Genomic DNA, 57385 nt, shown 5'->3' on the forward strand with positions numbered 1-57385 from the left:
TCCGGCCGGTCCATATCCAGCAGATCCAGTTCGATGTCCGGATAGTTGGTGCGAAAGCGCGCCAGCAGCCCCGGCAGGAAGTAGCCCAGCACCGTGTAGGAGGCGGCCAGGCGCACGCTGCCTTGCAACCCGTGCACCTGGAAACGCGGCTCGCGCAGCGCATCCTCGACCGAATCCAGGATCTGGCGAGCGTGCTGGAAGAAGAGGTGGCCTTCCGCCGTCAGCGTCACACCATGGGGCCGGCGATCGAACAGGCGTACGGCCAGGCGCTGCTCAAGCGCCAGCACAGCATTGGTGATGGCCGACTGCGAGACATGCTCGGCGGTCGCGGCCATCGAGAATTGCCCCGTCTCCGCGGCCGCGACGAAATAGCGGAACTGCCTCAGCGTGACTTCCTTGGCCAGTCTTTCCGAGCTTTCGCGCGCCTTGAGCATGGTGATCTCCGAGGTATCCGTTCTGCAGATATCAGGTGTTGGAATTCATGATTTTACGATGACGGCATGGATTTCTAAACTGCTCCGAATACAAGAGAACCAGCACGGAGACTGATAATCGTGAATGCCCCGCTGAACCCCGCCTTGCTCGAAGCCCTGGCCAGCGCCAGCCTGGACGACAAGTACACCCTGGAAAAGGGCCGCGTCTACATGAGCGGCGTGCAGGCCCTGGTTCGCCTGCCAATGCTGCAGAAGGCGCGCGACCGCGCCGCCGGCCTCAACACCGCCGGGTTTATCTCGGGCTACCGCGGCTCGCCGCTGGGCGGCGTGGACCAGGCGCTGTGGAAGGCCAAGCAGCACCTGGCGGCCAGCGACGTGGTGTTCCAGCCCGGCGTCAATGAAGACCTTGCCGCGACCGCCGTCTGGGGCAGCCAGCAGGTCAACCTGTTCCCCGGCGCCACGCGCGACGGCGTGTTCTCGATGTGGTACGGCAAGGGGCCGGGCGTGGACCGGTCCATCGACGTGCTGAAGCACGCCAATTCGGCCGGCTCGTCGCGCCATGGCGGCGTGCTGCTGCTGGCCGGCGACGACCATGCCGCCAAGTCCTCCACCGTGGCGCATCAGTCGGAGCACGTGCTGCAGGCCGCCGGCATCCCGGTGCTGTATCCCGCCAATGTGCAGGAGTACCTCGACTACGGCCTGCATGGCTGGGCCATGAGCCGGTATTCCGGCCTGTGGGTGGCGATGAAGTGCGTCACCGACGTGGTGGAGTCGACCGCCTCGGTCGAGATCGATCCCGACCGCGTGCAGATCGCGCTGCCGGAGGACTTTGTCGTGCCGCAGGGCGGCCTCAATATCCGCTGGCCCGATTCCCCGCTGGAGCAGGAAGCGCGGCTGCTTGACCACAAGTGGTATGCGGCGCTGGCCTATGTGAGGGCCAACCGGCTCAATCGCGTCGTGCTCGATTCGCCGAACGCGCGCTTCGGCATCATGACCGCCGGCAAGGCGTATCTGGACGTGCGCCAGGCGCTCACGGACCTGGGCCTGGACGATGACACCTGCGCCCGCATCGGCATCCGCGTCTACAAGGTGGGTTGCGTGTGGCCGCTGGAGGCGCATGGTGCGCGTGAGTTCGCCACCGGCCTGGAAGAGATCCTGGTGGTGGAAGAGAAGCGCCAGATCCTTGAATACGCGCTCAAGGAGGAACTGTACAACTGGCGCGAGGATGTGCGGCCCAAGGTCTTCGGCAAGTTCGACCAGCGCGGCAACGATGGCGGCGAGTGGTCGGTGCCGCGTGGCAGCTGGCTGCTGCCGGCGCACTACGAGCTGTCGCCGGCGCTGATCGCCAAGGCCATCGCCCGGCGGCTGGAACGGCTGGACTTGCCGGAAGCGGTGCGCGCACGCATTGCCGCGCGCGTGGCGCTGATCGAGGCCAAGGAGCGCGAGGCCGCGCAGCCGCGCATCGCGGTGGAGCGCAAGCCCTGGTTCTGCTCAGGGTGCCCGCACAATACGTCCACGCGCGTGCCGGAAGGCTCGCGTGCGCTGGCCGGCATCGGATGCCACTACATGACCCTGTGGATGGACCGCAATACCGACACTTTCAGCCAGATGGGCGGCGAGGGCGTGGCCTGGACCGGCCAGATGCATTTCACTGGTGACAAGCACGTGTTTGCCAACCTGGGCGACGGCACGTATTTCCACTCGGGGCTGCTGGCCATCCGCGCATCGATCGCGGCCAGGGCCAATATCACCTACAAGATCCTGTTCAATGACGCCGTGGCAATGACCGGCGGGCAGCCCATCGACGGCGTGCTGACGGTGCCGCAGATTGCGCACCAGGTGCTGGCCGAGGGCGCGAAGAAGATAGTCGTCGTCACCGACGAGCCGCAGAAGTATGGCGACGGCACCATGCTGCCGTCCGGCGTGACCGTGTTCCACCGCGACCAGCTCGACGCCGTCCAGGTTGAGCTGCGCGATACCGCGGGCGTCACCATCCTGATCTACGACCAGACCTGCGCAACCGAAAAGCGCCGCCGCCGTAAGCGCGGCACCTATCCTGACCCGGCGAAGCGCGCCTTTATCAACGACGCGGTCTGCGAGGGCTGCGGCGATTGCTCGGCCAAGTCCAACTGCCTGTCGGTGGAGCCGCTGGAGACTGAACTCGGGACCAAGCGCAAGATCAACCAGTCGTCGTGCAACAAGGATTTCTCCTGCGTCAACGGCTTCTGCCCGAGCTTTGTCACCGCCGACGGGGCACAGGTGCGCAAGCCCGCGGCAGCGGGTGGCAAAGGCACCGGCGCCGACTTCGAGTCGCTGCCGCTGCCGCGGCTGCCGGCCCTGGAACGGCCGTACGGCGTGCTGGTCACCGGCGTCGGCGGCACTGGCGTGGTCACCATCGGCGGCCTGCTGGGCATGGCATCGCACCTTGAACGCAAGGGCGTGACCGTGCTCGACATGGCTGGCCTGGCACAGAAGGGCGGGGCGGTGATCAGCCATGTGCAGATCGCCCCGGGCCCGGACGACCTGCATGCGACGCGTATCGCGACGGGTGAGGCGCGCCTGGTGATCGGGGGCGACGCCATTGTCTCGGCCTCGGCCGAAGTGCTGTCGAAGATCCGGCACGGATTGACCGCCGCCGTGGTCAACAGCGCCAACACGCCCACCGCGGAATTCATCAAGAACCCGAAGTGGAAATTCCCCGGTGCCAGTGCTGAGCAGGACCTGCGCGCCAGCGTCGGCGATGCCTGCGCGTTCTTTGACGCCAGCGCATGGGCAGTGACCCTGCTGGCCGACGCCATCTACTCCAACCCGCTGCTGCTCGGCTTTGCCTGGCAAAAGGGCTGGATCCCGCTGCAGCATGAAAGCCTGCTGCGCGCGATCGAACTCAATGGCGTGTCGATCGAGAAAAACCGCCTCGCATTCCAATGGGGACGGTACCTGGCTCACCACGGCGAGGCGACGGTGAAGGCGCTCCTGCCGGCCGCGCCGGCGGCCCAGGTCGTGTCAATGCCGCAGACGCTCGACACCCTGATCCGCAAGCGCGAGACGATGTTGACCGATTACCAGAACACCGCCTACGCCGCCCGCTACCGCGAGGCTGTCGAGCGCATCCGCGCAGCGGAGCAGCAACTGGGCATCGACCGCAAGCTGCCGCTGACCGAGGCCGTGGCCCGCAACCTGGCCAAGCTGATGGCCTACAAGGACGAGTACGAGGTGGCGCGTCTTTACACGGATCCGGCGTTCCTGGACAAGCTGCGCGCGCAGTTCGAAGGCGAGCCCGGCCGCGACTACCAGCTCAATTTCTGGCTGGCGCCGCCCTTGCTGGCCAAGGCCGACGACAAGGGCCGCCTGGTCAAGCGCCGCTTCGGTCCGCGCACGATGACGGCATTCCGCTTGCTGGCGCGCCTGAAGGGTTTGCGTGGCACGGCGCTCGATGTGTTTGGCAAGACTGCTGAGCGCCGCGCCGAGCGGGCGCTGGTCAACGACTATCTGGCCATGGTCGACGAGTTCGCCGCTTCCCTGAGCGCGGGCAACGTCGACGCCGCGCTGGCGCTTGCCGCGTTGCCAGAGGATATCCGGGGCTACGGCCATGTGAAGGAGGCCAGCATGGATGCGGCGGCGGTACGGCGGGAGGCGTTGCTGGCGCAGTATCGCGGCGCGGCCCGGCGGGCCGCGGCTTGAGGGGCGATGGTTAGCTGAAAGCGCAGGCCGTTGAGATGACACGCCCGGTCGGCCAAGAGCCGGCGGGCGTGTTAAAGAACCGGTCGGGTCACAGAAGCCCAGGCCATACAACAGGAAGGGCTGGCATCAGATCCACACGTCGTTCGGCGCGGTACGCTGGCCTCCCTGGTCGCCGGTGTTGACAACGCCGCGCGGCTCGACCAGGAGCATGTGCACTTCTTCATGCGCATAGGGCTTGTGTTCCACGCCCCTGGGCACGACATACATCTCCCCGGCATTGACGAGCACATGTCCATCGCGGAAATCGATGCGCAACTGCCCGTTGAGCACGATGAAGGTTTCGTCGGTATCGGCATGTTGGTGCCAGACGAAATCGCCAGCAATCCTGACGATCTTGAACTGGTAGTCGTTCATCTCCGCAACCACGCGCGGTTGCCAATGTTCAGTGATCAGGCCTAGCTTCTGCGCGAAGTTGATCGAATGATAGGGCGCAGCGGTGTGGTGCGATGCATTCATGACGGGGCTCGTTTCAGATCAGTCAGGCGGGAAGGGACAGTCTGCGCCGATCCGGCTACAAGGTCTTGTACGTTCGTGCAAGCTCAGCCCGATGGGCTCCGCAACGCACGCATCCAGCGTCCCGGCGAATGGCCGAACGCGCGCGTGAAGTGCCGCGTCATGTGGCTCTGGTCTGTAAAGCCCGCCCAGACGGCGGCATTGGCCAATGTTTCGCCGGCTGCTGCCAGCCGGCGCACCATGTCGAGCCGGCGCATGACAAGGTAGCGATGCGGGCTGGTGCCATAAAGCGTGCGGAAGTCGCGCGACAGGCTCCAGCGGTCACGCCCGCTGGCTTGCTCCAGTTCACCAAGGGTGACGGTGATCTCCAGGTTGTCGAGCAGGCAGGTGCGGGCGATTTCCGCGGCGCGGTAGTCCACAGCCTGGCGGCCGCGCCGTACGCCCGCGGCAGCGGCCAGGGCCTGTGCCAGGTCGAAGATGGCGTCGTCTTCCTCCAGCGGGGCCAGCGCGCAACCCATCGCCTGCAACAAGGTTTCGGTCGCGGCGTACAGCCGTGGATCTTCCGAGCGGCCGCCCGCAATGAATGGCAGTGGCTTGCCGCCTAGTGCGCGCTGGATCAGCGAAGGCTCGATATAGAGCATCCGGTATCGGAAACCGGCATCGGTGCCGGCGTGGCCGTCATGGGGCTCGTCGGGGTGTAGCACGATGGTCCCGCCGGGTGTGCTATGCGTCATGCCGCGCCGATAGGAGAAACTTTGCACGCCGGACAGCGTGCGGCCGATCGCGTAGGTGTCATGACGGTGCATGTCGTAGCCATGGCCGCCAAAGAATGCTTCGAAACGCTCGACGCGGCGAGCGGAAGCATCCCGGTGGACCCAGTCACCCTTGCCGGGAAGGTCGATGCATGATTCCGTGGATGAGGCGGTGCGATGCTTCATGGTGGTGGGCTGGGCGTGGCCGCGGTGTGCTCAGGCTGGCACAGCAGAATGCGCTGCCAGCGGGGGCGGCGGACGGGTGGGAGTGTATTGATCTTCCGGGGGGCGAACGGCCCCCTGTCTATGCCTCGCGCCGGGCCAGCGCCAGGAAGGCGCCCAAGCCCAGCATTGTGACACCCGACATCCGGGCCATCAAGCGGGCGCGAGCTTCGCGGGCGGCGCCAGACTTGAGCAGACGATGCGCGGCAAACACGACAACAACGTCAACCAGCGTATTGAGCGCTACGCAAATGCAGCCCAGCAGCACCAACTGCGGCACCGGAGATTCGCTCGCCGAGACAAACTGCGGCAGGAACGCCAGAAAGAATAGCGCCGTCTTGACGTTCAGGACTTCGACCATGATGCCCTCGGCCAGAGCGCGGCGCGCACCTTTGGATGGCATAATTTCGAGCGTGACCGGCGCTTGCTTGCGCATCAACATGCGAATCCCCAGGTACACCAGATAAGCCGCACCCAGATACTTGAGCAGGTTGAATGCCAGTGCCGACTGGGCAATGACCAGCGACAGGCCCAAGGCCGCCGCGAGCACATGGAGCAAGCCTCCAAGGGCGGTGCCGAAGCATGAAGCCAGGCCCTCGGATCGGCCGCCAGCCACCGTTCGTGCAACGACATAGGCGATGGCCGGGCCGGGGGTGATGGCGAGAACGATGGCAGCGATCAGGAAGGGGACGAATGACATGGTGTGGTGTTCGTCAATGGTGAGGCAAAGCTGAGCGCGGGCCGGGGCCAGTCATTCACGGGTTGCAAGAGGGCAATTCAACCAGCCTTGCGCATGGACTGCGCAAGTTCGCCATGCCCCCGAGCCTCCAGGGTGTCGGCGGCACTGAAGCGGTCCCGCAACGCCCTGTTCTGGCTGAGCTTGACCTTGCCCACCAGCGAAGTGATGGCGATCTCGATGCCCACGATGTTGCGCAGCATGCTGTCGATGTACTCTGGTGCGGAGTCCCCCATCTTCCAGGGCCTGGGTTCGACCGCCTCGTGCCGCCGTGTCAGACGCGCAACGAGGCGGCGGACGAAACGCTCGTCGTCCTGCACGGTGATCGTGCCGTGCGCGTGCACTACCTCGTAGTTCCAGGTCGGCACCTGGCGGTGCGCCTCATGCTTGCTCGGGTACCAGTTGGGCGAGACATAGGCCTCGGCGCCCCGGAAGACGACCATGACCGGCGAGCCGGTGGGGCAACGCTGCCAGAGTGGGTTCGCGCGGGCCACGTGGGCAGTGAGCACGCCGTGGGTTCCCTCGCCGGGATCGAACTCGAACGGGATGTGGTCGGCATCCAGTCCGGCGCTGCCTTGCGTAATCAGCATCCCCAGCGGGTGCTTGTGGATGATGCGGCTCAGTTCCTCTGGACGGTTTTCAGCAAAGTGGGCAGGAATGTACATGGCGCGGAATCGGAAGCGATGGAATATTCGATACTCTCGCCGACAACTGGCACAATCAGAAGGTCCAGTTTTCGGGATTCTTTATGGACCAGTCACGCCAGCCAGCCGGTAACCGGCCCGGAGCCACGGGCGCGGGACGCCGCATCTACGATCTTCTGCGTGCCCAGATCGCGGACGGCACACTGCCGCCGGGCGCCCGGGCGCCGTCCACGCGAGCGCTGGCGTCCGAGTTGGGGGTATCGCGTACCACCGTCACCGCCGCCTATGAACAACTGGCGGCCGAGGGCTTCCTCGTCACGGCGGTGGGGCGGGCGGCCCGAATTGCCAGCCCGTTGGCGGCACCGGCACCCGCCGGGATGACCGCAGGCCGGCGCGCCAGGTCCGCCCCAACCCTGTCCGAATTCGGGCGCCGCGTGGCGGGGCTCGGCTTGCCAGCACCGCTGCAGGCTGAACCGGTTCGCTTCGACTTCCTGTATGGGGCGGTGGCTTCCCGGGACTTTCCAACGTTGGCTTGGCGGCGTGCCTACCAGGCTGAGCTGCTGCGTCAGCAAAACAGCCTGTCCTACGCCCCGCCCGAAGGTGAGGCATCGCTGCGACGCGCCCTCCAGGGCTATTTGCGACGTGCCCGGGGACTGGCCTGCGAGGCCGAACAGGTTTTGGTGGTACATGGCTCGCAGCAGGCCATCGACCTGTGCGCACGGCTGCTGCTGGATGCCGGCGATGCCTTTGCCTTCGAAGACCCTGGCTACCTGATGGCAAGGCGCTGCTTCGAAGCCACCGGCGCCAGGTGCCAGGCCACGCCAGTGGACGGGCATGGCCTGGATACTGCCAGCCTTCCCCAGGACGATCGTGTCCGCCTGGTGTACGTGACCCCATCGCACCAGTTCCCGCTAGGGGGCGTGCTGCCGATCGGCCGGCGCCTGGACCTGCTGCATTGGGCGCAGCGCCACGATGCCTGGATCATCGAAGACGACTACGACGGGGAGTTCCGCTACGGCCAGCGCCCGATCGACACGCTGCGCTCGATCGACACCGACGGCCGCGTGATCTACGTCGGCACGTTCTCTAAGGCGCTGTCCCCGCAACTGCGGCTCGGCTACCTGGTGCTGCCGCCCGAACTGGTGCCGGTGTTCCGGCAGGCCAAGCGGCTGGCTGACCGCCATGCGCCCGTGCTGGAGCAGCGCGTGCTGGCAGCGCTGATCGAAAGCGGTGCCTACGAACGCCATGTGCGGCGCACGCGCCGGGAAAACGAGCGCCGGCGAGCGGCCTTGCTGGATGGCGTCGCACGCCACCTGCCAGGGGACGCCGAAGTCTGCGGTACGGCGGCGGGGCTGCATGTGGTGCTGTGGTTGCCGTCGCTGCGGCCTCAGGACGAGACAGCGCTGGTGGCCGCTGCGCGCAGCAAGGATGTGGGGGTCTACCCGGTATCACCGTTGTTTGCAGGGGCTCGGTCTCAGGGACCGTATCGGGCGGCCGGGTTGGTGCTGGGTTATGCGAGTTTGACGGTGGAGCAGATTCAGCGGGGGATGCAGATTTTAGGGGCGGTGATTGCGGTGATGAAGCGGGGTGTTTCCCCGCCGGGTTCTCAGGGCCAGGCTGACAACGGGTTTCAGGCAGGTTGACAACTTGATGCCATGGCTGCCGATAGGACGTGTGCTGCGTCGCCAGCCAGTCTATGCTTTCGCTTCCGCATCGATCTGTTGGCGCAACGTTGAGAATCGCTCTTCTACATTGGCTCCAAATAGTGGATCGGAACTGGCCGGATCAGTGGCGGCTATCTCTGCCCAGTCCTCTTCAGTCAGGAGCTGAGCGGCCCGCGGCATGACCTGCTTTTCCTCGGTGAAGAGATGATTGCGATAGTAGACCAAGTACATGGCCGCAGCGGCTTCCAGAGCCGTTCTGGACGTGACGATCTCATTTTCTGCTTCGTGAAGACGGTTGAGCAGTTCTTCGCCGACCGTGGCAATCACACGGTGTTCTTGCAGGAGCCGGCTCAAAACAATCCGCATGCCCGGCTCTCGATCGACGATTAGCGCGTACGCGACATCCTCGCGAGGGTGGTGCACAAGATCGCCATACTTGCGCAGGTAACCGATGATGGTGCCCATCAACCCGTAGTTTGGCGGTTCTTCCCGGTGAAAGGCGCTTACCTGCTGTTCCAGCAGGTCGAGTAATCTGGCGAAATGGATATGGTCGGTATGCCAGACAGCAAGTGGGTTGGCCATGGAGTCCTCCTGTGAGGCGGGTCAGGTAGACCCTTGAGTCCGGACTTGTATCGCACTCCCGGCGCCTCATAATCACAATAGGCCGCCTTTGCCGGGTGAGATTGACGTAGATCAAAATGCCGGTTCACGCTTCGGATCTCGCAGGTGACGAAGGACGGATCTGGCCTTTCCGCTCTTGCGTGGTCATCTGGTCCCAACGCCCAGCCCGGGTAGCGCTCTCATGCCCCGGGGCGGGGGCTTCGCGGGAAGATCATGCTGTGGCAATGGTTCCTTACCTTGTCGTCTGCAGGGGTCGCATGTCGATGGCGGGCTGCTTGCACGATGCGCGCGCGGCCAGTGCGAAGAACAGTGCCGAAGCGATAGCCAGCACATCCGTGGCCAGCAGTACGCGGGTCAGCGGCGCAGTGGTGCCATTTGCGATCAGATGGTCTGCCGCGGCGCCCACGGCCACGGTGCCAATGGCGATCGCGAAGACATTGATGCACAGCATCGTGAAGCCAGAGACTGTCGAGCGCATCTTCTGCGGCGTCATGCCCGCGAGCGCCGCATTGGCTGGGCCGTAAAGCGCCAGCGGCAGGAAGAAGCCCACGCACATGCCGATGTAGCACCAAAAGTGCCGGCCAGCAGGAAGCTGCAGCCGATGCCCAGGGGAATGCCCATGAAGAACAAGCCCATCGCCGTGCCGCGCCGCTTCTCGGAGAACAACTCGGCCAGCAAGCCCACCGCCGCTGGCACCAGCGCAGCTTCGCCGCTGGCAACGAACAAGCGTGCGATCGCCATTTGCTCGAAGGTCTGTGCATGGCCAGAGGCCCAGGTGCAGATGCTCCAGATCAGCACGCCGGCCGCGATGATCCGCGTCCGGCTGAAGCGATCCGCGAGCGTGCCCATGAACATCGCCATGACGCCGAAGCTCAGCACCCAGACCGCGCCGACCAGAAATCCGTATTGCGCATTGTTGATCGCCAGATCCTTGATGATTTGCGGCGAGAATCCCAGCAGCACGTTACGGTCGATGTGCGCGAGAAGATGGATCGTCAACAGCGTCGCCAGAACGGCAGAGGGGCTTTTCTTCCAGAACATCAGATGTCTCCAGAGCACAGGGCCATTGGGTGCGGGCCGGACGGAATTCGGTTCGCTGCCGCAGTCCGTCCGGGACTCGCCGGCTTACGCGGCCTTGCGCAAAGGAACACCGCGCTGCGCTGGCACACGGTTGGGCACCATGCCCAAGGCTTTCAGCGTCTCGTCGGTGGATTTCCAGTGGGTGCCGATCTGGTAGATGCGGCGGGCATCTTCGCCAGTGGCGATGTCGCGGTTGAGTTCGCGCGCAATGCGCACCATCTTCTCGATCTGTTGCACCGAGGTCGCGCGTTCCCGGTCGGGGCCGAACAGTGTGTCCTCGATGCCGACGCGCACATGCAGGCCCAATGCAATGGCCATGGTGTTCATTGGCACCACGTTGCGGTTCAGGGTTTCCAGCGTGAGCACCGCACCATCTGGCGTGCGTCGGGCAAACTCGAGCATGTCGGCCGGGTGCAGGCCTGAAGCGCCGCCGCCTATGGCCACGTAATTCAGGTTCAGCGGACCTTGGTACAGCCCCCTGCGGATCAGGCGCTCGAGCGTTTCCAGTTGCGCCAGATTGCCAAGCATGAATTGAGGCTGAATACCATTAGCCACCAGCCGCCTGATGTGTTCCTCATGCCACGACGGATTGGACGGGGAGACCATGTCCCGGTACGCCGCCTGCACTGCGGGATTGGTGAGCGAGGTGCCGGCGATGTCGGCCTCAGTCATCAACTCCATGATGTTCATCTGGCCGGTATTGATGGCAACGGTGACCTGGTCCGGCCGGGGATCGAGCTCCGCAATCATATGGCGCGTGTCGTCACTGGGCCACCTGGCGGCCTTTCCTTCATCTTCCGGAGCGAACGAGATGGAACCGCCCACTTGCAATACCATGTTGGGCACGGCTTCGCGCAGGCGGGCCAGCATTTCATTGAACATGGACAGGCGCTTGCTACCCTTCCCGTCGGCTTCGCGCACATGCACGTGCAGCACGGTGGCGCCGGCGTTGTAGCAGTCGAGCGCCTTCTGGATCTGCTCGTCCATCGTGACCGGGATATCGTCCGAGTCGCCGGGGATCCATTGCGGGCCGTACGGCGCGACCTGGATCACGAGTTTTTCCTGGTTCTCGGGCAGCAGGGAGTCGTCTAGGAAATGCATGGTCTGTCGTCCTCGATAAGGTACGTGGATTAAGGGATTTGGTGGGGGAGCGGATTGGTACTCAGGCGGCGGCCCGGGTGCTGGTCGTCCCGGCCTGCTCGATGGCCGCCAGTTCCTCCAGAAGAATTGGTGCCCCCAGACTGCTGGTATGGATGCCGAGCACGCTCACCGCCTGCAGCACGGCAGCAATCTCTGCCCTGGTGGCGCCAAGTTCGAGCGCCTTGCGGATGTGGCGGCGCGTGCCCGGCGCATACATATGCGTGCAGGACGCGTCCACTGCGATGGCGATGAACTCGAGCACCTTTGGCTCCAGCACGCCAGACATCACCGTGTGCGCACCCATCGCCATGAATTTCTCTGCCCAGGCAGGATCCAGTTCCGCGATGGGATCCCAGGCCGGATTCCAGTTGCCGGTCGCGCGCAGGTGATCGCAGACCGGGGTAGCCATGCCGCTCGTCTTATCGCTCATTACTCGTCTCCTTGACTGGCGCGCCGCGTGTGCGCGCCTGGTGTATCCGGAGGCAAGTATCGGATACCGGCCGATTGCCAATTTGACATCCCGGGAGTTTGAATTTACATATTGGGCAGTACGGGAAAACCTTATGGCCTACTTAGTTCGCAGTGCCGCGCTGACCGACTACGTCCGGGTGGCGCGATCCGTCGGGATTGATCCCTATCGGCACTTGAGTGATGCCGGAATTGACCGGTCTGCGTTATTGGCCTCGGACACCATGATTCCAGCCGAGGCGGTGGGGCGCCTGCTGGAGGCATCGGCCGAGGCCGCAGGCATCGAGGATCTTGGCCTGCGTATGGCGGAGACCCGCCAGCTCTCCAACCTTGGGCCGCTCGGTTTTGTGATGCAGGAGCAGCCCACGCTACGCAAGGCGCTCGACTCGGTGTCACACTACCTGCGGCTGCAGAACGAAGCGCTTCACATGCGCATCGAGGAAGCAGAGGGCATCGTCATCATCCGCGAGGACCTGCTTGGCGGCCACGCCGGCGCCACGCGGCAGGCGATGCAATTGGTGCTGGGCGTCGTGCACAGGACGCTGAGCACGCTTCTCGGCGTGGCGTGGAGGCCTCGTACCATCTGCTTCACGCATGCTGCTCCCGCCAGCCTCGCCATGTACGCGCGGGTGTTTGGAGCCCCGGTTCTGTTCGGTCAGGATTTTGATGGTCTTGTGTGCCACGCGGCCGATCTTGAGGTCGCAATCCCGGCCTACGATCCGGTCATGGCACAGCAGGTGCGCCGGTACCTGGATGCGATGCTGGCTCAGTCCAACGCGACAATGCCCGACAAGGTAAGGAGGCTTGTCATCACGCTGCTTCCTTCGGGCACCTGTTCAGTGGATCGCGTGGCGCAGCATCTGGGCGTCGGTCGCAGGACCGCCTCGCGCAGCACGGCGAAAGCTACCTGGCTATCGTCGACGCTGTGCGGGAGGACCTGGTGAAGCGGTATATCGATAGCGACGATCGGCCGCTGTCTGAAGTCGCGACGCTGGTGGGATTTTCATCATTGAGCGCATTTTCCCGCTGGTTTGGGCGCCGCTACGGATGTAGCGTTTCGCAATGGCGGAGCCAAAGGGGTAATTCGGCGGCATCCGAGGATTCAGGCACGAATGCGTCATATGACATTGGAAACGCTGCGGCAGCCGGACACCATGGCGGCATGCCTGCCGTCCTGGCCCCTTCCGATCTTCCTGCAGATCCCGACGCCGTACGCGCCATCGCGCTGGAGCAGAACCGGCTGGCGCGCGCACTGTGGGAGCAGCTCGAGAGCTTGAAGCATCGGGTCGTGCAGCCTGACCGTGCGCACGCTGGCGCCGGTTCCGAGCGCCTGCCGGGGCAAGCCGAACGCCTTGCTGCACCGCTGGGCCTGCCCCCGCCACCGGCGGCACCCAAGGTCAAAAGGGCGAGACACGACCGCAAGATTCAGCGATCGTGAAGGGGGAAAAGTGGTGCCAGGGATTCAGGAGTGTTGGCGCGCGGTGGTGCTGCCAGCAGGAGAACATGATCTAAATGACACGCAGACATCCACCGACGCGGTTGCCCACCCAAACGCAATAATCCTATTCTTGTATCGCTTGCAAGGCTTCGGCCGCGAGCTCCACTGCAGCCGCGGCTCGTCTGCGACCGCCCCGTGCGGACTCTCACATCAAAAGCAAGAACGGAAGGAGCATGCAGCGATGACAATCAACCCCAACAAATTGCCTGCATGGACCATCGTTGCGCCGTGCATTGCCTCGGCTACGCTGGTTGCCGGTGTACTGCTCTCCGGCCAAGGCTGGCTGATCGCCCTGATGGGTATCACCCTGGCCGGCGCCGTCTTTGCGAGCGTTCACCACGCCGAAGTTGTCGCCCACAAGGTCGGCGAGCCGTTCGGTACATTGGTGTTGGCCCTTGCGATCACGGTCATCGAAGTGGCGCTGATCGTCTCGGTCATGCTCTCTTCCGGCCCGGAGAATGCGGGACTTGCGCGCGACACCGTGTTTGCGGCGGTAATGATCATCTGCAACGGCATCGTCGGGCTGTGCCTGTTTGTAGGCGGCCTTCATCATCGCGAGCAGGCCTTCCAGGCGCCGGGAGCCAATGCGGCCATGGCGGTGCTGGCCACGCTGCTGGTGCTGACAATGGTGTTGCCGAGCTTCACGAGTTCCACGCCAGGGCCGATGCTGACACCCGCACAACTGGGCTTTTCAGGCGTGATGTCGCTGGTGCTGTACGGATGCTTCGTCTTCGTGCAGACCGTGCGCCATCGCGACTATTTCCTGGCGGAAGGCAGCTCGGATGAAAACGAGCACCTTCCGCCGCCGCCTGCGCGCGTGGCGATGGCAAGTGGCCTGCTGCTGATGGTCTGCCTGGTGGCGGTTGTTGGACTCGCAAAGTTGCTGTCGCCGTCGGTGGAGAACGCCATTCTGTCAGCGGGTGCTCCGCCGGCGGTGGTGGGTATCGTGATTGCCGCGCTCGTGCTGCTGCCCGAATGCCTGGCGGCATTGCGTGCGGCGCGCGCCGATCGCATCCAGACAAGCCTGAACCTGGCGCTGGGCTCAGCGCTGGCCAGTATCGGCCTGACCATTCCGACGGTAGCCGCTGTCTTCATCTGGACCGGCCAGCCGCTTGCGCTGGGGCTCGGTGGCAAGGATATTGTGTTGCTGTTCCTGACGTTGATCGTGCTGACCCTGACCCTCGGTATGGGCCGTTCTACCATCCTGCAAGGCGTGGTTCACCTCGTGATATTTGCGGCCTATTTGTTCTTGTCAGTGGTGCCATAGGGCCAGTAATCGTGGCGCACGGCAATCCACCATCATGAACTCTCGTTAGAGCGTGAGGTGGCCGTCGACTTTCCGTCTGCTGGGATTTAGTGAGCTGCGGCAACTTACTGATTCTATTAGGCCGTATCTGCATGCCTTCGTGCCCTATCTTGCCTGGGAAAGTCTCGCTAACCTTTTGATTCATCTCTATAAACGCTGCTTCTGGCCGGCATGCTTTCCCTACATAGCGGTCCCTGCGCAGCCCCGTTGCTGCTATCAATGTTCTCTTCCCGACCGCCTGCCATGAAACGCACCACTACCATTCCAACCCCGCCGCCCGATGCCGCGCATACCCTGGTGCCGGCCGACGACGCGCAGGCGGGTCATGCCTGCGCCGACGACCGCAACTTCGTCACCGCGCTGGCACGCGGCATGGAGCTGTTGCGCGCCTTTGGGCCGCAGGACGATTACCTGGGCAACGCCGAGCTGTCGCGGCGCACCGGCATCCCGCGCCCGACCGTGTCGCGGCTCACCTACACGCTGGCCACGCTCGGCTATCTCACCTACATCGAAGCCACCGAGAAGTACCGGCTGGGGCAGGGCGCGATGGCGCTTGGCCACCGCTATATAGGCGGCGCCGGCATCCGCGAGATCGCGCAGCCGCTGATGCAGTCGCTGGCGTTTACCACCGATTGCACGGTGGCACTGGCCATGCCGGACCGGCACGCCATGGTCTACCTGGAAAGCTGCCAGCCGCGCGGGGCGCTGGTGATCCGGCTGGCGCCGGGCGCGCGCCTGCCGATGGCCACGTCTGCGATCGGCCGCGCCTGGCTGGCAGGGCTCGATGCCGATCACCGCGAGGCCGCGCTGGCCGAACTGGCGCGCCACTACGGCACGCGCTGGCCCGGCGTGCGCGCCGGCATCGACCGTGCGCTGCGTGACCACGCAGGGCGCGGCTTCTGCGTGGCGCATGCCGAATGGGACCGCACCGTCAGCGGCGCCGCCGCGCCGCTGCGCCTGGCGGGCAGCAGCGAGGTGCTGGCGCTGAATATCGGCGGCGCCGCGACACGGCTGTCGCCCGAGATCCTGGAAAGCAACCTGGGCCCGCGCATCCGCGAACTGGCCGAGACCCTGCAGGCGCGGCTGTGGCAGCCGGGCGGCGCGCGCGCGACCGCCCGCTTTGCTTCCGCGCAGCCGGACCCTGATACGCGCACCCACGCCTCCAACGCGTAGTGCGCGCACCGAATTCAACGAGGAGACAACCCATGGAAGTACGCAACAAGACCGTCGTGGTGACTGGCGCGGCCACCGGCATCGGGCGCGCGCTGGCGCTGGCCTTTGCGCAGGCCGGCGCGCGCGGCGTGGCCGTGGCCGACCTGAACGCGGCGGGCGCCGCCGCAGTTGCCGCCGAAGTCCAGGCCGCGGTGCCTGCGTGCCAGGTGTTCGCCCAGCCGGTCGACGTGGCCGATGCGGCCGCCGTGCAGGGCCTGGCCGACGAGGCCACGCGCCGCTTTGGCCAGGTCGACATCTTCTGCTCCAACGCCGGCATCATCCTGCGCAAGGGGCTGGAGGCGAGCGCCGACGACTGGCAGCGCATCTGGGAAATCAACGTGATGGCGCATATCCACGCGGCCAAGGCGGTGCTGCCGCAGATGCTGGAGCGCGGCGACGGCTACTTCATCAATACGGTGTCGGCCGCGGGCCTGCTGTCGCAGATCGGCTCGGCGCCGTATGCGGTGACCAAGCACGCCGCCATCGGCTTTGCCGAGTGGCTGTCGATCACCTACGGCGACCGCGGCATCAAGGTCAGCTGCATCTGCCCGCAAGGCGTGCAGACCAACATGCTGTTCGGCGAGAAGGGCGAGCGCAAGGGCTTCCTGCAGGAAGGTTCGGTCACCGCCGAGCACGTCGCCGCGGTGACGCTGGAAGGGGTGGCCGACGAGCGCTTCCTGATCTTGCCGCACCCGGAAGTGCTTGAGTACTATCGCCGCAAGGGCCAGGACTACGACCGCTGGCTGCGCGGCATGCGCCGCCTGCATGACAAGGTGATGCAAGAGTTCGGCGGCATCGCGGTCTGAGGGCACGAGTAGTCCTGGCAGGTCCCGGCGGTGGCATTGGCCGCCGTCTTCACAATGCGGGCAGCCATGCAGCCGCCGGCAACAGGAGGAGAATCCATGCGTTTCAGTACCGTTGCCGCGGCAGTGCTCGCCGCGTCCGCCCTGGTGAGCGCGGCCCCCGCGCTGGCACAAGGCTATCCCGCCAAGCCGATCCGGATCGTGGTCGGCTTCCCCAGCGGCGGCGCGCCCGACACGCTCGCGCGCATCGTCTCGGAAAAGATCTCGCCCGCATGGGGTCAGCCGGTGGTGGTGGACAACAAGCCGGGGGCGGGCGGCAATATCGGCGCCGAAGCGGTGGCGCACGCGCCGGCCGACGGCTATACGCTGGCGCTTGGCACCGTCGGCACGCACTCGATCAACGGCGCGCTGTACAGCAAGATGCCGTACGACATGATCAAGGACTTCGCCCCCGTGGTCCTGATCGCCTCGACGCCGAACGTGCTGGTGGTCAATCCCGGCGTGCCGGCAAAGAGCGTGGCCGAGTTGATCGCGCTGGCAAAGTCCAGGCCGGGCGGCCTGACCTTCGGCACCCCCGGCGTCGGCACCTCGCCGCACGTGGCCGGGGAAATGTTCAATTCGATGGCCGGCGTCAAGATTACGCACGTGCCCTACAAAGGCCGCGCCATGGCCATCCCCGACCTGCTCGGCGGCCATATCACCATGATGTTCGACAACCTGCCGTCAGCGCTGCCCGTGGTGCGCGAGGGCAAGCTGCGCGCGCTGGGCATTACCAGCGCGAAGCGCTCGGCCTCGGCGCCGGATATCCCGACGCTGGCCGAGCAGGGTTTGCCGGGCTTTGAAGCCGATTCATGGTTCGCCGTGTTCGCGCCGGCCAATACGCCGAAGGACGTGGTGGCCAAGCTCAACACCGAACTCAACCGCATCTTCACGCTGCCCGATGTGCAGGCGAAGCTGAAGACGCTGGGGCTGGATCCGATCCTGGGCACGCCGGAGAAACTGGCGGCGTACCAGCGCCAGGAGATTGCGAAATGGGCGCGGGTGGTGAAGGAGTCGGGGGCGAAGGCAGAGTAGACCCTTAAACCCCGAGGGTTTGCTCCCCTCTCCCGCTTGCCGGAGAGGGCGCACGCAAGCGCTGGTCAGGCGTCCGGTTCCACCGCACCCCGCACCGGCTCCGCGCCGCCGGCATCGCGCAAGCGGCTCAGGCTGATCAAGGCCCCCAGCGCCGCCACCACTGCCGCCAGATACAGCGCAATGCGCGCCGCTCCGGTCGGCGCCAGGCTGAACAGCAGCGCCACCACCGCTGTGCCGGTGGTCTGCCCCAGCAGCCGCGTGGTCGCCTGCGCGCCGCTGGCGCCGCCGCTGCGCTCGGGCGGCGTGGCGCCGATCATGGCGCGGTTGTTGGGGGACTGGAAGAAGCCGAAGCCCGTGCCGCACATCGCCATGCGCCAGACGATGTCCAGGCTGCCGGCGTCCGGGCCGAGCGTGGCCAGCCCGACCAGTCCGCACGCCAGCATGACCAGCCCGATGCCAGCCAGGATGCTGGCCGGATAGCGGTCCGACAGCCGGCCCGACACCGTGGCCATCACGGCTACCATCAGCGGCCAGGGCGTGATCAGCAGGCCGGTTTCCTGGAGGGAGCGGCCGAGCTGGTATTCGAGATAGAACGGCAGCGCGATAAAGGCCAGCATCTGCGTCATGAAGGAGCAGAACGAGGTGCCCACCGCCAGCGTGAAGGCGCGGGTGGCAAACAGGTCCACCGGCACCAGCGGCGCGGCGCGGCCGTGCTGGCGCCGCACCAGCAGCCAACCCAGCGCCACGGCAGCGGCCATGCCGGCAGCGCCTGCGATGCGCCAGCCGGCATGGCCCAGGACATCGACGCTGAGGATGAACATGCCGAACACCAGCGCCGACAGCAGCGCGCTGGGGTAGTCGAACTCGCGCGGCTGCGGCGGCGTCGCCGGCAGCGAAGTGCGGCTCAGCACCAGCGCGACGATCGCCACCGGCACGTTGACCGCGAACAGCCATTGCCAGCTGGCGACCGCCAGGATCAGCGCGCCCAGCGACGGGCCCACGGCGATGGTCACGCCGACCACCAGCGCGTTCAGCCCGATGCCGCGGCCCAGGCGCGTGGGCGGGTAGATAAAGCGCACCAGCGCGGTGTTGACGCTCATGATGCCGGCGCCGCCGATGCCCTGCAGCACGCGCGCTGCCACCAGCATCGGCAGGTTGACCGCCAGCGCGCACAGCAGCGAGCCCACCAGGAAGGTGGCCAGCCCCGCCCGGTACACGCGCTTGTAGCCAAGGATGTCCCCCAGCGACGAGAGCGGCAGCAGGCACACGGTCACCGTCAGCTGGTAAGCGTTGACCACCCAGATCGTGCTGGACGGATCGGCCTGCAGCTCGCGCGAGATCGAGGGCAGGGCGATGTTGGCGATCGAGCCATCGAGCACGGCCATGATCAGGCCGAAGAAAACAGTGAGGATCGCCCAGGTCCGCTGTGGCTGGGGAAGGCCGTGTTCTGGCTGCATGGGGAGAGACATTGAAGACAATGCCGCGCCAGCATCGGTCAGGCATGGCCAGGACGGCCACGGCGCAGCATTGCCATTATCGTCCCGCGTGGCGATGCTCGCAAATCCGCTAATTGTGGTAGAGCGCAGCGCGCCGGGCGCACTATCCCGCTGCGGCGGCCTGCACGTAGCCGCCCAGCCGTTCCAGCAGGGCTTCGGCAGCGGCTGCGGCGGCCGGGGTCCACGCCTGCGCCGCGTCACACAGTGTTTCCAGTGCCTGGCATGCCTCGACGATGCGCTGGCGGCGCACGATCATGAAGGCGCCGGCCGCGGCGTGGGCCCAGTGCCGCAATGCCGGCAGGTCCTGCTGCGCAATGATGTGCGCCAACGCTGGCAAGTCCTGCTGCAATTGCCGGCGCAGCATGGCTTCATAGCGACAGCGATCGGCGGCTTCGGCGTGCGAGGCCGTAGCCGGATCGTCATGGGTGGCAGGAGGCGGGGCCGCGGCATGGCTGCGGCGGGGCAGGCCATCCAGGCACGCTTGCAGGTCCTGCAGCGACGCCGGCTTGGCGACAAAACCGGAAAAGCCGCGCAGGCGCCAGTCTGCCGACGGCTCGCCGCACGTGAATGCGCTGAAGGCCAGTACCGGCATGCCGGGGTGCTGCGCGCGCACCGCCCGCAGCAGCGCGAGGCCGTCCATGACTGGCATATGGATATCGGTCAGCACCGCGTCGATGTGCGTGTTCTCCAGCGCCGCCAATGCCTGTCTGCCGTTTCCTGCAATGATCGGGCGGCAGCCAAGTGCCTGCAGCTGTTCGGCGGCGAGTGTCTGGTTCAGCGGATTGTCCTCGGCCACAAGAATTGTCAGCGGCTCCGCGGCCGGCGCCGGGAACGCCTGCGCCGCCGGCGTGTTGCCATCAGCCGGCGCCAGCGGCGGCGTGGCGCCCGCGGCCGCCTGGGCCACGCAGTCGATCAGCGCGCGGTGGCTGTAGGCCGTGACTTCGTGGATGCCGGGGGCGCACTGGCGCAGCCGATGCGGGCCCTCCGGCGTCACCCACACAACCGGCACCATTGCCGCATCGCGCAGGCCGGCCAGCGCCGCCAGGGGATACTCTTCCGTGGCGACGATGACGCGTGGCACCTTGACCTGGAAGGACGCCAGCGCGGCCCCCTGCGATGCCAGCACATCGGCACGCCAGCCTGCCGTGGCGAGCCACGCGGCCAGGGCCTCGCCGGTGCGCATGTCCTGGCACAGCACGACCACGTCGCCGCACTGCGCCGCGGCGGCCGGGACCAGCGGCCGCGGCGTGCCAGCGGCCGGCGGCAGCGGCACCGAGACCGTGAACGCGCTGCCCACGTCCGGCACGCTGTCCACGCTGATGCTGCCGCCCATCAGCTCGCACAGCCGGGCGCAGATCGACAAGCCCAGGCCAGTGCCGCCGTAGCGGCTGGCGGTCGCCGCATCGCCCTGCACGAACGGCTGGAACACGCGTGCCGCCAGCGACGGCGGCATGCCGATGCCGGAATCGCTGACGCGGCAGACCAGCCGCTGCGTGCCGTGGTGGTCCTGGCGCAGCTCGCCGCTTACGGTGACGCGCCCGCTGGCGGTAAACTTGAAGGCGTTGCCCAGCAGGTTGTTGAACACCTGCACCAGGCGCATGCGGTCGCCTGTGACCTCCGCATCCAGCGATGGCGACAGCTGCAGGTGAAAGCGGATGGGACGGCCGGCCACCATCGGCGCATGGGTCAGCGCCACGCTTTCCAGCGCTTCCACGGGGCGAAAGGGCGCGTTGACCAGCCCGAGCTCGCCGGCATCGATCTTGGAAAAGTCCAGCACATCGTTGACGATCCGGCGCAGCGCCTCGGCGGCGGTGTCCAGTGCCCTGAGCCGGGGCGCGTGTGCTGCCAGGCTGCTGCCGCGCGCGAGCAGCTCCAGGTTGCCCAGCAATGCGTTCAGCGGCGTACGGATCTCGTGGCTCATCGCGGCGAAGAAGATCGAGCGTGCGCGCATCATCGCCTCGGTGGCCTGCTGGGCGGAGCGCAGTTGCTCTTGCAGTGCCTGTTGCGCCGTGCAGTCCTGCACGGCGCAGAACAGCACCGCTTCCTCGCGGTAGCGCGCCGGCGTGTAGGTGATTTGCAGGAAGCGCTGTCTGGCGTCGCCGGGGCCGGGTGGCTCATCTGCCGGCGCGCACGGCGGTGCCGCGACGGTAAAGCTGGAAATGGATGCGTGCCCGCTGTCGCCAACGCACGGCTGTCGGTTGAACGCTTGCGCTACCGCATCGGGCAGGTGTCCATGGGGCTGCCATTGCAGCAGCATGCAGGCCAGCGGGTTTGACGTCAGTACGGCGTAGTCGTGCTGGCGCACGATGCACAGGCCGACCGGCGTGGCATTGACCAGCACGTGGTTCATCAGCTCGCTTTCCAGCGCGCGCGAGGCTTCTGCGTCCGTGCGTCGCAGCAGGTGCCGGCTCCAGTAGCGCGCGGCCAGCCCAATGGCGCCGGTCAGCAGCAGCATGGCGCCGGCGATCACGGCCAGTTCCGCTGCCAGTGCCGCACCCAGCCTGCGGTACGGCAGGTGGTAGACCAGCCGCCCGAAGCCGGCCGGCAGCACCTGCACCAGCCGCACGCCCGATGGCGTGACATCCAGCGTGTTGTGCGACAGCAGGCGCGCGCCGGCTGCCACATCATGGACGCTGGCCGGTGCTGCCGGCCAGTCGCGCGGCGATACATCGATGATCTCGCCGGCTGCATTGAGCAGCGCCAGCAGCGCCGGATCATCCGGGCGCTGCAATTCGGCCAGGAACGCCTGGAGGGGCACGCAGGCGGCCACCAGCATGGTGGGCGTGTCGCCGGCATAGGCGGCGCCGGCCAGCATCATGACGGGGGCGTTGTCCACCGGGTGGCGCAGCGGACCCACCCAGACCTGCTGGCCGCGCGCCGGCACGGCGCGGCCGGTGCGCGCCTGCAGCGCCTGCGTCAGCCGCGTGCGCAGCAGCGGGATCAGCGTCGGCTCGGGCGCGAGCGGTGCGCGCGCGCCGGCCTCGGGCTGGCTGATGAGCACGGCGCTGTCTTCGTTCAGCGCGACCGCATAGGCCCCGTGGTCGAGATCGAACGCCTGTTGCGTGGCCACTGCAGCCAGCGCAATCTGCCGCAGCCGCACGAACTGCGCCGGCAGCCCGGCCCCCCAGCGCTGCCGCGTTGCCTCGGCGGCAAGCAGGTGATAGTCCTTGCGCACGGCGTCGATGTGGAGGCTGGCGGTGCCGGTGCGCCGGAAGGCCCCGAAGGCGGCATCGCGCGACGGCTCCGGTGCGGGCGCATCCAGGTGGTAGCGGATGCTCAGCACGGTGCGCCGCAGGAACGAGGACTCGTTATGCAGCAACTGCGAGACCGAGCTGACGTACCGCGAGACGTCGCTGCGGCGGTAATCCAGGTGCTGTCCCGTCGCCAGGCCGGCAAGCAGCAAGCCGGAGAACAGCACGATCGCGGTCAGCACCGCGATGGTCACTGAGTACAGGTGTTGCTGGCGGCGCGCGTTGTCGGCAAGCGCATCGAAGGCGCTGGCCAGGGTTTCACGGGTACGGTCGACGGTTTGCTGCATCGGCGGGTCGGGCCGTGTCAGATCAGGCGGTTTTCATAGGCGTAGCGGATCAGCCCGGTATTGGTCTGCACCCCCAGCTTGCGCATGGCCACGGTCTTCTGGCTGGAGATGGTGCTGACCGAGCGGCCGAGCTTGCCGGCGATGTCGGTCAGCTGCAGGCCCTGCGCATAGAGCCGGATCACTTCCAGTTCGCGCTGCGTCAGTTCGGTGGCCGGTGCGCCGGCGAGCCTGGCGTGTTGCAGGATGGCGTGCACCGCAGGCGAATAGAAGCAGCTGCCGCTGGATGCGACGTGGATGCAGGCGCGCATGACCTCCTCAAGGTGGTCTTCCTTGCTGACAAAGGCGCGCACCCCAAGCTTCATGGCGCGGCGGATGATGGCGGGATTGGACTGGGCGCTGATCACCACCACGCGCGTCAGCGGATGGCGGCGCGCCAGGCGGCCCAGCAGGTTGAAACCGTCCAGCGAGGTATCGCCGTGGCCCATGCAGAAATCGGTGATGGCGATATCGGCGGGATGCTGGTCCAGCGCGCCGAGCAACTCGGTGCCGCTGCGGCATTCGCAGCTGATCTGGACATTGCCGCTGCGCTGCAGGCAGTCGCGCAGGGCGGCCACGACCAGCGGGTGGTCGTCCGCCAGGGCGATACGCAAGACTCCGTCGTACATAGCTATCTCCGGATGGGCGGCAACCGGTTCACGCCGGTTGCACTGGGCAATTGCGCCACGACAAATCCGAAATTCTGGCTATGTTCCGCGCCCCCTTGAATCGTAATTCTGCTAGTTCAGGGAACTTGCGTGAGGCGGGCATGGACATGGCCAGTTCGGGAAATGCGTGACCTGCCAATAGAACGGCGCCATGCCGCGATGCTTGACCTGGGTTTGCGCAGCATTGCGGCGCTTGTTCCGCGGCGAGCGCGACCAGCCATTTGCCTGATGTCAATGCGCGGCGGAAGACGCATTCACATAGCGCAGGCAGGAGCGCGGCGAGAGAAAGTGAATTCGCGGTGACATCGCCGCGTGCACGCAGCGTGCCGGCTCCGGCAGCGCGAACTTTCACGCTTCGGGGCCCGGACCGCTGTCCTAGAATGAAGCTGACGCGCGCCCCGCGGCGCGTGCACCGCGTTTGGGGAACGCCATGCCCGTCTACCAATACCGCTGCGAGAAGTGCGGCCATATGTTCGAGAAAACCGAGCATCTCGCGGAACACGCCTCTGCCCATCCGAACTGCCCGAACTGCGGCAGCCAGTCCGTCCAGCACGCACCGGCCCCGTTCGTGGCAGTGACCCAGCGCAAGAGCTGAGTCCGCCGAGTCCGAACGACTGCCTCCCAGGAGGTTTTGCGGCTCGCCGCCGTTGTGCGGCGAGCGCGCGGTGTGCCGCCGGCCGACGGCCGCGGCATGTCTTTTCCAGGCGTGGTGCATGGGCACCACGCGCATCAGCGCTGCGCGCAAGCGGCGATCTCAACCTTGACGGAGGATGCCATGGCAACGAGACCGTTCACCGAATTTCCCGCCGACGAGCAGCAACAGGTCCTGCAGGTATGCAGGCATGTCGGGCTGGCGGCCGAGATGTTCGAGATTTTCGAGGAAAGCCACGAGGCCGGGGTGCGGCGCGTCAGCGTGCGCCGGGTGGGCACGGACAAGACCAGCATCTATGAGGCAGGCCCCGATTCGGTCTGGGTCGAGGAATTCGAGAGCGACCTGGAATGCGGCCTGTTCGGCCAGGTGACCGCCTAGCGCGCTGGTGACAGAAGCGCGCCGCAGGCCTGGCGGCGCGGCTCAGTGCCGTCCGCGTTCGCCGGCGCGCGACACGACTGACGCGCCGGCGATCAGCTCCTTGAGCAATGCCAGCGACGCCGCACCGCAGGTGCGGTACGGGTCCAGTTCGGCCCGCGCCGAGAACTTGAGCAGGGTGGCGGTGTTGATGCGCGCCGCGTTGACCTGGCCCATTGCCCAGCCGGCAAAGTCGCGCGTGCAGGTTTCCTCGAAATGCAGCAGAGTCACGTCGTGGTGGCGCGGGTCGCGTGCGATCGACTGGAACAGTTGTGACACGTCCTGGCGGTCGCCTTCCAGCGCCTGCAGGAAGATGCCGTTGCCGTGGCACAGCACCCCGGTGATGCCGTGGCGCGGATTGCGTTCCAGGCTGGCGGCCAGGATGGCGTCGAGCAGGGCGGCGTCGATGGCCTGGCGGGCACGGCTGGCATAGAGCAGGCGGACTAGCATGGTCGTGGCGCTCGGTTGTGGCGGCTGGTGGGTGGCGGGGCCTGCGGCCTAGCCGCGGTTGTGGTTCAGCAGTGTGAGGAACTCGCGGCGCAGGCTGTCATCCTTCAGGAACGAGCCGCGCATCACGCTGTTGGTCATCTTGGCATCGGTGTCGCGCACACCGCGCCAGTGCATGCAGAAGTGCTCGGCCTCCATCACGATGGCCAGGCCGTCGGGATTCATCTTTTCCTGCAGCAGGTCGGCGACCTGTGCCACCGCCTCTTCCTGGATCTGCGGCCGGCACATGATCCATTCGGCCAGCCGCGCGTACTTGGACAGGCCGATCAGGTTGGAATGCTGGTTCGGCATCACCCCTACCCACAGCTTGCCGATGATCGGACACAGGTGATGCGAGCAGGCACTGCGCACGCGCAGCGGGCCGACGATCATCAGTTCGTTGAGCTGGCCGATGTTTGGGAACTCAGTCACCGGCGGGGCCTTGGCGTAGCGGCCGGCGAAGATCTCCTTCAGGTACATCTTGGCGACGCGGCGCGCGGTTTCCTGGGTGTTGTGGTCGTTGTCGACGTCGATCACCAGCGCGCGCAGCACGTCTTCCAGGCGCGCCTGCACTTCGGCCTGCAGCTGCTCCATCTCGCCCGGCTCGATGTAGTGCGCAATATTGTCGTTGGCGTGGAAGCGCTCCTGCGCGGCCTCCAGCCGTGCGCGGATGCGGGCCGAGACGCCGTGGGCGTGGGGGTGGCCGGCATCGTCGCCGGCGTTGCTGTCCTTCGCGCGGTGCGCCGCGTCCTTGCTGGTCATGGTTATGCGTGGTGGGATGGATGACTGCGCAGCGGGTGTGCCGGATTCACTATATGGCAGATGCCGTGGCCTCACAACCCGCGCGGGGGCATGGCAGGATGCGGCGCGGTGGGCCGATTACGCCACAAGTCGGCATGGCTCCGTGAATAGTTCATGACATCGCTCAAGCCCGCGCCGCACAACGCCGACAAGCGCACATAATGTCTGCACAATGCCAGGCAGCCCGCCATAAAGCCGCCGGCACCCGGCCGCTGCAGCACGCGGCCTGACTCTTTGTCGGGAATAACGTCATCATGCCGATTGCCTTTCCGTGCAGCAGCCTGATGCTGCTCCATGTGGTCACAGTGCCGCTTCCGGCCACGCCGGTCGAAACTGGCGTGGCGGAACACCACGCCAGTGCCGTGCGCCATGGCGCGACCGGCCTGCGCCGGCCCCTGCTGCAGGCCGCCAACACCCCCGCGGCCAACGACGCCGCCACCAGCTGAGCCAGCGGCTTAAAGAAGCAAGAGCGCCAGTGCCGGCAGCATCGCTGCCGGCATCACCACGGCCCCCACGCGCAGGAACTGGCCAGCGCTGAGCATATGCCCTTCGCGCCGCAGCGCCGTGAGCCATAGCAACGTGGCCAGCGAGCCGGTGACGGACAGGTTGGGGCCAAGGTCAATGCCGATCAGCACTGCACCGGTCACGGCATGCGAGGCATGTCCGCCCGCCAGCGCCGAGGCAGCGATCAGGCCGGCCGGCAGGTTGTTGGCGATATTGCCCGCCAGCGCCACTACCGCGCCCGCGCCCAGCAGGGCGAGCGCGCCGCCGTCGCGCGACGCCGCTGCGACGGCATCGGCCAGGTGGCGGATCACCACGGTCTGCTCCAGCGCCGCCACCAGCACGAACAGCCCCGCGACCATCGGCAATACCCCCCATGACACCTCGCGCAGCGCCGGCACCAGCAGCTCGCGCCGGGTGGCGCAGACCAGCAGCAGGGTGGCCACGCCCGCCGCGCAGGTCGGCCAGCCCAGGTCGTTGCCGCGCAGCGAGGCCACCAGCAGGATCAGGCCGGTCAGCACGATACCCAGCGCGGTCAGCCGGGCCTGCGGCGACAGCGGCGGGACCGGCACGTCATGTTCGATGGGCTCCGCCAGCGCCGCGCGCTGCGTCCACCACAGCGCCGCCAGCGTGGCCAGCACCGCGACCAGCGACGGCAGCGCGAAGCTCGCCAGCCAGCCCGCCAGCGGCGGCATGCGTGCGCCGAAGATGACCAGGTTGGCCGGGTTGGAGATCGGCAGCACGAAGCTGGCGGCATTGGCGATGAAGGCGCACGCGTACAGGTAGGGCAGCGGATGCCGGACCCGCGCGGCGCGGGTGGCGGCCAGCACCGCGGGCGTGAGCACCACGGCGGTGGCGTCGTTGGACATGAATGCCGTCACCAGCGTGCCGAAGCCGTACACCAGCAGAAACAGCCGCGGCGCCGAGCCGCGCGCCCGGCGCACGGCGAGCGCGGCGACATGGTCGAACAGCCCGGTCTTGCGGGCCAGCTCGGAGATCAGCATCATGCCCGCGAGAAACAGGTACACGTCATAGCCGCGCAGCACCGCCACCAGCGCGTCGGGCAGCGCCATCAGGCCGGTGACGCACAGCAGCACGGCGCCGGCGGCGGCCCAGAAGGCTTCGGGCAGGCGGAACGGGCGGAACAGGACGCCGGCCGTGGTCAGCGCGGCGACCGACCAGATCAGCAGAGGGGCGTGGCTGGACATCGGGATCGGGATAGGGGAAACCCCGAATTTTACAGGCTGGCGCTTGCGGGGACGGCCGGCGTGGCAGCGCCGGGCGCCGGCAGGCCAGTTGCCTCGCTGGTGACGGGCGTTGGTGCGGGGGTAGCCGGCGCCGCGGCCGCGGGCCCGCCGAGGTTGCTGGCGACCGGATCGACCGCCGGCGGCGCCGNGGGTGCCGGCGNNNNGAAGCCAATGGCAGCGATGCCATGGCTGCCGTCAGCATACTCGGCATACATCCAGTCGCCGCTCACGCGGACCACGCCTGCGGGCGCTTCGGCTTCAGGCACGGGCACGCCTGCAAGGCGGCCCTCCATATAGGCGGCCCACACCGGCAGCGCGGTGGTGGCGCCGAATTCACGCTCGCCCAGGCTGCGGTTGTCGTCATAGCCCATCCACGCCACCGTGACGACGCCGCCGGCGTAGCCCGCGAACCAGCCGTCGACCGAATCGTTGGTAGTGCCGGTCTTGCCGGCCACGTCGTCGCGGCGCAGGTAGCGGCGCACGCCGGCGCCGGTGCCGTCGTCGACCACGCTGCGCAGCAGGCTGTCCATGACGAAGGCGTTGCGGGCGCTGATCACGCGCGGCGAGGCCGGTCTGTCCGTGGCGTCGCCCGGCTCGGCAGAGAACAGCACCTTGCCTTCGCTGTCGGTGATGCGCGCGATCAGGTAGGGCTCGATGCGGTGGCCGCCGTTGGCAAAGACGCCATAGGCCGCGGCCAGGCGCAGCGGCGAAGTGGTGCCGGTGCCCAGTGCCAGCGGCAGGTAGCGCGGCAGCCGTCTGGGCGCGAAGCCGAAGCGGCTGGCGAACTCCACCGCGTACGGAATGCCGATCGCCTGCAGCGTGCGGATCGCCGGCAGGTTGCGCGATTCGGCCAGCGCCTGGCGCACGGTGATCGGGCCGACAAAGCGCCCGTCGTCATTGGACGGCTGCCAGCGCGAGCCGTTGGCCAGCGGCGCGTCGTTGATCAGCGTGCCGGGCGACACGCCGCGCTCCAGCGCCGCCGCATAGACGAAGGGCTTGAAGGTCGAGCCCGGTTGGCGCTGCGCCTGGGTGGCGTGGTTGAAGCGGCTGGTGGCAAAGTCGGCGCCGCCCACCATCGCCTCGATCGCGCCGGTGGCGCCGTCCAGCGATACCAGCGCGGCCTGCGGACCCTGCGACAGGTCCCTGACGAACTTGCGGTGGCGCCGCGCGTAGCCTTCCAGCCCGCCGTGCACTGCATCGTAAGCCAGCGTCTGGCGCACCGACGACACCGTGGTGTAGACGTTCAGGCCGCGCGTGTAGGCCTCGTCGCCAAAGCGCTCGCGCGCCAGCTGGCGCGCGAGTTCGGCCACGTATTCGGCATGCCCGGCAAAGCTGCCGGGACTGTCGTCGGAGATCGCCAGGCGCGCGGCGCGGGCCTCGCGGTAGTCGTCCTGGCTGATCATGCCCAGCGCCAGCATGCGACCCAGCACATATTCCTGGCGCCGCTTGGCGCGCGGGAAGTTGACCACCGGGTTCATGGACGAGGGGGCCTTGGGCAGCCCCGCCAACATGGCCGTCTCGGCCAGCGACAGCGACGCCAGCGGCTTGCCGAAGTACGCATGCGCGGCGCTGCCGAAGCCGTAGGCATGCTCGCCCAGATAGACCTGGTTCATGTACAGCTCAAGGATGCGGTCCTTGGGCAGGGTCTGGTCGATGCGCCAGGCCAGCAGCATTTCATACCACTTGCGTGCCAGCGTCTTCTCGCGCGACAGGTAGAAATTGCGCGCCACCTGCATGGTGATGGTGGAGGCGCCTTGCGCATAGCCCTGGCCCAGGTTGGCCAGCGCGGCGCGCAACACGCCGGGGACGTCGACACCCTCGTGCTCGTAGAACTGGTCGTCCTCGGCTGCCAGCAGCGCCTGGACCATGCGCGGCGGAATCTGCTCGAAGGGGATGAACTCGCGGTGCTCGCTGCCGAACTCGCCGATCTGCACGTTGTCGCTGGTGTAGATCCGCAGGGGCACGTCGGGCCGGTAGTCGCGCAGGGCGTCGATCGGGGGAAGCTGCCGCAGGCTTACCACCGCGGCAAAGCCGGCAAGCAAGGCACCGGCTGCAGCCAGCGCCAGTACGGCGCCGCCTGCCTTGACTGCGATTTTTTTCATGCGCGCATTTTACCCGCTGCCTGACCGCCGCTAGCGGCTGGCCGCCAGCGGCAACGGATTGCCGAGCTCGTCATGGTCGACGGGCGGCGTGCCGGCGGCGGCCGCCGGACCGGGCCGGGCGGGCTGGGCCGTAGCCACGTGCAGCCTGGCCTGGTTGTGATGCCGGGCAAATTCGCCTAGCGCCAGCCAGGTTTCCTCGCGTTCGATAATGGTAAAGTGATTCGTGGCTGGCACGGTCTGCAGCGCCACCGGGCCGGGCCAGGCGGCCATGAGCCGTTCTGAGCATTCATGGGGCACTACTTCATCGGTCTCGGCCAGCAGCACCTTGGTGCTCTGCACGACCTTCTTGCAATGCGAGATCGAATCGAAATGGTGGCGCATCAGCTGGCGCAGCGGCACCAGCGGGAAGCGCTTGCGCACCAGTTCAAGCAGCGAGTCGTATGGCGTGATCAGCTGCAGGCTCTCGAAGTCCTGCAGGTCCGCCAGCTGGATCGCGACGCCGGTGCCCAGGCTGCGCCCCACCACATGCACGCGGGTGTCGGGGAAGACACGGCGTGCATGCAGCAGGAACTGGCTGGCGTCGGCCACTGCGGCACCCTCGGACGGGAGGCCGTCGGAGTGTCCCAGGCCGCGGTAATCGTAGGTGGCGAAGGCCATGCCGGCGGGCAGCCAGCGCGCGTACAGCAGCGTTTCGAGCACATCCTCGCCACGCCCGGGCAGGTAGAACAGCAGGTCGCGCACGTTGTCGCCGGGGGTATGGTAGATGTAGCCGCGCACCACGCCGCCGGGGATCAGGTGCGAATAGCCAATGATGCCGTCGGGCAGGTCGCGCGGCGGACGCCGGCGCGCATCGAACAGCAGCCGCTCCTGGTTGAGCGTCAGGTAGGTCCAGTAGCAGGCGAAGCCGCTGGCAGTCATCAGCGCGGCTGCCAGCGTACGGCGGGTGATCAATGGCATGGCTAGTCTTCAGTGTCGCTGCCAGGCGAGGCGCACCAGCGCCGGCCTTGCCGCCCAGCCGCGCAGCCTACCTCATTTTTGTCAGGCGCGAGCGCGTAGCGCAAGCCGGCTGGCGCAGTTCTTGTACGATATACCTCATTCACGCGCGCGCCCCCTCCCGGGATGACGCGCATACGGAGCAAACAGGCATGAGCGAGCAGAAACACGAGCAATACCGCGCCGAAGAGGCGCAGGCGATGGAACGCGTGGTCGCGGCCACGCGGCAGGTGCAGGTGGCCTTCACCGCCTTGCAGACCCACTATCCGCCGCAGGGCAGCGGCAAGCCATCCAAGCTTGCGCTGCAGACGTTCGATGCGGCGCTGCAGGCGCTGGAAGATGCCCAGGCCACCTTCGACGAGATCCTGAACGACCTGCTCGACGAAAAACGCTGACCCGGCCCGGCAGGGCGCGGGGGCAATACACGGCCGGGAGCCTGTGATAAGGTTGCCGGACTACAGCCGCCCGGCCTGCCGCCGCACCTGAGTTGCACGGCACGCGCCACGGGACGGCAGGGCAGCGGCCGCAACGCGCGCCGCCTGCTGATACAGGAGACCCGCCGTCATGCACTGTGCCGCCGATCCCGCTGCGCTTTCCGATGTTGCCCGCCAGGCTGCCCATGTCGACCCGGCCGATGCCGACCGCGCCGGCCTGATCGCCCGCGCGCATGCGCGCTCGGCCGGCTTCGGGCTGGACGCGCGCCATGCGCCCGGCTTCGACGCCGTCAGCCCGCGCGCGCTGGGTGAACTGGTGGACGCCAGCCGCGACCTGTACCGCCATGCCTTGCCGGTGATGGAGACCCTGCACGCGCAGATCGCCAATACTGACAGCATGGTGCTGCTGACCGACAGCAGCGGCGTGATCCTGCACAGCCTGGGCGACGGCGAATTCGTCGCGCGCGCGCGGCACGTGGCGCTGGCACCGGGGGTATCGTGGTCAGAGCCGAGCAAGGGCACCAACGCCATCGGCACCGCACTGGCCGAGGCCCGTCCCACTCTGATCCACGCCAGCGAGCATTTCCTCGAGTCCAACCACCAGCTGACCTGCTCATGCGCGCCGATCGCCGGCCCGACCGGTGCCATCCTGGGCGCGCTCGATGTCAGTGGCGATCATCGCGGCTTCCACCGGCACACCATGGCGCTGGTGCGGATGTCGGCGCAGATGATCGAGAACCACCTGTTTGCCAACCACTTCCCGGAGGCGCTGCTGGTGCGTTTCCATGCGCGGCCCGAGTTCGTCGGCACGCTGTTCGAGGGCATGGCGGCGTTTTCGCCCGACGGCGCCTTCCTGGCTGCCAACCGCAGCGGTCTGTTCCAGCTGGGGCTGGCCCCGCACGCGCTGGCGGCAGCCGGTTTTGCCGGGCTGTTCGGCCAGCCGGTGCGCGTGGCGATGCAGGCGCGCGCCGGCGCGGCGGGATCGCTGCAGACGCTGACGCTGCCCAGCCGGGTACAGGTGTTTGCCCGCCTCGAATACCTGGCCGCGCCCATCGTGGTGCGCCAGCCCAGCGCTGAAGATCCGCTGCCGCCGGCACTGGCCGCGCTCGATACCGGCGACGCCGCCGTGGCCGCGGTGCTGCGCCGGGTGCGCAAGGTCAGCGGGCGCGATATCACCATCCTGGTCCAGGGCCGCACCGGCACCGGCAAGGAGTGGCTGGCGCGCGCCATCCACGCCGCCTCGCCGCGCGCCGGCGGGCCCTTCGTCGCGGTCAACTGCGCGGCCATCCCCGAATCGCTGATCGAGGCCGAACTGTTCGGCTACGAAGAAGGCGCCTTCACCGGCGCGCGCCGCCGCGGCAGCGAGGGCAAGCTCGTGCAGGCGCACGGCGGCACGCTGTTCCTGGACGAGATCGGCGACATGCCGCTGCCACAGCAGGTGCGGCTGATGCGCGTGCTGCAGGAGCGCGCGGTCACCCCGCTGGGCAGCGCCCGCGCGCTGCCGGTCGACGTGCGCGTGGTCTGCGCCACCCACCGCGACCTGCGCGCGATGATTGCCGATGGCGCCTTCCGCGAAGACCTGTACTACCGCATCAATGCGCTGGCCGTGACCCTGCCGCCGCTATGCGAGCGCAGCGACCTGCCGCTGCTGGTCGATCGCATCCTGCGGCGGCAGGGCGAAGAAGCCGGCGCGCGGCCGCTGCGGGTCGACGCGCAAGTGCTGGCGCTGCTGCGCCGGCATCCGTGGCCGGGTAATATCCGCCAGCTTGCCAACGTGCTGCACACGGCGGCGATCCTGGCAGAAGCGGAGGCGGAGATCGGGGTGGAACACCTGCCGGAAGGGTTTGAGCACGAATGCGGCGATTTGCGCGAGAGCAGTGATGCGGCGGCGGCAGCGCAGGCGCCGGCGTCAGCGAAGGCCAGCCGCATGCGCGACTGGGAAGCCGGCCTGATCCGCCAGGCGCTTGCCCGGCACGGCGGCAATGTCAGCCACGCGGCGCGTGAACTGGGGGTGTCGCGCAACACGATTTATCGGCGGTTGCGGGAGGGGTTGGAAGGCGACGAGCAAGAGCCGGGACGCTGAGACTTCATCCCGTCCCGCTTGTTTGCTCCCCTCTCCCGCTTGCGGGAGAGGGAGCACACTGTCGGCAAGCAAGCATCGACATCAGCAAGCTATCATCGCGCACCTCCTCACAATGCCGGCTGCGCCGCCAGCCACGCGGCCTCTTCATCGCTGAACAACTCCGAGCGGGTCAGGAACCGCTTCCCCGTCCGTCCCTCCAGCGAGAACATCCCGCCCGCGCCCGGCACCACATCGATCACCAGCCGCGTGTGCTGCCAGTACTCGAACTGCGCCCGTGTCATATAGAACGCCGCGCCGCCGATCTCGCCCAGGCAGACATCGGCCGCACCCACCAGCAGTTCACCGGCGGTGAAGCACATCGGCGCACTGCCGTCGCAGCAGCCGCCGGACTGGTGGAACATCAGCGGGCCATGCCGCGCGGCGAGCTCCGCGATCAGCGTGAGCGCGGCCGGGGTTGCCACCACGCGTGCAACCGGCGCGGTGGCGGGAGCGGACGTTGAGCCCGCCATGGTCAGAAGAACCCGAGCGCGTTGGGGCTGTAGCTCACCAGCAGGTTCTTGGTCTGCTGGTAGTGGTCCAGCATCATGCGATGGTTCTCGCGGCCGATGCCGGACTGCTTGTATCCGCCGAATGCGGCATGGGCGGGGTAGGCGTGGTAGCAGTTGGTCCACACGCGCCCCGCCTGGATGCCGCGGCCCATGCGGAATGCGCGCGCGCCGTCACGGGTCCACACGCCGGCACCGAGCCCATAGAGCGTGTCGTTGGCGATGGCCAGCGCCTCTTCCTCATCCTTGAAGGTGGTCACCGATACCACTGGCCCGAAGATCTCTTCCTGGAAGATGCGCATCTTGTTGTGGCCGGCGAATACAGTCGGCTTGACGTAGTAGCCGCCCGCGAGGTCGCCGTCCAGCACGTTGCGCTCGCCGCCGGTGAGGCACTGCGCGCCTTCCTTGCGGCCCAGGTCGATGTACGACAGGATCTTCTCCAGTTGTTCGGCCGACGCCTGCGCGCCGATCATGGTGCCGGTATCGAGCGGATGGCCCTGGCGGATCGCGGCCACGCGCTTGAGCGCGCGCTCCATGAAGCGGTCGTAGATCGATTCCTGGATCAGCGCGCGCGACGGGCAGGTGCAGACCTCGCCCTGGTTCAGCGCGAACATGGCAAAGCCTTCCAGCGCCTTGTCGAAGAAGGCGTCGTCGGCGGCCAGCACGTCTTCAAAGAAGATGTTGGGCGACTTGCCGCCCAGCTCCAGCGTCACCGGGATCAGGTTCTGCGACGCATATTGCATGATCAGCCGGCCCGTGGTGGTCTCGCCGGTGAAGGCCACCTTGCTGATGCGCGGGCTCGATGCCAGCGGCTTGCCGGCTTCCAGGCCGAAGCCGTTGATCACGTTGATGACACCCGGCGGCAGCAGATCGCCGATCACCTCCATCAGCACCAGGATCGACGCGGGCGTCTGCTCGGCGGGCTTGAGCACCACGCAGTTGCCGGCGGCCAGCGCCGGGGCCAGCTTCCAGGTGGCCATCAGCAGCGGGAAGTTCCACGGGATGATCTGGCCGACCACGCCCAGCGGCTCATGGAAATGGTAGGCAATGGTGTCGGCGTCGATCTCGGAGATGCCGCCTTCCTGCGCACGGATGCAGCCGGCAAAGTAGCGGAAGTGGTCGACCGCCAGCGGCAGGTCGGCGGCGGTGGTTTCGCGCACCGGCTTGCCGTTGTCGATGCTCTCGGCCACGGCCAGCAGCGTCAGGTTGGCCTCGATGCGGTCGGCGATGCGGTTCAGGATATTGGCGCGCTCGGTGGTGGAGGTGCGCGCCCACGCGGCCTTGGCGGCGTGCGCGGCGTCCAGCGCGGCGTCGACATCCTGCTGGCCGGAGCGCGGCACGCGCGTGAACGGCTTGCCGGTGATCGGCGTGACCGATTCGAAGTACTCGCCGCCGGCAGGCGGCACCCAGGCGCCGCCGATGTAGTTCTCGTACTGCTGCTTGTAGGGGTTGCTGACGCCCAGCTGGGCGATTTCGGCCATGTTCATGTCTCGCTCCGTTCAGTGATGTCTGTAGTGTCGTCACGGCGTGGACGCCGCGCGCACCGCAGACAGATTGCAAAAGCTGTGCCGGGGACGGAATCGGAGCAAAAACGCGGAATTTGGCGGGGCGCGTGCCAATGGCACGGGTGGGATGTGTCACGCGCCGGCACGGCTGTGTCAGCGCGTGACACCGGGTGTTCCGGAATGGAACACCCGGGGCAGGGTCCAGGTATTCATGCAGGAAGTCGACGGCGTGCGGCCGGCCGACCAGATATCGGCCGGGCAGGGTGACTGCGTTTACCCCCGCGGCGGCTGGCGCCGGCTGTCGGGCACGAAGTGCAGGAGCGAACCGTCGCCATAGGCGCGCTGCACTTCGGATATCACCACGTGATAGCCGTCATACCACTTGCGGTACTGGCGCTTGGCGTCCAGATGCCGCGGGTGGGTGGCGAAGGCCTGCAGGGAGTCCTTGTCCCGCCAGTAGTAGCTGGCGTTGGAGAGCTGGCCATCTGGCGAGCGCCAGGACTCGGCACCGACAAAGCCGGGTATGCCGGCCGCGATCTCGTCGATCAGGGCGCTAAGGCGGTGGAACTCGTCATCGGCCTGGCCGGGCCGGTAAATAAAGGCTGCGATATACATCCAGGGCTCTGCGTGGGAAACGGGTTCAGGACGGGCGTGAGGTCAGCACCAGCCGCAGCGCCAGCAGCACCAGCACGGCTGCCAGGCCGCGCGACTGCAGTGTTGCCGCCCTGGGATGGCGAGACAGGAAGCGGCGCACGGTGCCGCCAGCCGCTCCGAGCAACGCATGGAACACGGTGGCGAGCACCGTCAGGACTACGCCGAGCACGAGCAACTGCTGGGTCACGCTACCCTTGCCAGGTTCCACGAACTGCGGCAGGAAGACCATGAAGAACAGCAGCGCCTTGGGATTGAGCAGGCTGTTCAGCATGGCGCGCACAAACACCGAGCGCAAAGACGCTTGCGTTACCACTGCCTCGTTCAGCGTGAGCGGCTGCCGGAGCGCCTTGACCGCCATCCACAGCAGATAGGCCGCGCCGGCATAGCGGATCAGGTCGAACGCCGGCGCCCACGCCATGACCAGGGCGGTGATGCCGGTGGCTGTCAGGACCGTGAGGATAAGGTCGGCTACGGCAATCCCCAGTGCCGTGGCAACGCCGCCCCGAGGGCCGTGGGTGATGCCATGTGCCATCACGAATGCCATGTTCGGGCCGGGTGACAGCAGCAGGAGCATTACTGCCGCCGCGAAGATCGACAGGGTGGTCAGGGCAATCATGTGCAGGAAATGGTTAGCGTTGACTAGGCATGCAGGCTATTCTGGAGGCCTGATACACGCAAAGAATTGTTCTAGATACAAAGCATGGCCCACGCACGCTACAAAGCCATCGTTGACGAGATTGCCGCGCGCATTCACAGCGGCGACCTGCCTCCGGGCACGCAACTGCCGACGGTGCGCGCGCTGATGAAGCAGTACCGTGTGGCGCTGGCAACGGCTGCACGCGTCTACGTCGAGCTGGAGGCCGTCGGGCTGGCGGTCGGCGAGACCGGCAGGGGCACCTTCGTGCGGGATACCTCGCTGCCGCGCGGCCTGGGGCTGGAGCAGCATCCGGTGCGCGCAGGCGCGGTGGACCTGACCTTCAACTACCCGTCGCTGCCCGGACAGGTTGAACTGTTGCGCGACGGTTTGCGCAGCATCGCGGCCTCGGGCGACCTTGACGCGCTGCTGCATTCCGCGCCGCAGGGCGGGCGCCCGCACGAACGGCAGGCCGTTGCCCGGCACCTGCGCAACCGCGGCATCCGGGTGCCGGGCAGCCAGGTGCTGATCGTCAACGGCGCGCAGCAGGGCCTGGCGGTGACGGTGATGGGGCTGCTCAAGCCCGGCGACGTCGTGGCGATCGACGCGCTGACGTATCCGGGCATGAAGGCGCTGGCGCAGTCATACCGGCTCGACCTGGAACCGTTGCCGGCGACCGCCGCGGGCCTGGACCTGGAGCGCCTTGCCGCGCTCTGCAAGCGGCGTCCGGTGCGGGCGGTCTACACCATGCCGACCATGCACAATCCGCTGGGCTATGTCATGAGCGAGGCGGACCGCGGCCGCCTTGCGGCCTTGGCGCAATGGCATGATCTGCTGATCATTGAAGACGGTGCCTACGCCTTCCTTGCCGAACCGGCGCCGAAACCGGTGTTCACCTTCGCGCCAGAGCGGACCGTCTACGTCTCGGGCCTGTCGAAAAGCGTGGCATCGGGCCTGAGGATGGGGTTCATCGCGGCGCCCGGGCACCTGGTGCCGGCACTGGAACGCGCCATTCGCGTGTCAACCTGGAACACGCCTTCGCTGACCGTGGCGCTCGGCTGCCTGTGGATCGAAGCCGGCACGGTCGATGACCTGGAAGATCGCAAGCGCAAGGACGCCCGGCGCAGGCAGAGCCTGGCGCGGCGCATCCTGCGTGGCTGCCGCGTCACGGCGCACCCGTCTTCGTACTACCTGTGGCTTGAACTCGCGGAGGACCTGCGCGCCGACCAGGCCGCGGCCGCGCTGGAACACGAGGGTGTGCTGGTGACGACGGCCGAGCCGTTCGCGGTCGGCGCGAGCGTGCCGCATGCGCTGCGGCTGGCGCTCGGATCGATCTCCATAGATGCGCTGGAGCAGGCCTTGCGCAAGGTCCGGCGGGTGGTGGCCGGCTGAAGCGGCGGCAAAGGCGGGCGCTTCAGCGGAACACCAGCGTCCTGCCGCCGTTGCGCAGGACCCGATGTTCCGCATGCCATTTCACCGCCCGCGCCAGTGCCACGCATTCCACGTCGCGTCCGATGGCGGTCAGCTGCGCGGCGTCCATGGCATGGTCCACGCGCGCGACTTCCTGCTCGATGATGGGGCCTTCGTCGAGGTCGCCGGTCACATAATGGGCTGTGGCCCCGATCAGCTTGACGCCGCGCTCATAGGCTTGCGCGTAGGGGCGCGCACCCTTGAAGCTGGGCAGGAAGGAATGATGGATGTTGATGGCGCGGCCCTCCAGGCGGCGGCACACTTCGTCGGACAAGACCTGCATGTAACGGGCCAGGACGACCAGGTCGATACTGTAGTCGCAGACCAGGTCCCACAGTCTCGCTTCCTGCGCGGCCTTGCCTTGCGGCGTGGCATTGAGCAGGGGCAGGTGATGGAACGGGATGTCGTAGCTCGCCGCAAGCTAGTAGAAGTCCTTGTGGTTGGAGACGATGGCCGGAATCTCGATCGGCAGCTGGCCGGTGCGGTAGCGGAACAGCAGGTCGTTCAGGCAGTGGCCGATCTTTGACACCATCAGCATCACGCGCGGCTTGCGCGCGGCGTCGTGGAGGGACCAGTCCATCTCATGCGCGGCCGCCACGCCCGCCAGCGTGCCGCGCAGGGCAGCGAGCGCCTCGCCGGCATCCTGGCCTTCGGGCAGCGGCCGCTGGAAGTGCACGCGCATGAAAAACCGTGCGCTGTCGCGGTCGCCGAACTGCGCGGAATCGACGATATTGGCGCCGGCCTCCACCAGCAGGGCCGAGACGGCATGGACAATGCCGGGACGGTCGGGGCACGACAGCGTCAGGATGTAGCTGGCGGTTTCAGTCTGGATCACTGGCATGGGCACTCCGGTATCCGCTTGGCATCGATGTTCAGGCCTTGGTCCGTTCGCTGGCCGGATCGTACGGCGCGCGCAGGTGGATGCGCGCAGGCAGCAGTTCCCCGGCCAGGTCTACGTGATACTTGCCGCCCTCGATCCATGCCGCGTCGGCCGGACCATCGTCGCGTGCCAGCAGCCCCATGCCCACCGGACAGCCAAGGGTGTGGCCGAACGCGGCCGACGTCACGAAGCCGGCCGGGCGCACCGTGCCGTCCCGGGCGGTGCGCAGGATCGCCTCGCCGCCCCAGAGCATGGCCTCGCTGGCGCCGTCCAGCGTGACCACGGCAACGCGCCGCCGCACCTGCGCGGCACCGCCGGCAGCGCGCAGCTTCAGCAGCGCTTCGCGCCCGCGGAACGGGATGTCCGTGCTCAGCTTGCAGGCAAACGACAGCCCGGCCTCGAACGGATGGATATCGGTGGTCAGTTCGCGGCTCCAGGCGCGGTAGCCCTTCTCGAGGCGCAGCGATTCGATGGCGTAGTAGCCGGCGTTGACCAGTCCGAAACGTTGTCCGGCTTCGTGCAGGGTTTCATAGACGCCCACCGCGAATTCCACCGGGACGTACAGTTCCCAGCCCAGCTCGCCCACATAGGTCAGGCGCGTGGCGCGCACCGTGGCATAGCCCAGATCGATCTCTCGCGAGGTACCGAAAGGGAACGCCGCGTTGGAGAAATCGGCCCGCGACATGCTCTGCAACAGCTCGCGCGAGCGCGGGCCCATCACGGCCAGCACGGCGTACTGGCCGGTGACATCGACCATCGCGCAGCGCTTGTCGGCGGGAATCAGGCGCTCGATATAGTTGAAGTCGCGCGTGGTCTGCGCCGAGCCGGTCACCAGCAGGTACTGGTCCTGTGCCAGCCGCGTCACGGTCAGGTCGGATTCATAGGTGCCGCGGTCGTTGAGCATGGCGGTGTACACGGTCTGCCCCGGCGGCACGGCCACGTCGTTGCTCATCACGTATTGCAGCACGGCCTCGGCATCGGCACCCTTGACGATGTACTTGGAGAACGAACTCATATCGAACAGCGCCACCGCCTCGCGGCAGGCACGGTGTTCCGCGCCGCTCCACGGCAGCCAGTTCTGCTGCCCGAACGCGTAGCGGATCTCGGGCGATTGTCCGGCTGGCGCGAAGAAGTTCGGCCGCTCCCATCCCATCTTGCTGCCGAAATTGGCGCCGGCGGCATGCAGGTGGGCATAGAGCGGCGAGCGGCGGAACGGCCGCGCCGTATCCAGTTCCCGGTTGGGCCAGGGCATCGCGTAGTGCAGGCCCAGCGTCTCCTTGACGCGGTCGTGCAGCCAGCTTTCGTTGCCGTTGAAGCCGGCAAAGCGGCGGATATCGACCGGCCACAGGTCCATGGTCGGCTCGCCCGCCACGATCCATTCCGCCAGCGCCATGCCGGCGCCGCCGGCAGACGCGATCCCCATTGAGTTGAAGCCCGCGCCCACGTAGAAATTGCGCAGCTCTGGGGCTTCGCCGAGGATGAAGTTGTTGTCCGGCGTGAAGGACTCGGGCCCGTTGTAGAACTGCCTGACCTGTGCCGACTCCAGTGCCGGGACGCGGATCAGCGCGTTTTCCATCAGGATCTCGAACTGGTCCCAGTCATCAGGCAGCAACTGGAACTCGAACGGCTCAGGAATGCCCTGCATGCCCCACGGCTTGGCATTGGGCTCAAAGCCGCCCATGACCAGCCCGCCGACTTCCTCCTTGAAGTAGATGAAGCCGTCCGGGTCGCGCATCACCGGCAGGTCAGGGTGCACGCCGGCGACGCGCTCGGTCACGATGTAATAGTGCTCGGCCGAGTGCAGCGGCACGGTCACGCCGCACATCTGGCCGACCTTGCGCGCCCACTGGCCGGCGCAGTTGACGACGATCTCGGCGCCGATGGGGCCTTCGTCGCCGGCCTTGTTGCGCCAGCTCACGCCAGTGGTGCGGCCGTCGCGGCTGTGGATGGCGGTGACCTTGGTGTCCTGCACGATCACAGCGCCGCGTGAGCGCGCGCCACGTGCCAGCGCCTGGGTCAGGTCGGTCGGGTTGGCCTTGCCGTCGCCCGGCAGCCACACCGCGCCGTGCAGGTCGTCGGTACGCATCACCGGCCAGAGTTCGCCAGCCTGGGACGGGGAGATGACCTCGCATTCCACGCCATAGGCCCGCGCCACCGCCGCGGTACGGCGCAGTTGCGTCATGCGCTCCGGCGTACGGGCTACCGACAACGACCCGCACTGCTTCCAGCCGGTGCCAAGGCCGGTTTCCGCTTCCAGCTCGCTGTAGAGGCGGGTTGAGTAGCGGATCAGCTTGGTCATGCTCTCTTGCGCGCGCAGCTGGCCGACCAGACCGGCCGCGTGCCAGGTGGTGCCGCATGAAAGCTGACCTTGCTCAAGCAGCACCACCTCCTTCCAGCCCAGCCTGGTCAGGTGATAGGCGACGCTGCAGCCGATGATGCCGCCGCCGATGATGACGACGCGGGATTGGGCGGGGAGGGGTGGGGTCATGGGTACCTCGGCGCAGGGTAGGTCAAGTCCCAATGCTACGCCACAAAATGCCAAATAACAACACAAAACACAACATGACGGATGGCGCACCGGCGTCGCGACTTGGGGTGAATGACAGCCGAAAATCTGTTCTCAAGTAGCGAAAGACGCAGGCACGGATCGTAACTTGGTCTAACTTTCCTCTAATCCTTTGATTAAAAAAAGAAAACCCACGTAAGGGCTGATCTGCCGGAAACTAAATTGCGTTTCGTCCGCCATGGGCTAGTGTGTAGCCATCTCGCCGCGTTCGCTGCTGCTCTGCACAACGGGTCGAGTCGAGGCATTTGGGCCGTCGGCGCTGCCATGCTTGTCAGTGCGCCGCCGCGCACCGGGGGAGGAAAGGATGTCTCCGCATCAGGAAATCGCGCCCGGCGCCATGCCGCCGGCGCTGGAGGATCGCGTCATGCCCGCGGGCGAGGACGCCGGCGGATTGCTGGGGTCCAGCCACGTGTTCCGGCAGGCCTTGGCCGTGGTGGCCCGGCTGGCGCGCGTGGAGGTGCCCGTGCTGATCGTCGGCGAGACCGGTACCGGCAAGGAGCTGGCGGCGCGCAGCTTGCACTACGCCGGCCGGCGGGGCGATCGCCCCTTCGTCCCCGTGGATTGCGGCGCCTTGCCCGAGACCCTGTTCGAGAGTGAACTGTTCGGCCACGTGCGCGGCGCTTTCACCGACGCGCGGCGCGATGCCGCTGGCCTGGTGACGCAGGCCGAGGGCGGCACGCTCTTCTTCGATGAAGTCCACGCGCTGTCCCTGCGCAGCCAGGCCGCATTGTTGCGATTTCTGCAGGATTTCCACTACCGGCCGCTGGGCGCGGCGCAATGCCGCCGCGCCGACGTGCGCATCGTCGCTGCCACCAACCGCGATCTGAAGCAGGGCGCCGAGGACGGCTGGTTCCGTGAAGACTTGCTGTACCGGCTTAACGTGGCCAACGTGCGCATGCCCAGCCTGCGCGAGCGGCCCGAAGACATTCCCCGCCTGGCCGAACTGTTCATTGCCCGCTTCTGCACCCGCTACGGCTGGCCCGGCTGCCATTTCGACGAGGCCTCGCTGGCCTGGATGCTGGCGCAGCCCTGGCGTGGCAACGTGCGCGAGCTGGAGAACTTTGTGCAGCGCTGCCTGCTGTCATGCGACGGAAGCATCGTGCACGCCGAAGGCTGTATCCCGGTGCCATGCGCGGCACGCGAGGGCGGCAGCGCCGCCGCCGGTTGCGGGCAGCCTTTCAAGCAGGCACGCGACCAGGCGCTGGCGGCATTCGAAGCGGCCTACCTGCGCGCCGCGCTGGCGCGCAGCCGCGGCAATGTGTCGGCAGCCGCGCGTGAGGCGGGCAAGGAGCGGCGGGTGTTCGGGCGTTTGTTGAAAAAGCACGGCATCGACCGCGCCGAATTCTGCTAATGGCGCTGCCGGCGAGGCTCAGGCGAGCGCGCGCTCGGCGGTAGCGAGCAGCGTGCCGAGCGGTATACGGGGCATCGCGTGGTGCGGGTCCATGGGATGATTGCCAGCAGCATTGCTGCGTAGCCAGGCACGCTACCGGGCAGCCGGTCCGCCAGCCGTCGTGGTGAGCGCTTGCTGGATCGCGTACCGTTGCGCCTCGTCCAGGCTGGCCGGGTCCGGACCCGCCAGCCAGCGCAGCAGCGGCACGGCACCCGCTTCGGCATAGAGCTCTGCTTCCAGATCGAACGCCTGGCCTGCAAGGCGCAGGCGTGCCGAAATCCGGACCGGGGCGGCGCCGCTGCACCGGATCGACAGGACTTCGAGCGGCACCTGCGCGGCGGCGGCTTCGAGCCGTGCGCGCTCGTCCCGGGCAAGCGTTCGCAGCGGGAACGGGGGCTCGGCGGCGCGCACCTCGTCGCTCAGGTCGCAGGGCAGGGGAATGGCTTCGCCGGCGTCGATGCGCTCCAGCAGTGAGATCACCGCACGCTGCGAGGGCGGGTGCAAGCCGAGCAGCCATGGCAGTTCGACGTGTTCGATCAGGCCAAGCTCGCGCTGCGCGAAATCCAGCACGACACGCAGGCGGTGGCCACCGAAGCGCAACCGGGCGGCAAGCTGCGTGGGCACCTGAAGGTCGCGCGTGACGGCGTCGACCACTAACAGGATGGGATCCGGGGAATGGGGGGCTGTCGGGCTCATTTCCGTGGGAAGGAAAGCACTGCGTCTCCTGTCGGCTGCATGGCCAGCAGTTCGTCCGCGCTGACCATGGTGGAGGCCTGGCGGGCAGGGTCGCGGATCAGGAGCATGCCTTCGGCACTGACTTCATCCACCACGATCCAGTGGTTGCCCCCGCGCACGCGCAGGATGATGCTTGATTCCGTGCTGCCAAGGAAACCGCGCATGGTCTCGCGCAGGCCGTCCGCAGTCGACATCGGGTAGCTGTTGGAAATCGTACCACCGATCCAGCGGCGGCCCGCCACCGGTGCCACTTCCTCCATTGCACTGCTCAGCCCCGAGGTCTGGAAGCCACCCGCGCTCAATTCCTGGCCGTCGGCAATGACGGGGTGCTCGAAGAAGCGTGTCGCGGCGATCTGCTCCTGGCTGGCTTCCACGCCCAGGCGCCCGGCCGCCATCTCGCCGCAGGCCGCTCCGCACCAGTTCGATGCCTTTTGCTGGACATGGGGCAGGCCGCCCTCGAAGGCCGCCCCGCCTTCGCTGGCACCACCGGCGCCGGGGGGCAGCAGGGTGCGGCTTTCCAGCACGCGCATGCCGCCGCTGCCGGTCGACTGATAGGCAGTGGCAGTGCCATCGCGCATGATGATCAGCACGTCGGGGCGATCGGCGACGGTCGCCACCAGCGAGCCATCCTCGGCCACTGTGATGACGTACTTGCCGCGCTGTACTGTCTGTCCGGCCCGCAGCAGCGCCAGGCTACTTTCCAGTGAGGCTTCGCCCATGCGCGAGGCTGCGCCCATCATCCGGCCGGTGCCGCCGGCCACTGCCAGCGGCGCCAGAGCGACACTGGCGAAGCCACCCACGACCATCGTGCCGCCGCTTTCCTGCTGTTCCCGGGTAAAGACGTCGTCAGCGCCGATGCCCAGCAGGTATGCCTGGCCGATACGCATCATCTCCTCGCCCTTGACGGCGCCATAGACGCCCAGGCCGGCTTCGAGCGCGCCCAGCGCCATCAGGCCCGCCGCCGAGGTTGGCGGGAAGATGGTCAGCAGCAGGGCGGCTATGCTCAGCAGGCCGACCACGATGCCTTCCACCTTGGCCCAGAAGGCGTGATCGTCCATTTCCTGCTGGATCGCGTCGCGCACCTCCGCGTCGGCCGCCGGCAGCAAGTCGCGAACGATCGGCCCGAAATGCTCGTAACCGACCTCACCGGCGCGGATCATGCGGATCAGTTCGGCGTACCCTTCCTTGCGCTCGGTGATGGCGGTGTCGATGGTATGGCGAAGCGCTTCGACGGAGTCTCCCTCGAGTTCGGTCAGGATCGAATCCGGCAACACCTTGTAGCCCTGCGGTCCAAGGGCCTGCAGGACGGGCCGCACCCGTTTCATCGCGCGGGGAACATCGGCCGGGTCAGGGAACAGCTGGTTCAGGCGTCCCTCCAGCGTGCCTGCCGGCGGTTGGTAGCCCGCTCCGCCCGGTGCCTGGACCGTGGCGCTGCCGCTGATCCAGTCGGACATCGCGCGTGCGCTGTCCGGCGGCGGCGAGGCGCTCCACCGCAAAGCCGGAAACGCCGTGCCTGAGAACGGTCCCGGAGCGGCCAGGCCCGCACGCCGCTCGTTGGGCGACAGCCACTCGGGCCCGCCCAGCGCCGAGCGCTCTGTGCGCGTACCCCATGCCTGGTTTTCGATGTGACACCCGGTGCAGGCGCGATAGCGTCCAACGGCCTGGTGGGCGCGCAGCTCGCGCACCATCGGATCGCGGATGTCCTGCATCTCGTTGTAGGCGCGCAGGCCGCCGCTCTGGATCATGCCAACGCTGGCGAGATCGGTGGCAGGTATGACCTTGTCGATCAGCACTGCCCACAAGTCGAGGTTGCGCTGATTGCCGATCAGGCGGTGGATCGCGGTGGTCTTGACCAGCTGCTTGAATGCGCTCATGCGCTCGTCGAAGCTTCCGCTCAGGTTCAGGGCGGCCGGCTGCCCTGCCTGTGCGGAGGCGGCCGGCACCGGAGTGTCCTCGCATACCTGCGGCTCGTCGGTTTCCGCGCTGCAGACCAGGTCGCTTCCGGGGGAGGCCTCCTGGCTGGCCGATTCCTGCCGCCGCAGTACCGGGTGTGCATGCGCCGCGCCGGTGGCCTGCACCACATGCGCCAGTTCGTGCCCCAGCAGCCGCCGGCCCGTGCCGGTGTCGGGCCGGTACTCGCCGGCGCCGAAGGCAATGGCCGGGCCGAGGGCGAAGGCTCGCGCGTGCAGTTGTGCGGCGCTGGCGGCGGTATCCGGGTTGTCGTGCACGCGCACTGCGGACAGGTCGGCCTGGTAGCGCGCTTCAAAGAAGCTGCGCTCGCACTGGCCAAGTGGCTGCGCAGGGCCGAGCGATAAGCCCGGCGAGTCGTGCAGCAGGCTCTGGCTGCGTGGCTTGCGGCGCAAGACTGCGTTGCCGGCAGCGAGGCAGGCGGGGCAGGGCGGCTGCCCTGGCGTACAGCTGCAGCCGGCATTGGCGAGCGGCTCAGGGGCGTCGCCCGTGACGTCGCGGGTGGTCCGTACCAGCCCATGACTGGCCAGGTCCTGGTGCGTCTGATTGTCGAGCCGCGCACGGGGTGCCGGGGCAGCAGTATGATGAGACTTGCCCGCCATTGGCCTGGTGGCCTCGCGGGCATCTCCGGCCTGGTGGCGGCCCCCGGATGTCGCAGCGTGCCCCGCTGGTTTGCCGGCGTGGCTCATGGCAGCTTGTTGTGCGCCAGGATGCCGCCGGCGAAATAGGTGTGGGTGCCCGTCACCGAAAGGTCGTAAACGGCCCCGGCCGGCGCCGCGACGGTCACGGCCTGCAGCCGGGCGCCCACTACTGCCGGTACGCGTTCGGCAGATGAAGCGATCCACAGGATGTCGCCGGGCCGCAGGTCGCCTGCCGGAATCCATCCGTGCGGGCCGCGCAGCTTGTGGGCGGGCGTGACCTGCACTGGCGCCGCGTTGTCCAGTTGCAGCCGCAGCATCAGTGCCGGCGCTGCCTGGTGGACCGCGCTGACCAAGCAGGTTTCCAGCCGCTGCAGCCGCTCGTTGTAGCTCAGCACCGCATCGCCGATCGCGATCTCGGCGATACGCCGCTCGCTGCCGTCGGCCAGCCGCACTGGCGTTTCGGCCTCGAAGCAATTGAATATCACGGAGTTGAAGCCGCCAGGCGCGCTACCGGTCCAGGGCGAAGCCGTCGGCAGGGGCGTGCAGCCCGCCTCATGCGCATCCCAGTCTTCGCGCCCGCCGGGGACCAGCTTGTCGCCGACATAGTAGAGCGCGCCCCCGACCAGCAAGCCGACAATGAAGCCCACCGGCCCGCCGACCGCCGTGCCCGCGGCCGCACCGGCCCAGACGCTGCCGCCGCCCAGCGCCGCCGACCGCGTCATGCGGGTGCCGACCTCCAGCGCGGAATGCTCGCGCTCCTCCAGCAGCCCCATGCTGATCCCTTCGACGAACATCGCGCCGACGCTGCCGCCGCCGAAGCGCCCTGCACCGGTGATCAGCCCTGGCGTCAGACGCGATGCGCCGGTGGCCGAGATGTCGCTCAGCATGGAACGGTTCAGGCTGGATATCAGCAGTTGTTCGGTCAGCGCGCCGGTACCGCCGCCCGCGCCGCCCAGCCCGCCGGAGGTGGCCAGCTCACGCCCCCAATCGGGATGCGCCGACGGATTGAGCAGGATCACCACGCCATTGGCCAGCACCGCCACCCCTGCTCCAATGCCTGCGCCGGTCAGCGTTGCCCCACCGCCCGCACGGAAGTCCCCGACAGCAAGGCTGCGGCGTAGTTCCGGCGTGACCAGCGGTTCGAGTTGCGCGGCGGTCAGCCCGCGCGGGCCACCCTCCGTGGTGGGAGCGAGCGCGCCCTCAGGCATCACGCCGCTGAGCGGATTGAGGAGTTCACCGCCGCGATAGAGAAAGGCGCGGGTGGTTCGTGCGTTGCGCACTTCCACGGTCAGTTCGGGGTAGAGCTCGGCGAACTGCTGCAGCACCCCGGCGCGCCCCTCGCCGGCGCCCGCCGCGCATGACGGGCAGGGCTCCTGTTCGACCATGACGAAGACAGTCCTGCCGCGCAGGTTCTCGCGCGTCAGCACGCCGCGCCTGAGCATGTCCTCGATCGCCAGCCTGAGGTTCTCCAACGCAACGTGTTCGGCGTGGTTGACCGCCGTCGGGTTTGCGGCCACCAGCACGCTGCCGCCCGTGGTGCCCGGCGTGCCGCGCAGCGCGGGCGGCAGCGCTTCGGCTGAGGCACCGACAAAGTTGCGCCCTGCCAGGCCGGGAATGTCTGTCTGCGCGACAGCTGCAGTGCCGCCGCGCACGGCTTCGGAACTGCCGATCGGGTCGATGCGCGCGGGCACGCCTGGCGCTCTGCGATAGTTTCCCAGCAGGCGGCGCATGGCTTCGGCACGGGCGGGATCCAGCGCCGGAGGATTGAGCATCAGGTCCAGCTGCATGTAGGCCGGTTGCCTGAGGAACCAGTCAGGGCGGTCAAACGGTGATGCCAGCGCGCCCCCGCATACCAGCGGGGTTTCGGCCGGAAACGCGGGGGGGCTGAACAGGCGCAGCATGTCGACGGGACGGTTGTAGAGCCCGCCGGCAGCCATGGTGCTGCCCAGGCCGCCGCTCTCGGGCGCAGACCCGAACATCCGCAGCTGGAAGGTGTGGGCGTTTACGCGCTCCACGTTGTGCGTGAGCAGGAAGCGGTCGAACTGGTCGCGCGTCATCAGCGGCAGGGCGCCGCGGTCCGGCGCGCCCGCGGCCAGTGTGCCCGGCACGGCGACGACCTGGAAGCTTCCGGCCTCGCCGTCGACAATGTGGTAGAGCTGTTCGGGCAATGCCGACGGCATCGTCGCCAGCCAGGCATGGCCCAGATCGACGCGGCGGTCGCGCTCGGCGATCAGGCGGCGCTGCAGGTTGCGGTAGTCGAAATACCCGTCGGCGCCGCGCCCCCGGTTGACCACGCTGAGCGCATGGCTGTATTCGGCCAGCAACTGGTAGTTGGTCAGCGCGCGCACGTCGACGGCACACGGATTGAAGTCGGTCGCGTGCTCGACATGGGCCGGGCCCGCCATCGAGCTTTGCAGAGCCTCGGCCGGTGGCGCGAAGCTGGCATTCGCGTCCACCGGGGTCATGCTGGGCCCGGTCTGGCGCCGGATGCCGCCGTGGCCCTGCGCCACGTGCGCCAGCTCATGGCCGAGCAGGTGCCGGCCGGAAGCGGTATGCGGCTGGTACTCGCCGGCTCCAAAAGCGATACACGTGCCGAGGCTGAAGGCACGCGCGTTCAGCCGCGCGGCACTGCCGGCGGCTTGCGGATTGTCGTGGATCCGGACCTCGGACAGATCGGCGCCGTAGCTCGTTTCGAACATGGCGCGCTCTGCGGCGCCGAGCGCACGACCGCTACCAAGCAGTGGTGCCGATGGCTGGGGCGGTGGTGGGTCCGGCCCGCGCGGCTTGCGCCGGATGCCGGCTGCGGCGCCCGCCTGGCAAGCGGGGCAAGGCGGCTCGCCCGCGTTGCAGGTGCAGCCGGCCGGTGTGCCAGCCAGCGCGGCGTCGGCCATGCGGTCGGCTTGCGCTTCGAGCGGGTCGTCGGCCGCGCCAACCGTCAGCCGCGCACGCAGCTCGCCACTGGCATACAGTGCTTGCAGGGCAAGGTTGTCGCCCGTCGGCTGCAGCCTTGCGGCATGAGCGCTATGCGTTGCCGCTGGCGCGGGTGCGTCTGCGGCACGCTCGGCGCCGCGCGCCACACGGTCCGGCGCCTGTGTGCGGCCTGGATTCATGGCACTTCTCCGCCGTGGAAGATGTCGTAGTAGGCCTGCACGTTGTCCGGCAGGGGCTGCCCGTTGATCTCGGCCATGGTCGCGGCCATCTCGTAGTAGTCCTGCACGCTCTGGCCGTTGGTGGCAGCCGAGTTGAACCACGCCGAGGCTTCCATGAACCGGTCCGGGTCCGCCAACAGCTCGCCGCCTTCGACGAGTGCGTCGCCGACATCGCGGCCGATCAGCGCGCCGAGCATGCCGCCCACCACGCCGCCTACCAGGGTAGTGCCGATCATGCAGTAGAAGGCGGCCGGGCCCGTCTCCGCGCAGACGACGGCGCGGCCGAGCATGCCCGACAGCGTGCCGCCGACGAGATTGCCGGTCCAGCCGCCGGCCTCCTCGATCACGACCTTGGTGCGTTCGCTGCCGGGCTCCGCTGCGGCGATGCGGCTGGCGCTGTGCCACGCGCCGTAGACCAGCAGCACCGTGCCGCCCACCCGGATGACGCCGCCGGCCAGGATCGAGGGGCCGACGCGGGCGCGCGCCAGGCCGGGCGGAAGCCCCTCGTTGCCGGAGAAATAGCGGTCGACCGGATCCAGGAAGCGTCCTTCGGCGCCGGGCTCCGGAACGAAGGGCAGGGGCTCCTTCGGCTCAAGCCCCAGCGCGTTGCGGTGTTGCGACTGCGGCAGGTTGACGCAATTGGTGGTCGGCGGCGAGCAGCCGCCGCCAAAGGCTTCGGCAAATGCGGCGCTGCCCTCGGGGGGCGGGCTGAACGTATAGGTCTTGCCGGCGTACTCCGGTACCGACGACTTCATGTACTCGGAGAACGCCGCCGGATCCACCATCGGATCAGTGCGGTAGACCACGGTGGCGCTGGGGTTGTACTTGAACATCCAGTCGTTGGCGTAGGATCCCGGCACGCCGCGGTTGAGCGTGGTGGTGGCGCCGGGAGGATAGAACAGCTTGCCCAGCGGAGTGGCAAGGGGACTGGTCCAGCGATTGCGTTCCATTGCGGAGAAGAAGTGCCGCCAGAAGCCGGCGCGAAAGCCGCGCATATCGGTGATCACGCCGCCACGCACCGAGAAGTCGGAGACATGAGCGCCTTCCCACAGGATGCCGGTGGTATCGGGCAATCCGGCCATAAGAGACGGTGCCGGGCACACCATGCCGTAGCCTGCGGCATTGAGCATCGCCTGCATCGGCGTGTACTCGTTTTCCGGCACCGTCGAGGCGTCCAGCCCCGTGTGCTGCTGGAATTCTTCCAGCGTCATGGCCTGCACATCCAGCGGATCACCGCCGGTGAGCGCGGCAGGGTCCGCCTTTGCCTGGTAGATGGCCTGGGCACTCTGGTTGTCCAGGGGAGCGGGCTCGTGCGTACCCGCCGGCGGCTTGGTCGCCGGGCCGGGTCCGCTGAGATTGGCCGGGCGCGGCAGCCAGGTGGGGTACGCAGGCATCAGCGGCGCCGCGCCTTCAGGCGCGCCCCCCATTGCTGGCAGCCTGGTGCGCGCGCAGGCGCGCCGCCGTGCCAGGGTCCCCATGCTTGGTCTGCCGCCGCGACAGCGCCCGCATCAACTGCGCCATTCCCACCGCACTGCCTTCGCCGGCGGCCAGGAAGGCGGCCTCCAGCGCAATGGTCTGGATGTCCCCACCCGTCAGTTCGAACTGCTCGGCGACAAACGCATAGTCGATATCCGCCGCCAGCGGTACGCCGGCCGGGAACATCCCGCGCCATAGCTGCTCGCGTAGGGCCGCGTTGGGGCGCCCGAACTCTACGGTGTAATGCATGCGCCGCGCAAAGGCAGGATCAAGATTCTTGGGCAGGTTGCTGGCCAGGATGACCACGCCGTCGTGCGTTTCCATCCGTTGCAGCAGATAGGCCACCTCGATATTGGCGTAGCGGTCGTGCGCGTCCTTGACCTCGGCGCGTTTGCCGAGCAGGGCGTCGGCTTCGTCGAACAGCAGGATGGCGTCGGCGTCTTGCGCGGCGGTGAAGATGCGCTCCAGGTTTTTCTCGGTCTCGCCGATGTATTTCGAGACCACGCTGGCCAGGTCGACGCGGAACAGATCCAGCCCGGCATGGTTGGCCAGCACCGAGGCCGCCATGGTCTTGCCGGTGCCGGAGGCGCCGGCAAACAGCAGCATCAGCCCGGCGCTGCGGCCAGTGCGGCGCTGCATGTTCCAGTCGCGGAACACCTGCTCGCGGCAGGCGATGGCGGCGGCGATTTCCTGCAGCAGTTGCAGCGTGGTGGCGGGCAGCACCAGTTGTGGCCAGCGGTGCGGTCGCGTGGCGAGCTCGGCCACCTGCGCCAGCCCCTGCGCGGCGAGCTGGCGCGCGGCGCGGTCGAGCGCGTCCTGGTGGGTGGCGATGGCGGGGTCGGCGGCGCGCAAGGCCTGCGCCGCGCGCGCGGCTTGCCGGATGCGCGGGCCTGACAGCGAGAAGCGCGCGGCGAGCGCGCTTGCCATGGCTTCGGCCGACAGCCCCGCGTCGGCAAGCCGGGCGTCGTGGATCGCGTTGGCCCAGTCCTGTGCGCGTTCGGTGCTGCTGGCCGCAGGCAGTGCGAAGGTGGTCAGCGGCAGGCGCGACAGCGCGGGCGTGGCGCGCCAGTTGGGCGGCACCAGCCACAGCACATCAAGGCCGGCGCAGAGCGCGCGCTGCAGCGCGCCGGCCAGGCGCTCGTCCGCGGCGGCGTCGCGGCCGGTGCCGGCGTTGTCGTGCAGCACCAGTGCGGCGTGCGCGAGCCGGGCGCTCAGCATCGCGGCCGTGCCAGCCAGCAGGGCGTGCGGCGCCAGGTGCAGCGCGTGGCGGCCACGGCGGGCCAGCAGGCGGCACGCCCAGCCAGCCTGGCGGTCGGGGTCGTCGCTGCGGCAGGCAATCAGCTCGCCGGGCGCGCATGGCATGGTGCCGGCATCGGCAGCGATGGGTTCGAGCCAGAGGTGGCCTGCATCGGCATGCTCATGCGCCGCGGGCGCGATGCCGAGCAGGAACTGGGCGACCGGCTGGGCCAGCGCCAGGCCCTGGCCCAGCGCGCTGCGCTGATCCCCGCTGTCGGCCAGCACAACAATGCCGGCCGCGGCCAGCGCGTCGATGCGGCTGCGTAGCGCCGCGGCGTCGTGCGGGACCACGTCGGCGCCGAGCAGCCGACGCACCAGGTCGACGGTGGCGAACTTGCGCGCGATGTCGTTGTTCAGATAGGCGTAGAGCGTCTCATAGCGCAGGTCAAGTTCGGGCGCGAGCACGATAAAGAGCAGTTCCAGGTCAGCAGGCGCCAGTGCCAGCCGCTCGCCCAGCAGTGCCAGCGGCGAGCCGGCGTTGAAATGCTCGCGCCACTGCGCGGCCTGGCGCGTCAGCGCGCCAGAGGGATCGGCGCCGCCCGGGCCGGCGTGGCTGGCCTGCTGGCGCAGCAGCGCATCGACCTGGCGATCGGAGATATAGAGGCCGCGCAGCTCGTCGAGCGACAGCTCATAGCGCGCACGCAGGCGCAGGATCTCGCGCTCGACCAGGCAGTCCAGCCACAGCCGTTCGTTGCCGAACGGATGCGCCTGCGGCCACGGTGGCGGCATCGGGGCTTGCGGGCCGCCGGCAATGAGCGGGTCGAGATTGCGGCGCATGGCTTCACTCCGTGCAGTGCAAGGCCAGCTGGCGCTGGTCCGGCCAGGCCAGGCGCAGCCGCGCCATGCCGTTCAGGCTCAGCAGCACGTGCAGGGGCGGCCGGCGCAGCACAAGGGTCCAGGCCGCGCCGCCGCCGTCGAGGCTGGCTTCGCCCCGCGGGTCGAGCACATTGGCGAACAGGTATGGCAACGTGCAGCAGGCCGCGCCGGGAATGCGGAAAGCGGTGCGTCGCAGCGCCGCCTGCGCCAGCGTGGCGAAGACCTCCTGCCAGGCCGGTGGCAGCGCCGCCAGCACCGGGCCGGCGGACAGCAGCGCAAGATCCTGGCGCAGCAGGCGCGTGAGGCGCAGCCGCAAGGCGAATGACAGCGGGGCCGATGCAGCCAGCTCCGCCGGTGCGGCATGCAGGCGGCAGGCGCTGCCGGGCTCGACCCATACTTCCGTGCGCTCCGTGCGGGCCGTGCCCGTCGGCACTCGTAGCCGTGCGGCACCGGTGAAGGCACAGCGGTGCAGCGCGGCGGCCAGGGCCAGGCCAGGCGGGCCGGGGTCCGCAGCGGCCAGCCAGTCATGCAAGGCCGCCAGGTCAAAGCCAGGGGCCACCCGCAGGAAGGTGCGCCAGAAAGGATCGCGCCACACCCGTTCGCCACGATGGCCCGCGGCGACCGCCAGCGCCAGCAGCGCAGCAAGGTCCCGTGCGCTGCCAGTGTCGGCCGGTGGCGCGGGAAGTGTGGCCGGCCAGCCGCTTGCCAGCAGGTCGTGCAGTGCCGGCAGCAGCCAGGCCAGGCCGCCGAAGGGGGCATCCAGATGGTCGGGCGTTGCTCCCGGCGCGGTGCGCGCGTGGTCGAATTGAACCTGACGTGCCTGCGCGGCCAGCTCCGCGCTGGCTGCGCGAACCGTCTGGGGCGTGGTGGCGAGCAGCAGCAGCCAGTCGGGGTCCGTGCTGGCAGTGGCCGGCGTCTTCGCGTCGATGGTGCCGTGCATTGCCATGCGGGCCAGCTCGCCGGCAGGCATGTCCTGTGGCATCGACAGCAGCGCAGCGAGCCAGCACAGCGCGCCGATCCCGGCCCGCCGCGGTGCGCTTGCGTGTGCCAGCAGCCACAGCGCCAGCAGCGGCGCATCGATGCGGCCCGGCGCGGCGTGCAGCCATGGCGTGACCGCTGGTTCCGCAAGGACCATGTCGGATGCCGAATCTTCCTGCTCGTGCCAGTGCGACAGGATGCGTATGGCTTCGCGCTCGCCCAGCATCGGCAGCAGCAAGGGCCAGGCGGCCTCGCCCAGCAGTGCCAGCGTGGCGCGTCCCGTGGCCGCGTCGTCGGTCAGCAGCGTGCGGATGGCAGCTGCGGCCGGCAGCACGCGCAGGCCGGCGAAGCGGTGGTAGAGCCAGTTGTCCCAACCGTCGCCGCGCAGCAGTTGTTCGATGAAGCACGCATGGTAGGCGGCGCGCGAGGGCAGCTGCACGGCGTCGCCGGCAGGATCGGCCAACGCGCGGGCAAAGGCCAGCGCCAGCTGGCGCGACCAGTGCTGCACGAGCCGGTCGGGCGGGCAGGCGGTATCGAGCTCGCAATCGATCTCCAGGCGCGGCAGCAGCACCACGGCCTGGTCATCCAGGCCAAGCGCGTCGAGGTGGGCGGCCAGTGCTTGCGCCAGTTGCGGCGCCAGCTGGTCGAGCGCATGGCCGAGCACGCCCGGTGCAGGATGCGAACCCGGCACGGTGTAGTCGTTGTGCCAGTGGCGGATGCGAAGCTCGGTCATGGCAGCGCTCGAATGCCGTTGGTGGACTGCAATCCGTGCTCAGCGGTCTCCCGGCGCCGGGCTGGCTGCGGGCGTAACCGGTTCATCCGCGGTTGCCAGCAGCTCCTCCAGCACCTGCGCCGCGCCGCCGATGCGCAGCAACTGCTCGCGCAGCGTGGCGGCGCGCGCCTCGGCCTCGGCCAGCAGGCGCTGGCCCGTGCCGTATTCGCTGCGCAGCGTGGCCAGGCGCGCCTGCAGCAGGCTGCGTTCGATCGGCACGGCGGCTGCAGCGGGGGTGGCGTGGTCCATGGCGGCTCCTTTCAGGCGCGGGGCCCGTAGGCGATAAAGTGGAAGTCGTTGTCGACGAAGGTGCCTTCCGATGGCGGCGTGGTGTCGCGCGCGACCAGCGTGAAGCCGCCCGTGCCGACATTGCGCACGGTGGCCACCTGGTCGTTGTTGGCCGAGTCGACCAGGCTGGCGACGATCACCGGCGTGCTGGTAAAGCCTGGCGAGAAGGTCACGCTGTAGTGGCCGCTGCTGGTGCGCGTGGCACTCCAGCCGGTCGCGGCGGAGCCGCCGCCGGCGGCGACTTGTCCGGCCACGATGCGCATCTCCGCCAGACCGCCCACCGCAAAGTAGTCGCCGTTATCGCCAAGCCGGATCGCGCCGCGCACTTCCAGCGCGCTGGCCGGCGCCGCGGTGCCAAGGCCCATGCGGCCGGCCGGGGTCACGGTCAGCTTGTCGCCGTTGCTCCACAGCCGCGCATTGCCGCCGCTGGCGTACCAGACCCAGCGCTCGCCGTTGGCGGGGTTGTTGATGAAGGCGCCGGTCTCGCGGTTCTCGAACGAGTAGCCGGCGCCGCCGCCCCCGCTGTGGATCTCGTTGCCGACCACATGCAGGGTGCGCGACGGCGTCAGCGTGCCGATGCCCACGCTGCCGCCGGACAGCGCCAGGTCGGGCGAGTTGCTGCGCGCCTGGCCGATCCAGCTCGAGAACTGCGCCGCGGCCTCGTTGCCGTTCCCGACTTGCTGGAACTGGACGCGGGGCGGATCGTCGAGGTCGCTCAGCACCAGCAGCGGCGCCAGCTGCGGGCCGTACTGGAACCAGGCCTGGCCGGCGTCCGGCGCGGCGCTGTTGCCCATCTGCAGCCACTTGCCGTTGCCAACGGCATTGCCCTGCGGCGACGGCACCTGCTGGATGTCGAGGCGTGCACCTGGCGTCAGGGTGCCGACGCCGACATTGCCGCTGGCCGCCTCGATAAACAGGTTGCTCAGCGTGGGGTCGGCCTGGGTCACATTGAGGCCGTTCTTTGCCGGCCCCATGTTGATCTGCCACGCCAGCGCGCCGCCCGTGCCTTCCAGCCCGACCAGGCCGCCGTTAGTGGCGATCGCGCGTACCGTCAGTGGCAGGGCCAGCGTCTTGTCGGTGCTGCCGATGCCGACATGGCCGTCGTGCTGGATGGCCACGCCGGCGGTGTAGCTGAAGCCGATCGCGCAAGGGTCGGTGCCGGCCGGGGTGGCGGCGCCGATGGTGAGCCGGGTCGGGCCGGCGGTGCCTTGTGGCTGGCCCAGCAGCAGCTGCAGGTCGACCCCGTCGACGGCACCGGGCGCGACGCGCTGGAGCGCGGTGACGGTGCCCTGCGCCAGGTAGTCGGTGCCGCCGGCATCGACCCACTCGGCGCGCGTGCCGTAGAAGCGCAGGTGGCCGCGTGCGCGGGTGTCGGCGTCGAGCCAGACCGGCTCGCGGAAGCGGGGCGTGTCCGGATCGGCTGCGCAGAAGATGAGGTCGCTCTCGGTGGGCTGGTCAGCCTGGCACAGTTGCTCCACTGGCGTGCCGGCGCCACGGGGGATAAAGCGCCCGCGCAGCCGCAGCAGTCCGCCGGTGCCATGCAGCGCCTCGCCGATCCAGCCCGAGTGCCGGCGGAACAGGCGCGACTGCGTGGCGCTGGCCTGCGTGGGCTTGTGCAGCACGCCGCCCTGCCACAGCACGCGCCCGACCGGGATCAGCCACAGGTTGGGATCGTCTTCGCCCGGAAAGCGCTGCGCCGGTGCGGAGCCGTCCGGCGCGACGGGCTGCTTCGGCAGTTGCGCGCCGGGGGCCTCCCGCGCATCGCTGTAGCTGTCGTCGCCCAGCGCGACGCCACTCCGGCGGGTCTCGATGGTCTTGCGCTCGCCAACCTCGACCAGGAAGGACTCGATCACGCGCGCATAGGCATCGCTGGCGCCGCACACCTCGAAGCCGGGGCGCACGCCCTGGCCGGCGGACTCGTCATAGCGGATCCACACATTGACCAGGCCGGCGGGCTGCCCGGCGAGCAGGCCGGCGTCGAGCGCGAAGGGCTCGGCGACCACGATGGCGCGGCCATAGCCGTCGGTGGCCAGTCCAGGCGTCAGGTAGGCCTCGACCGTACCTTGCGGCGAGTCCTGGTAGACCAGCTCGATGCCGGAAGCGATGCCCCAGCTGTGGCTGCCCAGCTGGTGGCGCGCCAGCAGCGTGCTGAAGTAGCGCAACAGCGCCTGCAGGTCTTCGGCGCCAAGGTACTGGCCTTCGAAGAAGCGCGGCCGCTCGGCAAATTCAGTGGTCATGGCGCATTCCTCCTAGCCGGGTTTGCGGCCGCTGCGCTTGGTGGCCGGCTTCGGCGCGGGCCTGGCCGCCGCCTTGAGCCGTTCGA

The 57385-nt window shown here is 68.0% G+C and carries 47 protein-coding genes and 1 pseudogene (2 of these 48 only partly in view); 15 read left to right on the forward strand and 33 right to left on the reverse strand.

Features of this window, described 5'->3' with window-relative positions:
- Window positions 1-434, reverse strand: partial view of a LysR substrate-binding domain-containing protein gene (locus A3A5_RS0101295; protein ID WP_018308857.1) — the beginning only. The gene continues 502 nt to the left of window position 1, outside the view; 434 of the gene's 936 nt are visible here — the first part of the coding sequence; it begins with the start codon at window positions 432-434; its stop codon lies off the left edge, out of view.
- Window positions 435-554: 120 nt separating this feature from the next.
- On the opposite strand from A3A5_RS0101295, the gene A3A5_RS0101300 reads away from it, so the two are divergent.
- Window positions 555-4115, forward strand: a complete 3561-nt coding sequence (locus A3A5_RS0101300; protein WP_018308858.1) for an indolepyruvate ferredoxin oxidoreductase family protein — start codon at window positions 555-557, stop codon at window positions 4113-4115.
- A 126-nt stretch (window positions 4116-4241) separates the two neighbouring features.
- Here the strand turns inward: A3A5_RS0101300 and A3A5_RS0101305 are convergent, their stop codons facing one another.
- From A3A5_RS0101305 to A3A5_RS0101320, 4 genes are all read right to left on the reverse strand, one after another.
- Complete coding sequence (locus A3A5_RS0101305; protein ID WP_018308859.1) at window positions 4242-4631, reverse strand: cupin domain-containing protein; 390 nt, start codon at window positions 4629-4631, stop codon at window positions 4242-4244.
- A gap of 83 nt (window positions 4632-4714) precedes the next feature.
- On the reverse strand, window positions 4715-5566 hold the full coding sequence (locus A3A5_RS0101310; protein WP_018308860.1) for an AraC family transcriptional regulator: 852 nt from the start codon (window positions 5564-5566) through the stop codon (window positions 4715-4717).
- Window positions 5567-5684: 118 nt separating this feature from the next.
- Window positions 5685-6302 (reverse strand): LysE family translocator, encoded by a 618-nt coding sequence (locus A3A5_RS0101315; protein ID WP_018308861.1) that lies wholly within the window; start codon window positions 6300-6302, stop codon window positions 5685-5687.
- Between the two features lie 77 nt (window positions 6303-6379).
- Window positions 6380-7003 carry an FMN-binding negative transcriptional regulator gene (locus A3A5_RS0101320; protein WP_018308862.1) on the reverse strand — a complete coding sequence of 208 codons (624 nt, stop codon included), beginning with the start codon at window positions 7001-7003 and terminating at the stop codon, window positions 6380-6382.
- Window positions 7004-7086: 83 nt separating this feature from the next.
- On the opposite strand from A3A5_RS0101320, the gene A3A5_RS0101325 reads away from it, so the two are divergent.
- Window positions 7087-8625 carry a PLP-dependent aminotransferase family protein gene (locus tag A3A5_RS0101325; RefSeq protein WP_018308863.1) on the forward strand — a complete coding sequence of 513 codons (1539 nt, stop codon included), beginning with the start codon at window positions 7087-7089 and terminating at the stop codon, window positions 8623-8625.
- A 51-nt stretch (window positions 8626-8676) separates the two neighbouring features.
- On the opposite strand, the gene A3A5_RS0101330 is transcribed toward A3A5_RS0101325, so the two are convergent.
- The 5 genes from A3A5_RS0101330 to A3A5_RS0101345 form a co-directional block, all read right to left on the reverse strand.
- The gene (locus tag A3A5_RS0101330) at window positions 8677-9228 is read right to left on the reverse strand and encodes a hemerythrin domain-containing protein (protein WP_018308864.1); all 552 of its coding nucleotides are present in this window, start codon (window positions 9226-9228) and stop codon (window positions 8677-8679) included.
- Window positions 9229-9499: 271 nt separating this feature from the next.
- On the reverse strand, window positions 9500-9817 hold the full coding sequence (locus tag A3A5_RS44345; RefSeq protein ID WP_232431241.1) for a hypothetical protein: 318 nt from the start codon (window positions 9815-9817) through the stop codon (window positions 9500-9502).
- The gene (locus tag A3A5_RS37485; RefSeq protein ID WP_018308866.1) at window positions 9757-10308 is read right to left on the reverse strand and encodes an MFS transporter; all 552 of its coding nucleotides are present in this window, start codon (window positions 10306-10308) and stop codon (window positions 9757-9759) included. Before A3A5_RS37485 ends, A3A5_RS44345 begins: the two co-directional genes overlap by 61 nt.
- 84 nt (window positions 10309-10392) lie before the next feature.
- Entirely contained in the window at window positions 10393-11448 is a 1056-nt protein-coding gene (locus tag A3A5_RS0101340; protein ID WP_018308867.1) for a 3-keto-5-aminohexanoate cleavage protein, read from the reverse strand.
- A 61-nt stretch (window positions 11449-11509) separates the two neighbouring features.
- On the reverse strand, window positions 11510-11917 hold the full coding sequence (locus A3A5_RS0101345; RefSeq protein WP_018308868.1) for a carboxymuconolactone decarboxylase family protein: 408 nt from the start codon (window positions 11915-11917) through the stop codon (window positions 11510-11512).
- A gap of 133 nt (window positions 11918-12050) precedes the next feature.
- Between A3A5_RS0101345 and A3A5_RS40685 the strand changes: the two genes are divergently transcribed.
- From A3A5_RS40685 to A3A5_RS0101370, 6 genes are all read left to right on the forward strand, one after another.
- Window positions 12051-12899 (forward strand): AraC family transcriptional regulator, encoded by an 849-nt coding sequence (locus A3A5_RS40685; RefSeq protein WP_063829949.1) that lies wholly within the window; start codon window positions 12051-12053, stop codon window positions 12897-12899.
- Window positions 12869-13393, forward strand: a complete 525-nt coding sequence (locus A3A5_RS45545) for a helix-turn-helix domain-containing protein (RefSeq protein WP_369797733.1) — start codon at window positions 12869-12871, stop codon at window positions 13391-13393. The genes A3A5_RS40685 and A3A5_RS45545 overlap by 31 nt, the downstream gene beginning before the upstream one ends.
- Before the next feature lie 241 nt (window positions 13394-13634).
- Window positions 13635-14720 carry a calcium:proton antiporter gene (locus tag A3A5_RS0101355; RefSeq protein ID WP_018308870.1) on the forward strand — a complete coding sequence of 362 codons (1086 nt, stop codon included), beginning with the start codon at window positions 13635-13637 and terminating at the stop codon, window positions 14718-14720.
- Between the two features lie 282 nt (window positions 14721-15002).
- Window positions 15003-15932, forward strand: a complete 930-nt coding sequence (locus A3A5_RS0101360; protein WP_018308871.1) for an IclR family transcriptional regulator — start codon at window positions 15003-15005, stop codon at window positions 15930-15932.
- A gap of 32 nt (window positions 15933-15964) precedes the next feature.
- Entirely contained in the window at window positions 15965-16777 is an 813-nt protein-coding gene (locus A3A5_RS0101365) for an SDR family oxidoreductase (RefSeq protein ID WP_018308872.1), read from the forward strand.
- 96 nt (window positions 16778-16873) lie between these two features.
- Window positions 16874-17848 carry a tripartite tricarboxylate transporter substrate binding protein gene (locus A3A5_RS0101370; RefSeq protein ID WP_018308873.1) on the forward strand — a complete coding sequence of 325 codons (975 nt, stop codon included), beginning with the start codon at window positions 16874-16876 and terminating at the stop codon, window positions 17846-17848.
- Between the two features lie 65 nt (window positions 17849-17913).
- Here A3A5_RS0101370 and A3A5_RS37495 read toward each other — a convergent pair whose 3' ends face one another.
- The 3 genes from A3A5_RS37495 to A3A5_RS0101385 all read right to left on the reverse strand — a co-directional run bounded on the left by A3A5_RS37495 (window position 17914) and on the right by A3A5_RS0101385 (window position 23547).
- Window positions 17914-19305 carry an MFS transporter gene (locus A3A5_RS37495; protein WP_018308874.1) on the reverse strand — a complete coding sequence of 464 codons (1392 nt, stop codon included), beginning with the start codon at window positions 19303-19305 and terminating at the stop codon, window positions 17914-17916.
- Between the two features lie 142 nt (window positions 19306-19447).
- The gene (locus A3A5_RS0101380) at window positions 19448-22882 is read right to left on the reverse strand and encodes a hybrid sensor histidine kinase/response regulator (protein ID WP_018308875.1); all 3435 of its coding nucleotides are present in this window, start codon (window positions 22880-22882) and stop codon (window positions 19448-19450) included.
- A gap of 17 nt (window positions 22883-22899) precedes the next feature.
- A complete protein-coding gene (locus tag A3A5_RS0101385) occupies window positions 22900-23547 on the reverse strand; it encodes a response regulator transcription factor (RefSeq protein ID WP_018308876.1) in 648 nt (215 codons plus the stop codon).
- A 469-nt stretch (window positions 23548-24016) separates the two neighbouring features.
- Between A3A5_RS0101385 and A3A5_RS0101390 the strand changes: the two genes are divergently transcribed.
- Both A3A5_RS0101390 and A3A5_RS0101395 read left to right on the forward strand, forming a co-directional pair.
- On the forward strand, window positions 24017-24181 hold the full coding sequence (locus tag A3A5_RS0101390) for a zinc ribbon domain-containing protein (RefSeq protein ID WP_010812787.1): 165 nt from the start codon (window positions 24017-24019) through the stop codon (window positions 24179-24181).
- A 180-nt stretch (window positions 24182-24361) separates the two neighbouring features.
- Window positions 24362-24616, forward strand: a complete 255-nt coding sequence (locus A3A5_RS0101395) for a hypothetical protein (RefSeq protein WP_026200342.1) — start codon at window positions 24362-24364, stop codon at window positions 24614-24616.
- A 42-nt stretch (window positions 24617-24658) separates the two neighbouring features.
- Here the strand turns inward: A3A5_RS0101395 and A3A5_RS0101400 are convergent, their stop codons facing one another.
- Both A3A5_RS0101400 and folE read right to left on the reverse strand, forming a co-directional pair.
- Entirely contained in the window at window positions 24659-25102 is a 444-nt protein-coding gene (locus A3A5_RS0101400; RefSeq protein WP_018308878.1) for a BLUF domain-containing protein, read from the reverse strand.
- 48 nt (window positions 25103-25150) lie between these two features.
- Window positions 25151-25900, reverse strand: a complete 750-nt coding sequence (gene folE / locus A3A5_RS0101405) for a GTP cyclohydrolase I (RefSeq protein WP_018308879.1) — start codon at window positions 25898-25900, stop codon at window positions 25151-25153.
- A 293-nt stretch (window positions 25901-26193) separates the two neighbouring features.
- Here folE and A3A5_RS0101410 point away from each other — a divergent pair, with 293 nt between their 5' ends.
- On the forward strand, window positions 26194-26385 hold the full coding sequence (locus tag A3A5_RS0101410; RefSeq protein ID WP_010812791.1) for a hypothetical protein: 192 nt from the start codon (window positions 26194-26196) through the stop codon (window positions 26383-26385).
- A gap of 9 nt (window positions 26386-26394) precedes the next feature.
- Here the strand turns inward: A3A5_RS0101410 and A3A5_RS0101415 are convergent, their stop codons facing one another.
- The 3 genes from A3A5_RS0101415 to A3A5_RS0101425 form a co-directional block, all read right to left on the reverse strand.
- Window positions 26395-27648 carry an arsenic transporter gene (locus A3A5_RS0101415; RefSeq protein ID WP_018308880.1) on the reverse strand — a complete coding sequence of 418 codons (1254 nt, stop codon included), beginning with the start codon at window positions 27646-27648 and terminating at the stop codon, window positions 26395-26397.
- Between the two features lie 29 nt (window positions 27649-27677).
- Window positions 27678-29789 carry a penicillin-binding protein 1A gene (locus tag A3A5_RS0101420; RefSeq protein WP_018308881.1) on the reverse strand — a complete coding sequence of 704 codons (2112 nt, stop codon included), beginning with the start codon at window positions 29787-29789 and terminating at the stop codon, window positions 27678-27680.
- 30 nt (window positions 29790-29819) lie between these two features.
- Window positions 29820-30746 (reverse strand): alpha/beta hydrolase, encoded by a 927-nt coding sequence (locus A3A5_RS0101425; RefSeq protein WP_018308882.1) that lies wholly within the window; start codon window positions 30744-30746, stop codon window positions 29820-29822.
- Between the two features lie 188 nt (window positions 30747-30934).
- Here A3A5_RS0101425 and A3A5_RS0101430 point away from each other — a divergent pair, with 188 nt between their 5' ends.
- Together A3A5_RS0101430 and A3A5_RS0101435 are read left to right on the forward strand one after the other, a co-directional pair.
- Window positions 30935-31177 carry a hypothetical protein gene (locus A3A5_RS0101430; RefSeq protein WP_018308883.1) on the forward strand — a complete coding sequence of 81 codons (243 nt, stop codon included), beginning with the start codon at window positions 30935-30937 and terminating at the stop codon, window positions 31175-31177.
- 169 nt (window positions 31178-31346) lie between these two features.
- Window positions 31347-33299: a sigma-54-dependent Fis family transcriptional regulator gene (locus A3A5_RS0101435; protein ID WP_018308884.1), complete on the forward strand. Its 1953-nt coding sequence runs from the start codon at window positions 31347-31349 to the stop codon at window positions 33297-33299.
- 107 nt (window positions 33300-33406) lie between these two features.
- Here A3A5_RS0101435 and A3A5_RS0101440 read toward each other — a convergent pair whose 3' ends face one another.
- The 4 genes from A3A5_RS0101440 to A3A5_RS0101455 all read right to left on the reverse strand — a co-directional run bounded on the left by A3A5_RS0101440 (window position 33407) and on the right by A3A5_RS0101455 (window position 36619).
- Window positions 33407-33808: a DUF779 domain-containing protein gene (locus A3A5_RS0101440; protein WP_018308885.1), complete on the reverse strand. Its 402-nt coding sequence runs from the start codon at window positions 33806-33808 to the stop codon at window positions 33407-33409.
- Window positions 33809-33810: 2 nt separating this feature from the next.
- Window positions 33811-35331, reverse strand: a complete 1521-nt coding sequence (gene adh / locus A3A5_RS0101445; protein ID WP_018308886.1) for an aldehyde dehydrogenase — start codon at window positions 35329-35331, stop codon at window positions 33811-33813.
- A 291-nt stretch (window positions 35332-35622) separates the two neighbouring features.
- The gene (locus tag A3A5_RS0101450) at window positions 35623-35964 is read right to left on the reverse strand and encodes an antibiotic biosynthesis monooxygenase (RefSeq protein WP_018308887.1); all 342 of its coding nucleotides are present in this window, start codon (window positions 35962-35964) and stop codon (window positions 35623-35625) included.
- Window positions 35965-35989: 25 nt separating this feature from the next.
- Window positions 35990-36619 carry a LysE family translocator gene (locus tag A3A5_RS0101455; protein ID WP_018308888.1) on the reverse strand — a complete coding sequence of 210 codons (630 nt, stop codon included), beginning with the start codon at window positions 36617-36619 and terminating at the stop codon, window positions 35990-35992.
- Between the two features lie 84 nt (window positions 36620-36703).
- On the opposite strand from A3A5_RS0101455, the gene A3A5_RS0101460 reads away from it, so the two are divergent.
- A complete protein-coding gene (locus tag A3A5_RS0101460) occupies window positions 36704-38029 on the forward strand; it encodes a PLP-dependent aminotransferase family protein (protein WP_018308889.1) in 1326 nt (441 codons plus the stop codon).
- Window positions 38030-38051: 22 nt separating this feature from the next.
- On the opposite strand, the pseudogene purU reads toward A3A5_RS0101460, so the two are convergent.
- Together purU and A3A5_RS0101470 are read right to left on the reverse strand one after the other, a co-directional pair.
- A pseudogene (gene purU / locus A3A5_RS37500) lies at window positions 38052-38948 on the reverse strand (formyltetrahydrofolate deformylase).
- Between the two features lie 31 nt (window positions 38949-38979).
- Window positions 38980-41475, reverse strand: a complete 2496-nt coding sequence (locus tag A3A5_RS0101470) for an FAD-dependent oxidoreductase (protein WP_018308892.1) — start codon at window positions 41473-41475, stop codon at window positions 38980-38982.
- 382 nt (window positions 41476-41857) lie between these two features.
- Between A3A5_RS0101470 and A3A5_RS0101475 the strand changes: the two genes are divergently transcribed.
- Window positions 41858-42904: a sigma 54-interacting transcriptional regulator gene (locus A3A5_RS0101475; RefSeq protein ID WP_018308893.1), complete on the forward strand. Its 1047-nt coding sequence runs from the start codon at window positions 41858-41860 to the stop codon at window positions 42902-42904.
- A gap of 132 nt (window positions 42905-43036) precedes the next feature.
- Here the strand turns inward: A3A5_RS0101475 and A3A5_RS0101480 are convergent, their stop codons facing one another.
- From A3A5_RS0101480 to A3A5_RS0101525, 9 genes are all read right to left on the reverse strand, one after another.
- On the reverse strand, window positions 43037-43639 hold the full coding sequence (locus A3A5_RS0101480; protein WP_157637115.1) for a hypothetical protein: 603 nt from the start codon (window positions 43637-43639) through the stop codon (window positions 43037-43039).
- Window positions 43636-46041: a DUF4157 domain-containing protein gene (locus tag A3A5_RS40140; RefSeq protein ID WP_018308896.1), complete on the reverse strand. Its 2406-nt coding sequence runs from the start codon at window positions 46039-46041 to the stop codon at window positions 43636-43638. Before A3A5_RS40140 ends, A3A5_RS0101480 begins: the two co-directional genes overlap by 4 nt.
- Window positions 46042-46331: 290 nt before the next feature.
- Entirely contained in the window at window positions 46332-49397 is a 3066-nt protein-coding gene (locus tag A3A5_RS0101495) for a DUF4157 domain-containing protein (protein ID WP_018308897.1), read from the reverse strand.
- Window positions 49394-50830, reverse strand: coding sequence for a hypothetical protein (locus tag A3A5_RS0101500; RefSeq protein ID WP_157637116.1), 1437 nt, complete (start codon window positions 50828-50830; stop codon window positions 49394-49396). The genes A3A5_RS0101495 and A3A5_RS0101500 overlap by 4 nt, the downstream gene beginning before the upstream one ends.
- A 16-nt stretch (window positions 50831-50846) precedes the next feature.
- A complete protein-coding gene (locus A3A5_RS37510; protein WP_018308899.1) occupies window positions 50847-52985 on the reverse strand; it encodes an ATP-binding protein in 2139 nt (712 codons plus the stop codon).
- A gap of 4 nt (window positions 52986-52989) precedes the next feature.
- Complete coding sequence (locus A3A5_RS0101510) at window positions 52990-54735, reverse strand: hypothetical protein (RefSeq protein WP_018308900.1); 1746 nt, start codon at window positions 54733-54735, stop codon at window positions 52990-52992.
- 39 nt (window positions 54736-54774) lie between these two features.
- Window positions 54775-55023, reverse strand: a complete 249-nt coding sequence (locus A3A5_RS0101515; protein WP_018308901.1) for a hypothetical protein — start codon at window positions 55021-55023, stop codon at window positions 54775-54777.
- Between the two features lie 11 nt (window positions 55024-55034).
- The gene (locus A3A5_RS0101520; protein WP_018308902.1) at window positions 55035-57299 is read right to left on the reverse strand and encodes a hypothetical protein; all 2265 of its coding nucleotides are present in this window, start codon (window positions 57297-57299) and stop codon (window positions 55035-55037) included.
- Window positions 57300-57311: 12 nt separating this feature from the next.
- On the reverse strand, window positions 57312-57385 hold the end of the coding sequence (locus A3A5_RS0101525; RefSeq protein WP_018308903.1) for a hypothetical protein. It continues 1891 nt past the right edge of the window; the window shows 74 of its 1965 coding nt (coding positions 1892-1965); the start codon falls outside the window, past its right edge; the stop codon is at window positions 57312-57314.

It is taken from the genome of Cupriavidus sp. UYPR2.512 (assembly GCF_000379565.1).
In the GTDB taxonomy this organism is placed as follows: Bacteria; Pseudomonadota; Gammaproteobacteria; order Burkholderiales; family Burkholderiaceae; genus Cupriavidus.

Coding starts and splice junctions, on each gene's coding strand:
- A3A5_RS0101355 (WP_018308870.1), top strand. CDS start 13,635: ATGACAATCAACCCCAACAAATTGCCTGCATGGACCATCGTTGCGCCG.
- A3A5_RS0101470 (WP_018308892.1), bottom strand. CDS start 41,475: ATGACCCCACCCCTCCCCGCCCAATCCCGCGTCGTCATCATCGGCGGC.
- A3A5_RS0101510 (WP_018308900.1), bottom strand. CDS start 54,735: ATGACCGAGCTTCGCATCCGCCACTGGCACAACGACTACACCGTGCCG.
- A3A5_RS0101495 (WP_018308897.1), bottom strand. CDS start 49,397: ATGAATCCAGGCCGCACACAGGCGCCGGACCGTGTGGCGCGCGGCGCC.
- A3A5_RS0101330 (WP_018308864.1), bottom strand. CDS start 9,228: ATGGCCAACCCACTTGCTGTCTGGCATACCGACCATATCCATTTCGCC.
- A3A5_RS0101515 (WP_018308901.1), bottom strand. CDS start 55,023: ATGGACCACGCCACCCCCGCTGCAGCCGCCGTGCCGATCGAACGCAGC.
- A3A5_RS0101320 (WP_018308862.1), bottom strand. CDS start 7,003: ATGTACATTCCTGCCCACTTTGCTGAAAACCGTCCAGAGGAACTGAGC.
- A3A5_RS0101480 (WP_157637115.1), bottom strand. CDS start 43,639: ATGAGCCCGACAGCCCCCCATTCCCCGGATCCCATCCTGTTAGTGGTC.
- A3A5_RS0101370 (WP_018308873.1), top strand. CDS start 16,874: ATGCGTTTCAGTACCGTTGCCGCGGCAGTGCTCGCCGCGTCCGCCCTG.
- adh (WP_018308886.1), bottom strand. CDS start 35,331: ATGAACATGGCCGAAATCGCCCAGCTGGGCGTCAGCAACCCCTACAAG.
- A3A5_RS0101340 (WP_018308867.1), bottom strand. CDS start 11,448: ATGCATTTCCTAGACGACTCCCTGCTGCCCGAGAACCAGGAAAAACTC.
- A3A5_RS37485 (WP_018308866.1), bottom strand. CDS start 10,308: ATGTTCTGGAAGAAAAGCCCCTCTGCCGTTCTGGCGACGCTGTTGACG.
- A3A5_RS0101395 (WP_026200342.1), top strand. CDS start 24,362: ATGGCAACGAGACCGTTCACCGAATTTCCCGCCGACGAGCAGCAACAG.
- A3A5_RS0101385 (WP_018308876.1), bottom strand. CDS start 23,547: ATGTACGACGGAGTCTTGCGTATCGCCCTGGCGGACGACCACCCGCTG.
- A3A5_RS0101425 (WP_018308882.1), bottom strand. CDS start 30,746: ATGCCATTGATCACCCGCCGTACGCTGGCAGCCGCGCTGATGACTGCC.
- A3A5_RS0101345 (WP_018308868.1), bottom strand. CDS start 11,917: ATGAGCGATAAGACGAGCGGCATGGCTACCCCGGTCTGCGATCACCTG.
- A3A5_RS0101435 (WP_018308884.1), top strand. CDS start 31,347: ATGCACTGTGCCGCCGATCCCGCTGCGCTTTCCGATGTTGCCCGCCAG.
- A3A5_RS0101415 (WP_018308880.1), bottom strand. CDS start 27,648: ATGTCCAGCCACGCCCCTCTGCTGATCTGGTCGGTCGCCGCGCTGACC.
- A3A5_RS0101460 (WP_018308889.1), top strand. CDS start 36,704: ATGGCCCACGCACGCTACAAAGCCATCGTTGACGAGATTGCCGCGCGC.
- A3A5_RS0101455 (WP_018308888.1), bottom strand. CDS start 36,619: ATGATTGCCCTGACCACCCTGTCGATCTTCGCGGCGGCAGTAATGCTC.
- A3A5_RS0101315 (WP_018308861.1), bottom strand. CDS start 6,302: ATGTCATTCGTCCCCTTCCTGATCGCTGCCATCGTTCTCGCCATCACC.
- A3A5_RS0101520 (WP_018308902.1), bottom strand. CDS start 57,299: ATGACCACTGAATTTGCCGAGCGGCCGCGCTTCTTCGAAGGCCAGTAC.
- A3A5_RS0101450 (WP_018308887.1), bottom strand. CDS start 35,964: ATGTATATCGCAGCCTTTATTTACCGGCCCGGCCAGGCCGATGACGAG.
- A3A5_RS37510 (WP_018308899.1), bottom strand. CDS start 52,985: ATGCGCCGCAATCTCGACCCGCTCATTGCCGGCGGCCCGCAAGCCCCG.
- A3A5_RS0101440 (WP_018308885.1), bottom strand. CDS start 33,808: ATGGCGGGCTCAACGTCCGCTCCCGCCACCGCGCCGGTTGCACGCGTG.
- A3A5_RS0101380 (WP_018308875.1), bottom strand. CDS start 22,882: ATGCAGCAAACCGTCGACCGTACCCGTGAAACCCTGGCCAGCGCCTTC.
- folE (WP_018308879.1), bottom strand. CDS start 25,900: ATGACCAGCAAGGACGCGGCGCACCGCGCGAAGGACAGCAACGCCGGC.
- A3A5_RS40685 (WP_063829949.1), top strand. CDS start 12,051: ATGGCCTACTTAGTTCGCAGTGCCGCGCTGACCGACTACGTCCGGGTG.
- A3A5_RS0101305 (WP_018308859.1), bottom strand. CDS start 4,631: ATGAATGCATCGCACCACACCGCTGCGCCCTATCATTCGATCAACTTC.
- A3A5_RS0101360 (WP_018308871.1), top strand. CDS start 15,003: ATGAAACGCACCACTACCATTCCAACCCCGCCGCCCGATGCCGCGCAT.
- A3A5_RS0101310 (WP_018308860.1), bottom strand. CDS start 5,566: ATGAAGCATCGCACCGCCTCATCCACGGAATCATGCATCGACCTTCCC.
- A3A5_RS0101400 (WP_018308878.1), bottom strand. CDS start 25,102: ATGCTAGTCCGCCTGCTCTATGCCAGCCGTGCCCGCCAGGCCATCGAC.
- A3A5_RS0101390 (WP_010812787.1), top strand. CDS start 24,017: ATGCCCGTCTACCAATACCGCTGCGAGAAGTGCGGCCATATGTTCGAG.
- A3A5_RS0101365 (WP_018308872.1), top strand. CDS start 15,965: ATGGAAGTACGCAACAAGACCGTCGTGGTGACTGGCGCGGCCACCGGC.
- A3A5_RS0101500 (WP_157637116.1), bottom strand. CDS start 50,830: ATGCCTGCGTACCCCACCTGGCTGCCGCGCCCGGCCAATCTCAGCGGA.
- A3A5_RS0101325 (WP_018308863.1), top strand. CDS start 7,087: ATGGACCAGTCACGCCAGCCAGCCGGTAACCGGCCCGGAGCCACGGGC.
- A3A5_RS37495 (WP_018308874.1), bottom strand. CDS start 19,305: ATGCAGCCAGAACACGGCCTTCCCCAGCCACAGCGGACCTGGGCGATC.
- A3A5_RS0101410 (WP_010812791.1), top strand. CDS start 26,194: ATGCCGATTGCCTTTCCGTGCAGCAGCCTGATGCTGCTCCATGTGGTC.
- A3A5_RS0101475 (WP_018308893.1), top strand. CDS start 41,858: ATGTCTCCGCATCAGGAAATCGCGCCCGGCGCCATGCCGCCGGCGCTG.
- A3A5_RS0101430 (WP_018308883.1), top strand. CDS start 30,935: ATGAGCGAGCAGAAACACGAGCAATACCGCGCCGAAGAGGCGCAGGCG.